This is a genomic window from Priestia sp. TRN 1309 (assembly GCF_050846875.1).
In the GTDB taxonomy this organism is placed as follows: domain Bacteria; phylum Bacillota; class Bacilli; order Bacillales; family Bacillaceae_H; genus Priestia; species Priestia zanthoxyli.
On the sequence record NZ_JBOZGM010000003.1, the window covers coordinates 1 to 57,671 of the forward strand.

At 38.6% G+C, this 57,671-nt stretch carries 64 protein-coding genes (1 of these 64 running past the window's edge); 17 read left to right on the forward strand and 47 right to left on the reverse strand.

Translation table 11 applies throughout. The annotated features are described in order from the left end of the window. The first annotated feature begins 245 nt into the window (after positions 1-245). Positions 246-392, forward strand: coding sequence for a hypothetical protein (locus ACRPLQ_RS12285; protein ID WP_165635688.1), 147 nt, complete (start codon positions 246-248; stop codon positions 390-392). Between the two features lie 31 nt (positions 393-423). On the opposite strand, the gene ACRPLQ_RS12290 is transcribed toward ACRPLQ_RS12285, so the two are convergent. Then, positions 424-837: a YppG family protein gene (locus tag ACRPLQ_RS12290; RefSeq protein ID WP_028414073.1), complete on the reverse strand. Its 414-nt coding sequence runs from the start codon at positions 835-837 to the stop codon at positions 424-426. A gap of 230 nt (positions 838-1,067) precedes the next feature. On the opposite strand from ACRPLQ_RS12290, the gene ACRPLQ_RS12295 reads away from it, so the two are divergent. Beyond that, on the forward strand, positions 1,068-1,262 hold the full coding sequence (locus tag ACRPLQ_RS12295; protein WP_013056115.1) for a YppF family protein: 195 nt from the start codon (positions 1,068-1,070) through the stop codon (positions 1,260-1,262). Positions 1,263-1,387: 125 nt separating this feature from the next. Continuing rightward, positions 1,388-1,558, forward strand: coding sequence for a hypothetical protein (locus ACRPLQ_RS12300; RefSeq protein WP_165573332.1), 171 nt, complete (start codon positions 1,388-1,390; stop codon positions 1,556-1,558). A gap of 93 nt (positions 1,559-1,651) precedes the next feature. Here the strand turns inward: ACRPLQ_RS12300 and ACRPLQ_RS12305 are convergent, their stop codons facing one another. Next, entirely contained in the window at positions 1,652-2,002 is a 351-nt protein-coding gene (locus ACRPLQ_RS12305; protein WP_013056113.1) for a YppE family protein, read from the reverse strand. Between the two features lie 45 nt (positions 2,003-2,047). Further along, positions 2,048-2,302, reverse strand: coding sequence for a hypothetical protein (locus ACRPLQ_RS12310; RefSeq protein WP_034266868.1), 255 nt, complete (start codon positions 2,300-2,302; stop codon positions 2,048-2,050). Positions 2,303-2,529: 227 nt separating this feature from the next. Between ACRPLQ_RS12310 and ACRPLQ_RS12315 the strand changes: the two genes are divergently transcribed. Continuing rightward, on the forward strand, positions 2,530-2,631 hold the full coding sequence (locus ACRPLQ_RS12315) for a hypothetical protein (RefSeq protein WP_016763465.1): 102 nt from the start codon (positions 2,530-2,532) through the stop codon (positions 2,629-2,631). Positions 2,632-2,642: 11 nt separating this feature from the next. On the opposite strand, the gene ACRPLQ_RS12320 is transcribed toward ACRPLQ_RS12315, so the two are convergent. Further along, a complete protein-coding gene (locus tag ACRPLQ_RS12320; protein WP_034266862.1) occupies positions 2,643-3,638 on the reverse strand; it encodes a DUF2515 family protein in 996 nt (331 codons plus the stop codon). A 73-nt stretch (positions 3,639-3,711) separates the two neighbouring features. On the opposite strand from ACRPLQ_RS12320, the gene recU reads away from it, so the two are divergent. After that, entirely contained in the window at positions 3,712-4,311 is a 600-nt protein-coding gene (recU, locus tag ACRPLQ_RS12325; RefSeq protein WP_034266860.1) for a Holliday junction resolvase RecU, read from the forward strand. A 63-nt stretch (positions 4,312-4,374) separates the two neighbouring features. After that, positions 4,375-7,200: a PBP1A family penicillin-binding protein gene (locus ACRPLQ_RS12330; protein ID WP_367032780.1), complete on the forward strand. Its 2,826-nt coding sequence runs from the start codon at positions 4,375-4,377 to the stop codon at positions 7,198-7,200. Positions 7,201-7,235: 35 nt separating this feature from the next. Here the strand turns inward: ACRPLQ_RS12330 and ACRPLQ_RS12335 are convergent, their stop codons facing one another. From ACRPLQ_RS12335 to ACRPLQ_RS12425, 19 genes are all read right to left on the reverse strand, one after another. Beyond that, the gene (locus tag ACRPLQ_RS12335; RefSeq protein ID WP_033578425.1) at positions 7,236-7,736 is read right to left on the reverse strand and encodes a YpoC family protein; all 501 of its coding nucleotides are present in this window, start codon (positions 7,734-7,736) and stop codon (positions 7,236-7,238) included. Further along, on the reverse strand, positions 7,723-8,394 hold the full coding sequence (nth, locus tag ACRPLQ_RS12340; RefSeq protein WP_028414079.1) for an endonuclease III: 672 nt from the start codon (positions 8,392-8,394) through the stop codon (positions 7,723-7,725). The genes ACRPLQ_RS12335 and nth overlap by 14 nt, the downstream gene beginning before the upstream one ends. A 140-nt stretch (positions 8,395-8,534) precedes the next feature. Further along, positions 8,535-9,242, reverse strand: coding sequence for a DnaD domain-containing protein (locus ACRPLQ_RS12345; RefSeq protein ID WP_016763459.1), 708 nt, complete (start codon positions 9,240-9,242; stop codon positions 8,535-8,537). A 336-nt stretch (positions 9,243-9,578) separates the two neighbouring features. Next, on the reverse strand, positions 9,579-10,871 hold the full coding sequence (gene asnS, locus ACRPLQ_RS12350; protein ID WP_033578423.1) for an asparagine--tRNA ligase: 1,293 nt from the start codon (positions 10,869-10,871) through the stop codon (positions 9,579-9,581). Between the two features lie 155 nt (positions 10,872-11,026). After that, positions 11,027-12,211, reverse strand: a complete 1,185-nt coding sequence (locus ACRPLQ_RS12355) for a pyridoxal phosphate-dependent aminotransferase (protein WP_013082327.1) — start codon at positions 12,209-12,211, stop codon at positions 11,027-11,029. A 133-nt stretch (positions 12,212-12,344) separates the two neighbouring features. Continuing rightward, complete coding sequence (locus tag ACRPLQ_RS12360) at positions 12,345-12,833, reverse strand: DUF5590 domain-containing protein (protein ID WP_013056103.1); 489 nt, start codon at positions 12,831-12,833, stop codon at positions 12,345-12,347. Between the two features lie 11 nt (positions 12,834-12,844). Next, on the reverse strand, positions 12,845-13,015 hold the full coding sequence (locus ACRPLQ_RS12365; RefSeq protein ID WP_013056102.1) for a YpmA family protein: 171 nt from the start codon (positions 13,013-13,015) through the stop codon (positions 12,845-12,847). A gap of 188 nt (positions 13,016-13,203) precedes the next feature. Then, positions 13,204-14,001: a hydrolase gene (locus ACRPLQ_RS12370; RefSeq protein ID WP_432236032.1), complete on the reverse strand. Its 798-nt coding sequence runs from the start codon at positions 13,999-14,001 to the stop codon at positions 13,204-13,206. Between the two features lie 87 nt (positions 14,002-14,088). Then, positions 14,089-16,890, reverse strand: coding sequence for an ATP-dependent DNA helicase DinG (gene dinG, locus ACRPLQ_RS12375; RefSeq protein WP_432236033.1), 2,802 nt, complete (start codon positions 16,888-16,890; stop codon positions 14,089-14,091). A 202-nt stretch (positions 16,891-17,092) separates the two neighbouring features. Then, a complete protein-coding gene (gene panD, locus ACRPLQ_RS12380; protein WP_028407965.1) occupies positions 17,093-17,476 on the reverse strand; it encodes an aspartate 1-decarboxylase in 384 nt (127 codons plus the stop codon). After that, positions 17,477-18,334: a pantoate--beta-alanine ligase gene (gene panC / locus ACRPLQ_RS12385; RefSeq protein WP_165635684.1), complete on the reverse strand. Its 858-nt coding sequence runs from the start codon at positions 18,332-18,334 to the stop codon at positions 17,477-17,479. 1 nt (position 18,335) lies between these two features. Then, on the reverse strand, positions 18,336-19,169 hold the full coding sequence (gene panB, locus ACRPLQ_RS12390) for a 3-methyl-2-oxobutanoate hydroxymethyltransferase (RefSeq protein ID WP_154973266.1): 834 nt from the start codon (positions 19,167-19,169) through the stop codon (positions 18,336-18,338). A 273-nt stretch (positions 19,170-19,442) separates the two neighbouring features. Further along, positions 19,443-20,432, reverse strand: a complete 990-nt coding sequence (locus tag ACRPLQ_RS12395) for a biotin--[acetyl-CoA-carboxylase] ligase (protein ID WP_243494355.1) — start codon at positions 20,430-20,432, stop codon at positions 19,443-19,445. Next, positions 20,417-21,610, reverse strand: a complete 1,194-nt coding sequence (locus ACRPLQ_RS12400; RefSeq protein ID WP_033578418.1) for a CCA tRNA nucleotidyltransferase — start codon at positions 21,608-21,610, stop codon at positions 20,417-20,419. The genes ACRPLQ_RS12395 and ACRPLQ_RS12400 overlap by 16 nt, the downstream gene beginning before the upstream one ends. 15 nt (positions 21,611-21,625) lie before the next feature. Beyond that, a complete protein-coding gene (bshA, locus tag ACRPLQ_RS12405; protein ID WP_028414087.1) occupies positions 21,626-22,753 on the reverse strand; it encodes an N-acetyl-alpha-D-glucosaminyl L-malate synthase BshA in 1,128 nt (375 codons plus the stop codon). After that, entirely contained in the window at positions 22,754-23,464 is a 711-nt protein-coding gene (gene bshB1 / locus ACRPLQ_RS12410) for a bacillithiol biosynthesis deacetylase BshB1 (protein WP_028414088.1), read from the reverse strand. Positions 23,465-23,474: 10 nt separating this feature from the next. Further along, positions 23,475-23,873, reverse strand: a complete 399-nt coding sequence (mgsA, locus tag ACRPLQ_RS12415) for a methylglyoxal synthase (protein ID WP_033578417.1) — start codon at positions 23,871-23,873, stop codon at positions 23,475-23,477. A gap of 12 nt (positions 23,874-23,885) precedes the next feature. After that, a complete protein-coding gene (gene dapB, locus ACRPLQ_RS12420; protein WP_013056091.1) occupies positions 23,886-24,686 on the reverse strand; it encodes a 4-hydroxy-tetrahydrodipicolinate reductase in 801 nt (266 codons plus the stop codon). A 13-nt stretch (positions 24,687-24,699) separates the two neighbouring features. Beyond that, positions 24,700-25,029, reverse strand: coding sequence for a nucleotide pyrophosphohydrolase (locus tag ACRPLQ_RS12425; RefSeq protein ID WP_013056090.1), 330 nt, complete (start codon positions 25,027-25,029; stop codon positions 24,700-24,702). 312 nt (positions 25,030-25,341) lie between these two features. Between ACRPLQ_RS12425 and ACRPLQ_RS12430 the strand changes: the two genes are divergently transcribed. Then, the gene (locus ACRPLQ_RS12430; RefSeq protein ID WP_028414090.1) at positions 25,342-26,208 is read left to right on the forward strand and encodes a YitT family protein; all 867 of its coding nucleotides are present in this window, start codon (positions 25,342-25,344) and stop codon (positions 26,206-26,208) included. 29 nt (positions 26,209-26,237) lie between these two features. Here ACRPLQ_RS12430 and ACRPLQ_RS12435 read toward each other — a convergent pair whose 3' ends face one another. From ACRPLQ_RS12435 to ACRPLQ_RS12450, 4 genes are all read right to left on the reverse strand, one after another. Next, positions 26,238-26,915 (reverse strand): zinc metallopeptidase, encoded by a 678-nt coding sequence (locus ACRPLQ_RS12435; RefSeq protein ID WP_013056088.1) that lies wholly within the window; start codon positions 26,913-26,915, stop codon positions 26,238-26,240. Positions 26,916-26,979: 64 nt separating this feature from the next. After that, entirely contained in the window at positions 26,980-27,756 is a 777-nt protein-coding gene (locus ACRPLQ_RS12440; RefSeq protein WP_034266841.1) for a sporulation protein YpjB, read from the reverse strand. An 84-nt stretch (positions 27,757-27,840) separates the two neighbouring features. Beyond that, positions 27,841-28,857 (reverse strand): CAP domain-containing protein, encoded by a 1,017-nt coding sequence (locus ACRPLQ_RS12445; protein ID WP_028414092.1) that lies wholly within the window; start codon positions 28,855-28,857, stop codon positions 27,841-27,843. A gap of 190 nt (positions 28,858-29,047) precedes the next feature. Continuing rightward, a complete protein-coding gene (locus ACRPLQ_RS12450; protein WP_028414093.1) occupies positions 29,048-29,467 on the reverse strand; it encodes a CBS domain-containing protein in 420 nt (139 codons plus the stop codon). A gap of 185 nt (positions 29,468-29,652) precedes the next feature. Between ACRPLQ_RS12450 and ACRPLQ_RS12455 the strand changes: the two genes are divergently transcribed. After that, entirely contained in the window at positions 29,653-30,012 is a 360-nt protein-coding gene (locus ACRPLQ_RS12455) for a YugN family protein (protein ID WP_013056084.1), read from the forward strand. A 36-nt stretch (positions 30,013-30,048) separates the two neighbouring features. Here ACRPLQ_RS12455 and ctaG read toward each other — a convergent pair whose 3' ends face one another. From ctaG to cyoE, 6 genes are all read right to left on the reverse strand, one after another. Continuing rightward, positions 30,049-30,987, reverse strand: a complete 939-nt coding sequence (ctaG, locus tag ACRPLQ_RS12460) for a cytochrome c oxidase assembly factor CtaG (RefSeq protein WP_047751379.1) — start codon at positions 30,985-30,987, stop codon at positions 30,049-30,051. Between the two features lie 57 nt (positions 30,988-31,044). After that, the gene (ctaF, locus tag ACRPLQ_RS12465) at positions 31,045-31,377 is read right to left on the reverse strand and encodes a cytochrome c oxidase subunit IVB (protein ID WP_014460982.1); all 333 of its coding nucleotides are present in this window, start codon (positions 31,375-31,377) and stop codon (positions 31,045-31,047) included. A gap of 4 nt (positions 31,378-31,381) precedes the next feature. Further along, positions 31,382-32,002, reverse strand: a complete 621-nt coding sequence (gene ctaE / locus ACRPLQ_RS12470) for a cytochrome c oxidase subunit III (RefSeq protein WP_013056081.1) — start codon at positions 32,000-32,002, stop codon at positions 31,382-31,384. Next, on the reverse strand, positions 32,002-33,867 hold the full coding sequence (ctaD, locus tag ACRPLQ_RS12475; RefSeq protein ID WP_432236034.1) for a cytochrome c oxidase subunit I: 1,866 nt from the start codon (positions 33,865-33,867) through the stop codon (positions 32,002-32,004). Before ctaD ends, ctaE begins: the two co-directional genes overlap by 1 nt. A 34-nt stretch (positions 33,868-33,901) precedes the next feature. Further along, a complete protein-coding gene (gene coxB / locus ACRPLQ_RS12480) occupies positions 33,902-34,957 on the reverse strand; it encodes a cytochrome c oxidase subunit II (protein ID WP_028414096.1) in 1,056 nt (351 codons plus the stop codon). 137 nt (positions 34,958-35,094) lie between these two features. Further along, complete coding sequence (gene cyoE / locus ACRPLQ_RS12485; RefSeq protein ID WP_432236035.1) at positions 35,095-36,033, reverse strand: heme o synthase; 939 nt, start codon at positions 36,031-36,033, stop codon at positions 35,095-35,097. A gap of 504 nt (positions 36,034-36,537) precedes the next feature. Here cyoE and ACRPLQ_RS12490 point away from each other — a divergent pair. Continuing rightward, a complete protein-coding gene (locus tag ACRPLQ_RS12490; protein WP_028414098.1) occupies positions 36,538-37,440 on the forward strand; it encodes a COX15/CtaA family protein in 903 nt (300 codons plus the stop codon). Between the two features lie 39 nt (positions 37,441-37,479). Here the strand turns inward: ACRPLQ_RS12490 and pyc are convergent, their stop codons facing one another. From pyc to ACRPLQ_RS12505, 3 genes are all read right to left on the reverse strand, one after another. Then, the gene (gene pyc / locus ACRPLQ_RS12495; RefSeq protein WP_033578413.1) at positions 37,480-40,929 is read right to left on the reverse strand and encodes a pyruvate carboxylase; all 3,450 of its coding nucleotides are present in this window, start codon (positions 40,927-40,929) and stop codon (positions 37,480-37,482) included. 133 nt (positions 40,930-41,062) lie between these two features. Further along, positions 41,063-42,253, reverse strand: a complete 1,191-nt coding sequence (locus ACRPLQ_RS12500; protein ID WP_014460986.1) for an FtsW/RodA/SpoVE family cell cycle protein — start codon at positions 42,251-42,253, stop codon at positions 41,063-41,065. 143 nt (positions 42,254-42,396) lie between these two features. Then, entirely contained in the window at positions 42,397-42,663 is a 267-nt protein-coding gene (locus tag ACRPLQ_RS12505) for a YlaN family protein (protein WP_370506486.1), read from the reverse strand. 281 nt (positions 42,664-42,944) lie between these two features. On the opposite strand from ACRPLQ_RS12505, the gene ACRPLQ_RS12510 reads away from it, so the two are divergent. Continuing rightward, positions 42,945-43,445 (forward strand): hypothetical protein, encoded by a 501-nt coding sequence (locus ACRPLQ_RS12510; protein WP_014460988.1) that lies wholly within the window; start codon positions 42,945-42,947, stop codon positions 43,443-43,445. 39 nt (positions 43,446-43,484) lie between these two features. Here the strand turns inward: ACRPLQ_RS12510 and ACRPLQ_RS12515 are convergent, their stop codons facing one another. Continuing rightward, a complete protein-coding gene (locus ACRPLQ_RS12515; protein WP_013056072.1) occupies positions 43,485-44,813 on the reverse strand; it encodes a PhoH family protein in 1,329 nt (442 codons plus the stop codon). 216 nt (positions 44,814-45,029) lie between these two features. Between ACRPLQ_RS12515 and ACRPLQ_RS12520 the strand changes: the two genes are divergently transcribed. Continuing rightward, positions 45,030-45,629, forward strand: a complete 600-nt coding sequence (locus ACRPLQ_RS12520; RefSeq protein ID WP_013056071.1) for a YhcN/YlaJ family sporulation lipoprotein — start codon at positions 45,030-45,032, stop codon at positions 45,627-45,629. A gap of 26 nt (positions 45,630-45,655) precedes the next feature. Here the strand turns inward: ACRPLQ_RS12520 and ACRPLQ_RS12525 are convergent, their stop codons facing one another. Then, the gene (locus ACRPLQ_RS12525) at positions 45,656-46,111 is read right to left on the reverse strand and encodes a pyridoxamine 5'-phosphate oxidase family protein (RefSeq protein WP_028414102.1); all 456 of its coding nucleotides are present in this window, start codon (positions 46,109-46,111) and stop codon (positions 45,656-45,658) included. Positions 46,112-46,296: 185 nt separating this feature from the next. On the opposite strand from ACRPLQ_RS12525, the gene ACRPLQ_RS12530 reads away from it, so the two are divergent. Then, the gene (locus ACRPLQ_RS12530; protein ID WP_013056069.1) at positions 46,297-46,497 is read left to right on the forward strand and encodes a YlaI family protein; all 201 of its coding nucleotides are present in this window, start codon (positions 46,297-46,299) and stop codon (positions 46,495-46,497) included. Position 46,498: 1 nt separating this feature from the next. Beyond that, positions 46,499-46,933: a hypothetical protein gene (locus ACRPLQ_RS12535; RefSeq protein WP_033578411.1), complete on the forward strand. Its 435-nt coding sequence runs from the start codon at positions 46,499-46,501 to the stop codon at positions 46,931-46,933. 26 nt (positions 46,934-46,959) lie between these two features. Here the strand turns inward: ACRPLQ_RS12535 and ACRPLQ_RS12540 are convergent, their stop codons facing one another. Next, complete coding sequence (locus ACRPLQ_RS12540) at positions 46,960-47,277, reverse strand: YlaH-like family protein (RefSeq protein ID WP_013056067.1); 318 nt, start codon at positions 47,275-47,277, stop codon at positions 46,960-46,962. A 160-nt stretch (positions 47,278-47,437) separates the two neighbouring features. Next, a complete protein-coding gene (gene typA, locus ACRPLQ_RS12545) occupies positions 47,438-49,276 on the reverse strand; it encodes a translational GTPase TypA (protein ID WP_013056066.1) in 1,839 nt (612 codons plus the stop codon). A 113-nt stretch (positions 49,277-49,389) separates the two neighbouring features. Between typA and ACRPLQ_RS12550 the strand changes: the two genes are divergently transcribed. Then, a complete protein-coding gene (locus ACRPLQ_RS12550) occupies positions 49,390-49,575 on the forward strand; it encodes a YlaF family protein (RefSeq protein ID WP_028414104.1) in 186 nt (61 codons plus the stop codon). Between the two features lie 108 nt (positions 49,576-49,683). Here ACRPLQ_RS12550 and ACRPLQ_RS12555 read toward each other — a convergent pair whose 3' ends face one another. Together ACRPLQ_RS12555 and ACRPLQ_RS12560 are read right to left on the reverse strand one after the other, a co-directional pair. Continuing rightward, positions 49,684-50,490 carry an inositol monophosphatase family protein gene (locus ACRPLQ_RS12555; RefSeq protein ID WP_014460992.1) on the reverse strand — a complete coding sequence of 269 codons (807 nt, stop codon included), beginning with the start codon at positions 50,488-50,490 and terminating at the stop codon, positions 49,684-49,686. A 195-nt stretch (positions 50,491-50,685) separates the two neighbouring features. After that, positions 50,686-50,871, reverse strand: coding sequence for a hypothetical protein (locus ACRPLQ_RS12560; RefSeq protein ID WP_013056063.1), 186 nt, complete (start codon positions 50,869-50,871; stop codon positions 50,686-50,688). Between the two features lie 268 nt (positions 50,872-51,139). Here ACRPLQ_RS12560 and ACRPLQ_RS12565 point away from each other — a divergent pair, with 268 nt between their 5' ends. Next, positions 51,140-51,775 (forward strand): YktB family protein, encoded by a 636-nt coding sequence (locus ACRPLQ_RS12565; RefSeq protein WP_034266818.1) that lies wholly within the window; start codon positions 51,140-51,142, stop codon positions 51,773-51,775. Between the two features lie 2 nt (positions 51,776-51,777). Here the strand turns inward: ACRPLQ_RS12565 and ACRPLQ_RS12570 are convergent, their stop codons facing one another. Both ACRPLQ_RS12570 and ACRPLQ_RS12575 read right to left on the reverse strand, forming a co-directional pair. Continuing rightward, positions 51,778-52,005, reverse strand: a complete 228-nt coding sequence (locus ACRPLQ_RS12570; RefSeq protein ID WP_165635682.1) for a hypothetical protein — start codon at positions 52,003-52,005, stop codon at positions 51,778-51,780. Between the two features lie 128 nt (positions 52,006-52,133). Continuing rightward, entirely contained in the window at positions 52,134-52,403 is a 270-nt protein-coding gene (locus ACRPLQ_RS12575) for a UPF0223 family protein (RefSeq protein ID WP_165635681.1), read from the reverse strand. 531 nt (positions 52,404-52,934) lie between these two features. Between ACRPLQ_RS12575 and ACRPLQ_RS12580 the strand changes: the two genes are divergently transcribed. Continuing rightward, complete coding sequence (locus ACRPLQ_RS12580; protein WP_028414107.1) at positions 52,935-54,410, forward strand: aminotransferase class I/II-fold pyridoxal phosphate-dependent enzyme; 1,476 nt, start codon at positions 52,935-52,937, stop codon at positions 54,408-54,410. Positions 54,411-54,447: 37 nt separating this feature from the next. Here the strand turns inward: ACRPLQ_RS12580 and ACRPLQ_RS12585 are convergent, their stop codons facing one another. Further along, complete coding sequence (locus ACRPLQ_RS12585) at positions 54,448-54,573, reverse strand: GapA-binding peptide SR1P (protein WP_013056059.1); 126 nt, start codon at positions 54,571-54,573, stop codon at positions 54,448-54,450. Between the two features lie 393 nt (positions 54,574-54,966). Between ACRPLQ_RS12585 and ACRPLQ_RS12590 the strand changes: the two genes are divergently transcribed. Next, positions 54,967-56,487 carry a glycine betaine uptake BCCT transporter gene (locus ACRPLQ_RS12590; RefSeq protein WP_033578409.1) on the forward strand — a complete coding sequence of 507 codons (1,521 nt, stop codon included), beginning with the start codon at positions 54,967-54,969 and terminating at the stop codon, positions 56,485-56,487. 49 nt (positions 56,488-56,536) lie between these two features. On the opposite strand, the gene ACRPLQ_RS12595 is transcribed toward ACRPLQ_RS12590, so the two are convergent. Together ACRPLQ_RS12595 and lpdA are read right to left on the reverse strand one after the other, a co-directional pair. Then, a complete protein-coding gene (locus ACRPLQ_RS12595; RefSeq protein ID WP_033578408.1) occupies positions 56,537-56,779 on the reverse strand; it encodes a hypothetical protein in 243 nt (80 codons plus the stop codon). A gap of 248 nt (positions 56,780-57,027) precedes the next feature. Further along, positions 57,028-57,671: the 3' end of a dihydrolipoyl dehydrogenase gene (lpdA, locus tag ACRPLQ_RS12600; RefSeq protein WP_013082295.1), read on the reverse strand. It continues 769 nt past the right edge of the window; 644 of the gene's 1,413 nt are visible here — the last part of the coding sequence; its start codon lies off the right edge, out of view; it ends in the stop codon at positions 57,028-57,030.

Here is a 57,671-nt window from a genome sequence, read left to right on the forward strand (position 1 = left end):
TACTCGCCGCTCTCGTCGTTCTACTCGCCGCTCTCGCCGTTCTACTCGCCGCTCTCGTCGTTCTACTCGCCGCTCTCACCGTTCTACTCGCCGCTCTTAATTTCTCTAAACACTCATCTTTATTGCAAAAAAACGCCGAAGAACTACGAATGTCTTCGGCGTTTTTTTCCACTTATAGAAGGTGCACATTTGGAAATATACTAAGATGGAGCGTTATTCATTTTACATAGAAAAGGAGAGCTTTTATGAAAAAAAACAAGCATCGAATTTTAACTTCATCAACTACAGATGTCGAAGAAATCAAACGTTTAAATGCGCAGTCTGGACTAACTTACAATGAAGTATTTGCACTTCTTGGAGAAAACTATTTGAAAAATCAACAGAAAAAATAATAAGCTGGGACTAGAAAACAACTTCTAGTCCTTATACTTTGAAAATCCCGGAAAACCCTTTTACTAAGGATGTTAATTGGTTCATGGCTCCCATCATCTGTCCCGCAGTATTCATCATTTTGTTCATATCGTAATTGCCATCACTCGATTTAAACTGAGACATTAATGACTGAAATTGAGATGGCTGAGGCTTTTGCTGCTGACCTTTAGGATATGGATTAAAAGGCGCACCTGCATTGTTGTACATGGGCTGCTGGTACATTCCGTTCATATAGGGAATTTGCTGAGGGCCAAAAGGCATTTGTTGCTGAGCGTACGGATGTTGCGGCATATAAGCTTCCGTCCATGGCTGCTGGTGATACTGTGGAAATGGATGTACCTGACTTAAATCAAAACGTTCTGGTTGATGTTGCTCATAATACGGATAGTGCTTACTTGTATACATGCAAAATCAATACCTCCTTTTTAATATTACATAATATATAGTATGTATGCAGAAATAAGAGGTGACGTTCGTCTACTTGTACTTTTGGAGAACGCATTCAAAAATATGTAGGTTTCTGTCGAAAGTTTAAATTTTTCAAAAAAACGAGATTATTTAAATATATGGTACGATAAGAACAAGTGATACTACCTATACGTAGTGGCACAAATGGGGATTAGGAGGGAATTTACATGTATGTGAACGAACTTCAAGAAGCTTTTATTGCGGTGAAACAATATGAGCCGCAGTCAAGTAATGAATTACTCGATTTTGCTCAGCAGCAGTATTTAAAAGGTTTTTTAACTCCTATGAATTACAAAGCCGCTGTACGTGAACTCGAACAAATTGGAGCTACTAAGCCTGATTTTAGTGCACAAGATGATTAATTTTTTTACTACCACTGAGAAATCGGTGGTTTCTTTGTTTCCTATAAAGTGGACACATACTTCTTTTTTGACTTGTTTATACTATAAAGGCTTTAACGTAGTATTCAATAAAGGAGGTTTATTTCATGAGTCGTGGAAAACATTTTGATCATAAAAAACAAGGACAAAGTGCAGTAAATAAAACAAATAACGCCGTTGCTTCTAAACATACCGAAAAAGTTGATTATCATATCGATACAGTTGCTTCACAAGATCACCCAGCTGTTTCTATCCAATCACAAAAAGATTTTGATTAACTTTTTATTGATCATGATAAAATGCCTAAAGAGTTTTCTCTTTAGGCATACATAGAAAATCCCCACCTTATAAGTCTCAACGGAAGGCCGGGATTAATTATTCAATATCGACTCGAGCACATACTTATTTGAGTGATACATCTTTTTAAATCGCTTTTCTCGCGTCTCGGGATAAAATGACTGTAGTACAACGTTTTGTAAATTTTCTTTTAACGTCTCTACTTGATTAACATGAATATATTTTGGTCGCTCTTTCTTCAGCCATTCCGTTACGAGACTAGCCCATTCATCAAGTTCTTTGAAGAAAATGTCTCCATAAGGCTTTACTTCTTCAAAAAATTTCACTTCATAATTTTCTTCCTGTTGAATAGACGCTAATCGTTCTACAGCTACTTCATTATATTGAAACATGATCTCCGTACTTTTTTTCACATCTTCATTCATCGTTATTCGTCACCTCTACGATGACTATTGTAACATAAACAATCTTTATACTGTATGAAGAACCATTTCTCTTCGTCTTCTACTCCATTCTGTTTCGGAAGGCATGCTTTCATACACAGTTACTTCAATTTCTTGCAGCGATTGGTCAATGCGATGAACTTGTTCCATATATGTTTCTTCACAATGTGTAAATGCTTCATTTATAGATGTAGACATCGTTTTATCCACTAGATCTACTTGCTCTAGTAAGCTATCTAATAAAGTCATCATTTCGCTTGTTTTAACCATACTTTGTTTCATCGCCATCCCTCCAAATTTTCCTTTGCATAACGTATTCTCTTTTTTATTCATTGTCCCTTCACACATGACAAAACTAGTTTCTATTCGTCAAAGAAAGATGTTTTCGACATTTTCATTTATGGTGAATCGAAAGAGAACATATTGAAAACACTAGTATAGACATTTCAGCTAAGTGGATACATTCTGCTGCTGAACGTTCATTACAACATGATAGGAGGTGCCTAGATATGGCCAACAAACAGCAAAAATCACAGCCTAAAAATAAGCCTGAAACAAAAACCTACGGTGATCCTAAAAAGTTAAACGGTCCTAACCAGCCTTCTACTTAAGAACAAAACGGTCACTTGTGACCGTTTTTATTTACATTAACTACTTGCGCTACTTTCATTAATATATGCAGCTGCTTTTGCTTTTGAAGATACCACTTTGTAAAATGAACTTTCTTTGGAAAAGGCGGCTTTTTCATGAGCTTTTGTTCCTGTTTTTTTGTTAAAAACCACTCTTCTCTCTTTTTTTCATGATGTCTAATAGCCGGATACACCTTTCGAAGTGCAGGTGTACAGCAACTGGTTTCATCCACAAAATACTGCTCATAATCGTATCTCGAACCCGTATGCTTTGTTTTCAAAGAAAATTCATAAAACAAGGGATAATACTTTTCATGAAATAATAAAGCCGCTAATTTCTTCCCCAAATCAATCCGATTATTTACTTTTGTAAAATCATGAACAGAACAACCGTATAGCTCCCCTTTTGTAGTAGGAAAAAGGACGGAACTAAAGTGGAATATATCTTGAAAAAAAAACAGCATACTTTTAAATACTCTATCTTGATAAAAAGGCTGTTCAATAACGGGCTTTTGAATAACGTGCTGCTCATTTACAATTAACGCATGAATAAGCTGCAGTTCAGAAGGTTTCTGCATAAATTGCCTCCACTTTTCTTCGATAAAAGATGAAACATTTAAATAGGGAAGTAAATGAACGTAAGAGACATGTTTTTTACGCGAAACAGCATACAATAGTAATTGCGGGAAGGCATCTTTAAAAATAAGCCAATTTGCTCTTTCATACGTCAAAAATAATAAATCGCGCGTTTGCTTTGATAACGCTTTTTTCATTGGTTCTCCTTGCAAATCACACATATTCCACCCTGCGTTGCGCGATACCATACTTGCGAGAAATGCCCACTTTACTTCAGGATATCTATGATAAAAAGTTGCATAAGCTTGGGTTCTTGATATATTATCAATATTCAGCTTGTCTGTTGTTTTATTAATCGCCGTCAACAGCGCTTGTTCCGAACTATTGAGTGACATCTCTTCATCTTCTTTCATCTATTTTTATTTGTAGGATTTGGTATAATAGAATTTGTTTGTTTAATAGATTTACACTAAAGGAGTGATGGTTATGATTCGCTATCCTAACGGAAAGGCCTATAAGCCATTGAATACCAGCAGTCCTTCCCCTAAAAAGCTAGAAGCTAGCTATAGCAATCGTGGTATGACGCTGGAGGACGATTTAAACGAAACAAACGAATACTATGTTTCAAAAGGAATAGCCATTGTTCACAAAAAACCAACCCCTGTTCAAATTGTAAAAGTAGACTATCCGAAGAGAAGTGCCGCTGTTATCAAAGAAGCTTATTTTAAGCAGGCTTCTACTACAGACTATAATGGAATCTATAAAGGAAAACACCTTGACTTTGAAGCAAAAGAAACGAGAAATAAAACCTCATTTCCTCTGCGTAATTTTCATGAACATCAAATTGAACATATGAAGCAAATTGTGAAACAAAACGGGGTTTGTTTCGTTATATTAATGTTCTCTACTTTACAAGAAATATACTTGTTCGAAGCACAGTTCCTTTTTCCTTATTGGGATGCCATGAAAAAAGATGGACGAAAATCAATCCCTAAGGCAGATATTGAAAAAAAAGGACATTTCATCGAACTTGGTTACCATCCGAGAATCGATTACATAAAAACTATAGATAAATTATACTTTTAAGAGTATGATATATATGTTTACGGAAATCATTCTCTTACAATGCGTTGAAAGGTAGGAGTTTTTATGTCAGATAATTATCGCTCTCGTGAAGAACGACGAAGAGCTATGAATGACAACAAACCAGAAGGTAAATCTCAAGGAAAACCGAAAAAGAAGAAAAAAGGAGGCCTATTTCGTAAAATTGTTGCCGCAGTTTTACTGATAGGAATCATCGGGCTCATTGCCGGAGTGGGAACTTTTTTTGCTATGATAAGCGATGCTCCAAAAGTTGATGACTCGGTATTAAAAAACTCTTTTTCATCTAAAGTATATGCAAACGATGGAAAAACAGTTGTAAAAGAAATTGGAGCTCAAAAACGTACATATGTGCAATACGATGAAATCCCTCAAGTCGTCAAAAATGCATTTATCGCTACGGAAGACGTTCGTTTTTATAAACATCACGGCGTCGACTTTTACCGTATTGGTGGAGCATTAATGGCGAACTTTAAAGACGGCTTCGGTGCTGAGGGCGGTAGTACGATTACTCAGCAAGTGGTTAAGAATTCGTTCTTATCACCAAAGAAGACGGTTAAACGTAAAGTACAAGAAATGTGGTTAGCTTACCAGCTTGAGCGCAAATATTCGAAGCAACAAATTCTTGAAATGTATTTAAACAAAATATATTTCGCATCAGGTGAAGTATACGGTATTGAACGAGCAGCTGAGAAATTTTACGGAGTTAAAAGCGTAAAAGATTTAACTCTTGATGAAGCTGCTATGTTGGCAGGCTTACCAAAAGCGCCAACTACTTATAACCCAGTTACAAACCCAGAGAATGCTACTAAACGCCGTAACACAGTATTAAACTTAATGGCTAAAAACGGCTTCATTACACAAGCCGAGGCCGACAAAGCAAAACAAGTAGATGTACAGGCTCACTTAGCTAAACAAACTGAATCAACATCTAAGTACGATGTATTTATTGATCAAGTAATCGAGGAAGTAAAAAAGAAAACAGACGCGGATCCATTTTCTGCGGGCTTAGAAATTTATACAACGCTTGACACGAATGCTCAGGACTATGTGGATGATGTGATGAATAACAAAGTAGTCAACTTCCCGAACGATAAATTCCAAGCAGGTCTTGTCGTTGTAGATAATGAAACAGGCGGTATTCAAGCAATTGGAGGCGGACGTAACCGTGTGTCAGGCGGCTTGAACTTTGCAACAAATATGAGACGCCAGCCCGGCTCAACAATTAAGCCGATCTTAGATTACGGTCCAGCGATTGAGAACTTAAAGTGGTCTACTGGACAACCGATAAAAGATGAAGAATATCATTATTCAAACGGCACGCCAATCCGAAATTTTGGACGCAACTATAAAGGGTGGGTTTCAGCGCGTGAAGCTTTAGGACGCTCACTGAACATCCCTGCTTTAAAAGCGTTTCAAGCAACCGGTGCGGACAAAGCAAAAGAGTTCGCTACGGGCCTTGGGCTAAAATTAGATGAAGAAGACGGCGAAGCTTATTCTGAATCTTATTCTATCGGAGGCTTCCGTACAGGTGTTACACCTCTGCAAATGGCTGGAGCCTATAGTGCTTTTGCAAATGAAGGTATGTACAATGCACCGCATACAGTGACAAAGGTAAAATTCCCTGATGGAACAGAAATTGATTTAACGCCAAAACCAAAACGCGCAATGCAAGATTACACGGCGTTTATGATGACGGACATGATGAAATCTGTTGTAAACGAATCCTATGGTACAGCTCGTGCTGTTCGTACACCAGGATTAGAAATTGCGGGTAAAACAGGAACTTCGAACTTTAGTGCTGACGAGAAAAAACGATACAACATTCCAGACGCTGGTGAAAAAGACGTGTGGTTTAATGGATTTACGCCAAACTATACGATTTCCGTATGGACAGGCTATGAAACTGCTAAAGACGGCTATATTTTAAGTCCTAATGAAACAGGCATGGCAAAAAATATCTTTAAGCATGTTATTACTCATATTTCTGAAGGCAAACCTAAAGGAAGTTTCAAGCAGCCGGACAGCGTAGTTGAACGTTCCGTGGAAAAACCAACGGGCAAAGACTTAAAACGCCCAAGCGGCTCTACTCCTTCTAGCTTAATTACAAAAGAATACTTTGTGCGCGGTACTGCACCGACAAAAGTATCTCAAACGTTTGTGAAGAAAGAAAAAGAAGAAAAGAAAGAAGATAAAAAAGAGGACAAAAAAGAGAAAAAAGACAATAAAGATGTGAAGCCAAAAATTACTGCTTCGTATAGCGGAGGAGCAATTTCAGTTAACTGGTCAGCGTCAAACGCAGCCAGTGATACGACCTTTACAGTCACAATGTCTTCTCCTAACGGTTCTGAACAACTCGCATCTGGCGCAGGAGCCGGTGGAAAAACAATTTCCAATCCAGCACCAGGCGCAACGTATAGTTTCACCGTAACAACAAATACGGGCCAAAGCGCTAGTTCTTCTGTAAAAGTTCCTGATTCATCAGATCAAGCTACCGAAGATAATTCTACTAAGCCTGAAGATGACGGAACAACGGACGATAATCAAAATGAAGACAATAGCAACACTGATCAAAACAACGGCTCTGATCAAGGTGACGATTCATCTACTCAGCCGGATGATAACCAAAACAGCAATAATGGCAGCAATAGCGGCGGTAACAATAGCGGAAATACCGATAATAACAATAACGATAGCGGCAATGCTAACGATGGTAATAGCGGCAACAACAACAATAATAACGGAGGCACAACTCCTCCTCCAGCAGACAACGGTGGAAGTGACTCAGGAAGTCAAACACCACAAACTCCTGCTACACCATCGACGCCGTCAACACCTGCTACACCGCAGCAAGAGCCAACAACTGAAAATTAACGCAGCAGTAAAAAGCCCCTACACGTGTAGGGGCTTTATTTCTTGTGAAGAATAAGCATTTTTGCATACTGCTTACGCAGCTCATTAAATAATTCTGTCAGCTGAATATACGCTTGATAAGAAGAAACTCGCTGCAGCAAAAATAGAAGTCTCTCAGCACAGTTAATAGGCTTATAGGTTAGGTCCGCTATGTCTTCTTGCAGCCGATTTAAACGCCGAACGGGCTGTCCATTAATCCAAAACAGTAAACTAATATACATAGCAGCAGCTTGTTTCATACAAGGCGCTGCTTCTTTTGCTTTTCGCTGAGAAAAAAGCGTATGCAGTTCTTCCCTTTGAGTTTCCCACTTTTCAAAAAATGGCCGTATGTTCTTTTGAACATCCCTCCAAGGTGTTTTCGTTTCTTTATGTACATCGTATAAAATATCATAAGCAAAATAATTTCTTCCATTTTTTTTATCTGTTTCAAGAACCCGATCTTCTTTTGAATAAAATGGTTCGCATATGAAATGTGACGGCACTTCAATCGGTAACATCTGTCTTCTTCTCTTTTCCTTTCATTCGTTTCTTTCCTTCTCGGCAAAGATCAAGAAGCGGGCAGACATGACATTGAGGAGACTGTGCTTTACAGTGATAGCGTCCAAAAAAGATAAGTCGATGATGCGTAACGGACCATTCATCTTTCGGAATTTTTCTCATCAGCGTTTTTTCTACTTCTAAAACTGAATCTTTCCACCTGCAAATCCCAAGGCGTTTACTTACACGTTCTACATGCGTGTCTACGGCTATTGACGGTACTCCAAAAGCTACGGATACAACAACATTAGCCGTCTTACGCCCTACTCCCGGAAGATTGGTCAGCTCATCACGATCTTTCGGAACTTCTCCTCCGTATTCATCAATGAGCATACGGCAGAGCTTTTGAATGTTTTTAGCTTTATTTCTATATAAGCCGATTGATCTAATATCTTGCTGCAGCTCTTCTAACGAAACGGCTAAATAGTCTTCAGGCGTTTGATATTTCTTGAATAAATCCGCTGTTACGCGGTTGACTAAAGCATCTGTGCACTGAGCAGATAGCGCCACGGCAATGACTAAATCAAAGGGATTCCGATGATTCAACTCACAGTGGGCGTCAGGAAACATTTCTGCCATAGCATCTAGGCACTGTCTGATTTGTTTTAACGTTAACATACTAGTTCTCCTTCTTCTTACAGGTAGTTCCCTCCTATTTTACAATAGGATTCCTGTCAAATGCTACTTTTGTCCATACTCTTTTAAAAAAGCTGCTTCAAGATTCAATTACTTGGATCTTGAAGCAGCTTTTTATCCTGTCATTGCTCTAGCCAGTTAAAAAAAGGAATGGCTGATGTAGACTGAGAAGGGTTAACAGAAGATAGTTTTTTGGGCTGTTGATTTTGACGAAATTTTTGGCTATGCTTGCGGGCTTGATCAATGGTCTGAATGCCATTTTTCTTCCATTCGAATAAAATACGATCAATATACCGGAAGTTTAATTTTCCAGACATCACCGACTCTCTTAGTGCCGCTTTAATAATAATGGGGTCATGATGATCTTGATCAATCCACATCGCTAGCGTTTCGCATTCAAACGGAGACAATGCTCTGCCAAACTCTTTTTCAAACATTGTATATAAATTAAGCTCTTCTTGTTCTTCTTCGCTTTTTTCTACTTCTCTTGTTTCTTGCATCATATGATGAATAAGCTTTTCCCAAAGCGGTTTTAATGAATAACGTTCACAAATAAGGGCGTTTTGCTGTTGATCTTGCTCAATAGATAAAAAGCCGCGCTGAATTAATGCTCGCAGCGTATCCATACACACAGCACTTGAAATACTCATTTTTGCCGCCAATTCGTTAGGTGTCGGGAAACCTTCACCGCCTTCAATGGAAACATAAATATGCATTAACGTCATGAATTCCGTTTCGTTCATTCCCAAATCGCTATAGTGATTAAACAGCAGCTTCGGAATTGAAACTGTGCCTTGTTCAAACCATTCAATTAACGTTTCTTTTTTCATATCCGAACACCTCAGTAGTTAGTATATCATGAAGTTTATAGTCAAAGTAACAATTATTCGAAGCTAAAAAAGCTTCTATGTAAAACTTTCCGCTGAAACCGTACCATTGCTCTGCACATATAAAATATATACGAACGATGACTTCCTTCCAAGAATATTACACTAACTTATTTTTTCGAGAATTGCAACTCCCTTTTAAGTTAGACTCTCTTCTATGTTTGCCGTTGTTTCCTTGTGATATAAGTAAAAACCTCGTTTTTCTTTTCTTTTTATGATTCATAAAAAAAAGCTAAAAAAGTATCCTGACTACAGGAGTCAGAATACTTTTTCACTTCCTTACGGGTATAAACGGTTTAATAAGCGTGGGAATGGAATCGTTTCACGAACGTGTTCTACGCCGCTAATCCATGCTACTGTACGCTCAAGGCCTAAACCAAATCCTGAATGTGGAACTGAGCCATACTTACGAAGCTCTAAATACCACTTGTATGTTTCTGTATCTAATTTGTGCTCTTCTACACGCTGAGCTAAAAGCTCTTGATCATGAATACGTTCAGAGCCTCCAATGATTTCTCCGTAGCCTTCTGGTGCGATTAAGTCTGCACATAATACTACGTCTTCATTTGTTGGATCTGGCTGCATATAAAATGGTTTTAATGACGTTGGATAGTGTGTAATGAATACCGGCTTGTCATAGCTTTCTGCGATAGCCGTTTCATGCGGTGCTCCAAAGTCATCTCCCCACTGAATGTCTGTAAATCCTTTTTCATGTAAGAATTTAAGAGCCTCATCGTACGAAATACGAGGGAATGGCGCTTTAATTTGTTCTAACTTAGATGTATCACGGCCTAGTACATTTAACTCTAACTTACAGTTTGTTAAAACAGACTGTACGACATGAGACACATACTCTTCCTGTACTTTCAAGTTATCTTCGAATTGGTAGAAAGCCATCTCTGGTTCAATCATCCAAAACTCAATTAAATGACGGCGTGTTTTAGATTTTTCAGCGCGGAACGTTGGACCGAATGAAAATACTTTTCCAAGCGCCATTGCCGCTGCTTCCATATAAAGCTGTCCACTTTGAGAAAGATATGCATCTTCGTCAAAATATTTCGTGTGGAATAATTCTGTTGTTCCTTCAGGAGCACTTCCTGTTAGGATTGGAGGATCTACTTTTGTAAACCCGTTTTCGTTAAAGAATTCATACGTTGCACGAATGATTTCGTTACGAACCTTCATAACAGCATGTTGACGTTTAGAACGCAGCCATAAATGACGGTTATCCATTAAGAACTCTGTTCCATGTTCTTTTGGCGTAATTGGGTAATCAACAGCTTCATGAATAACTTCAAGGCTTGTAACTGTTAACTCATAGCCAAACGGTGAGCGCTCATCTTCGCGTACCACACCTGTTACATATAGTGATGATTCTTGCGTCATAGATTTAGCTAATTTAAAAGTTTCTTCTTCTACTTCAGCTTTTACAACTACCCCTTGCATGAATCCTGATCCATCGCGCAGCTGTAAAAAGGCAATTTTACCACTTGAACGTTTATTCGCTAACCAAGCACCAATTGTTACTTCTTTTCCTACATGCTTGTTTGCTTCTGAAATCGTAATTTTCACGATTAATATCCCTCCAAAAAACTTACATTTCGTAATTATGTATGCCATCCTATTATACATTTCGACAAACATAATAACAAGTAACAAACAAAAAGAGCCTTCTAACACGTGTGATTTGTGCTAAAAGGCTCTTTTGTTTTTAAATATAATCTTTTTTATTTCATATGACGAGTCATGAATGATTGAATTCGTTCCAATGCCTTTTCTAGCAGATCTAGTGATGTAGCATAAGAAAGACGTACGTTTTCAGGTGAACCGAATCCTGATCCAGGCACTAGCGCTACCTTCTCTTCTTCTAAAATAGCTTCTACCCATGCATCAACTGTATCAAAGCCAGTTAACTTTGCAGCTTCAATTGCATTAGGGAATAAGTAGAAAGCACCCTGTGGTTTTAAGCATGAGAACCCTGGAATGTTAATCAGCTTTTCATGAATTACGTTTAGACGCTCTTCAAAAGCTTGTCGCATCATTTCCACCGGCTCCTGAGTGCCGTTATAAGCAGCGATTGTTGCATATTGAGCAATAGATGTTGGATTTGACGTGCTGTGACTCGCTAGGTTTGTCATCGCTTTAATAACTGTAGCATCACCAGCTGCATATCCAATGCGCCAGCCCGTCATGGAATGTGACTTAGAAACACCGTTAATGATAATTGTTTTTTCTTTTAACGCTGGTGAAAGCTGTGCAATCGATACATGTTCATTTTGACCATACACAAGCTTTTCATAAATTTCATCTGATACGATAAAAATATCGTGCTTCAAGCAAACTTCTCCTAAAGCTTGAAGCTCTTCTCTTGTGTAAATCATACCCGTTGGGTTGCTTGGTGAATTGATAATAACAGCTTTAGTTTTAGCAGTAATAGCCGCTTCTAATTGTTCAGGTGTGATTTTAAATTCGTTATTTTCAGAACCTTCAACGAATACTGGTGTACCTTCTGCTAACTTTACTTGCTCAGGATAACTTACCCAGTAAGGAGTTGGGATAATTACTTCGTCACCTTCGTCTAACAGAACTTGAAATAACGTATACAGTGCGTGCTTAGCACCTGTACAAACAATAATTTCAGAAGGTGAATACGTCAGGCCTTGATCGCGTTTGAATTTTTCAATTACCGCTTCTTTTAATGGTGCAAGACCGCCTGCTGGCGTATATTTTGTCTGACCATCATTCATTGCTGTAACAGCCGCTTCTAAAATGTGCTGCGGCGTATTAAAATCAGGTTCCCCTGCTCCAAGTCCAATCACATCATGACCAGCCGCTTTCAATTCTTTCGCTTTTGCTGTAATCGCTAATGTTGATGATGGCGTTAATGCTGATACACGTTTTGCTAACTTCACTAAAATCTCCCCCTATGAACTAAAGCTATAATCAGCCCGCAGGCTGATTATAGATAAAAAATTGGCTTCATTTTCATAAAGCGCTGAAATCTTATATTATGACACATATGACATTTCATATGGTATAAACGATTTATGATTGAGATAAGCTGTATCGTTTTATAAATTCACCGCTAGAGAAATCAAGATAATAGTATGTTAAATGTTTCTTATCTTTATCCACATATGTTACTTCCCACAGCGGCTTTTTATTTTCAATGCCTAGGCGCACCGACTTAATTTCCTGCGGATTTTTATCATTTTTCACAATGGAAATGGCTTTCTCTTTTGTGATCCCGCTGCTTGCTTTCTTTAAAACAGCTGTTTGTTTTTTGCTTTTAGGCATCCAAGCAATTACCTTTTGATTGCTTCGGTTTGTACCTTCTACTACATAAAATGCATGATTGCCGAAATATGGCTGGGTGCTTGTGACAGATTTCAAATTAAATTCTTTTTTTGCTTGAGATGCTGCTTTTTCCTCAGCAGACTGAACATCCTTCACAGACGAGTGATAAATGCTAAAAGAAATGCCTCCGATAATTAAAAGCACAGCAGCTACCGCTACAATAATTAACTTTTTCATAAAATCCCTACTTATGTACGATAAATTGTAAATACAGCTTTGCTTTGATCTTCTTCATCTAACGCTAATCCGAACATCAAATCTTGCTTTTTCAACGTGCGATTCAAACTATCAACAATTTTATATAAATCCGAGGAATTTTCCACGCGGACAGTTGATAATACTTCAATCCTGCTTTCCATTGTAAACCTCCTAGCTCGTCTATCACGACGCAAAAATGACGATATCCGTATTATAACAGGTATCAAAAACCATCGTCATCTTTTTCACTCATCAATCCAGCCCGTACGTTTTGCGTAAAAACCGAATAAATAAGTAAACATATATAATATTATAAGGAATTTACCTCTTTTTGCAAAAGGAAATTTGTTTATTTTGCAGAAAATTTCATCACATCATAGGATTTTAGCGACATTTTAATAGAGTAAGCGCTCCCCTCTCTTACGTCATATAATTCAATCCATTCAGCTGTTAAATTTGAAAGCAGTCGAGGGGAATAGGAACGCCCTGGTTTCGTAAACGCAACGGCAAGCTGTATATCTAATTGCTTCAAAAATGTATTCGAAAAAAACGTTCCCTCTCCAAAATTAGGAATTTTCAATATATCTACATGAGTAAGGGGAATGCGTAAAAACTTTTCCTCTACTTCATCTGAGCCGCTCATGGCATATAGAACTCGGTGCTCTCCAATCGTGAATAATAGATCCATAGCCGCTGTTTTTTGCTTCGATGCATGCAAGACATCAACGTGTATATTATCCGTTAACTGAAATAAATCATTTTCTTTCCACTTCTCTGTTTGAAATTCCGCCTGGTACTGAGCCGGCACAATAATACGCTTTATATGATAATCCTTCACAGCTCGCTGAACATTTGAATCATAGTACTTTTGCTGTTTCGTAATTATTAATTGGTTGATTTTTTTTACTTTATATCGCTGCAGCCACTTGTTTAGCTCCGGATAGGAAGATGCACTCCCGGTATTTACTAAAATCGCCTCACCGCTTCCATCTTGAATCAGACTTGCTTCTCCATCTGAAAGAGGCAGAAAGGTGATCACTACTTCATCAGCTTGCAAACCAAAATCTACGTTTTTAATGACGGCTGCTGAAACCGAACAGGTCATAAAACTAAAAAACAGTACAGCACTTAGCAATATTTTAATCATACACTGTCCTCATTTGCTTATCATAGTATATTACTATCGTCTCTCAAGTGAAGAAACAGTATGCATAAAAAAAGACTTAAGCTATGCTCAAGTCTTTTCATTCCACCATTCTTTGTAGTCCAGTAAGATATTTGAAAACGTTTTTTGAACAACCTGGACTTTTGGAAGCGAGTGAAGGAAATGGTATCCATATGCTGTTCGCGTAATACGATTATCAAAAATAAATATAGCTCCCCGGTCACTTTTTGAACGAATCAACCGTCCAAATCCTTGTTTAAAACGGATAACGGCTTGAGGAAGTGAATAATTCATAAAGGGACTTTTCCCTTCTTTTTTCATCTGCTCAAATTTAGCTGTCAACAGAGGTTGATTTGGAGATGAAAAAGGAAGTCTGACTATTACGAGACATGATAATAAATCTCCTGGCAAATCAATTCCTTCCCACAGACTGTTTGTACCCAAAAGAATGGAATGCTCAAATTGACTGAAGTCTTTTAACAGTCTATTGCGATTTCTAGTTGTGACTCCTTGACCAAGCAGGACAAACTCTTCAAGATCGTTTAACTCTTTCAAATAACCATATGTAGCTTTCAACATGTCATATGAAGTAAAAAGCACCAGCATACGGCCATTTGTTACTTTGGCTACGTCAAGAATACTTTCTGCCATCATAGCGCTATACTCATATAATGATACTTCGTTAACAGCAGGCATATCCTGAGGAATATAGACTCTAGCTTGCTTCTCGTAATCAAACTCGGAAGGAAGAATGAGTTGAGCAGGCTGAAAGTCATATAACCCTAGCTCTTGAATTAAATAATCAAATGTTCCATTCACCGTCAATGTAGCCGATGTTAAAATAACGCTTTGTTTCTTAGCGAAAAATTCATCAGCCAGCGTATCGGCAATGGAAGTAGGCTGACTATAGATATACGTAGCATTTGCTGCTCCTTTTGGCTCAATTTCAAACCACGTTACGTAATTGCTCTGCTGTTTGAACAAAAGCTTTTCTATTTGCTGAGATATATGCTCAAATCCTTTAACAGCCGTTTGAAATTCATGAAGAGACGACTGTTCATTTTTTGTGACTTTGTCATATAGATCGTCAAAGGAATGTCTTGCCCCATCATTCCATGTAAAAAGATCGTGAATTAAAAAACGAATGCGCGACGCTGCTTCTTGAATAGCCGTCCAGTAATGCCCATGCTCTTTTTCCACTTTGTACCGATAGCTGCTTCTTCCAATCTCGCCCTGCTGATTGCCGATTCTTTTTTGAACAAAAGAATGAATTAAACGAAATAAGTCATCACACTCAGAATGAAGCTGCACAAACAGATTTTGAAGAAATTCAGTGTTAAGATCGATGCTATATTTTACAAGCGTATGATGAACTTTTTTTAACAGCCCTTTGTCTTGAATGGTTCCGATTCGGTTTAATAGCGCATGAACCGCAAAATAATCTAAGCGCTCTCCCAGTTCTTCTCCGGCAATGTCTTCTAAGTGATGAGCCTCGTCAATAATAATTTGTTCATAATCAGGTAGCAGCTCATGATTACTCATCACATCCATCAACAGTAAGCGATGATTTGTCACTACTATATGGGCATTTTGCGCTCTGTTCTGCGCTCGTTCATAAAAAGAATAAAGCTTCCAAGGATGCTTAAAGTCACTTGGAGACGGATTGCTTTCATTTAGCTGTTCCCAAAAAAGTTTACCCCCAGAAGGCAGGTTTATTTCATCGCTGTCGCCCGTTTCCGTTTCGGTCAGCCAAATAAGCAGCTTCGCTTTTGTGAGGATCGCATCGTAATTATTATTTCGTTCTTTTAAGAGCTGAATGAATTTTCTTATACTAATGTAATGTTCTCTTCCTTTTAAAACAGCTGCTGTGACAGGAAACGGAACAATCTTTTCTAAAATGGGCACATCTTTTTCGACGATTTGCTGCTGAAGCGTTACCGTGTTAGTTGAGATAATGACTGGGTGGTGATGAACAGAAGCATAAAACACGGCAGGAACTAAATAAGCGTAGGTTTTACCAATACCGGTCCCCGCTTCAATTAAAGCATGCTCGTTGCCTGCAAAGCACTCTTGTACAAAGTTCATCATCTCCCACTGCCCTTTTCGTTCTTCAAACAATGGCAGAGCCTGATGGAACAGCTTTTGCTTTTCAGTTTCAAATATTTCGTAAGTATGAGAGTGCTGCTTTTCATTAGCTGAATGCGGCTGATATTTGTTTAGCGCAATGCCGTGTATAAATTCATAAGAATCATCCTCGGCATAACTTTTATCATCTATAACTTGTTGAATCAGTTCTCCAATTTCACTTTTAAAGTGTAAGCTTAGCGCGTATAGCTGCTTCAAGGTTGTTAAAGAGAGCTTCTTTAATTTTTCAATTAGTAAAAGTAAAATACGTGCCGTTACTTCTGCATCACTATCTGCTTGATGAGGGTTTTCATGTTCAATATGTAAATACTCAGCTAATTGACTAAGTTTGTACCCATCAACTGTAGGCAGCAGAATCCGGGCCAGTTCGACGGTATCCACGGTTGAATTATAAAGCGTCTCCATCCCGCACTGATAGAGTTCTTCTTGTAAAAAAGTTAAATCAAATGCCACATTATGTGCAACAAAATAAGCATCATCTAGCAATTCTATAATTTTAGGTGAAATTTCTTCAAATAAAGGCGCATCTTTCACCATATCATTTTGAATGTTAGTTAGTTGTGTAATAAAAGGCGGAATATCCATACCAGGATTTAAAAAACTAGAAAAACGTTCAACAATTTTGCCGTCTTCTACTATGACAGCAGCAAATTGAATCATTTTATCTCCTTGTTTTGGAGAATGTCCCGTCGTTTCAAGATCTACCACAACAAAGCGTTTATTCACGGTCAACACCTCGCAAGTCTGTCTTTTTATAGTATAAAGTGAAAGCCTGCTCTATATGCTTTAAAAGCGCAACTCCTTCTCGTGAAAAACAGAGAGGCTTTCATACATAGAAGTTTTACTTTAGTGTGTATAGAGGTTTATACCGTTCACTTACTAGCGTATGTATTCAAATAAAAATCCCCCTCATAAAGGGGGACTGTTCTTATAGAATTGTACCAGCTGGTTCTTGTTTAAGCAATTGTTGGATTTTATTCTGCTCATTCATAATCGCTACGGTTGGATGATGGTGAGCTACTTCTTCATTTGCTACGAGCGCATAAGAGATAATGATGACGATATCTCCAGGCTGCACGAGTCTTGCAGCAGCTCCATTTAAACAAACTACGCCGCTCCCTCGTTCGCCGGGAATCACGTACGTTTCCAAGCGAGCTCCGTTATTATTGTTTACAATTTGGACTTTTTCGTTTGCTGCAATTCCTACTGCGTCGATAATATCTTCATCAATGGTGATGCTGCCAACATAATTTAAGTTGGCTTCAGTTACATGAGCTCTGTGTATTTTAGCGTTCATCATCGTGCGAAACATTTAGTTATCCCCCTGTACGTCTACAATTACATTATCAATTAAACGAGCTTTAGAGAATTGAACAGCTAAAGCGATAATGATTTTTCCAGCGGCTTTCTTAATTGGTTTTAGCTCTGGATACGTATAAACCTCGATATAATCCACTTTACCGCTCGTATGTTGCTCAATTTCTTTTCGAATGGTCCCTTTAATCATTTCTACTTGCTTCTCTCCGCCTTCAAGAAGCTGCAGAGCGCTTTGTAAACTCTTAAATAAAACAGGTGCCTCTTCTCTTTCTTTATCTGTTAAATATACGTTACGAGAACTTTTAGCTAATCCATCTGCTTCTCTCACCGTATCTACTGCTCTAAGCTCCACCGGGAAATTAAAATCTTCAATTAAACCATCTACTACAGCAACTTGCTGCGCATCTTTTTTACCAAAGTATGCACGATCTGGGGTTACAATGTGAAAAAGCTTTGTTAGTACCGTGGCTACTCCGTCAAAATGACCAGGGCGCTTCTGTCCACACAATACGTCTACACGATCTCTCACGGTTATAGCAACTGAACGGCTTGACTTATACATTTCCTCTACTGAAGGATAAAATAAATAGTCGACGTTAGCTTCTTTTGCCACGCGCTCATCGCGCTCAAAATCTCTTGGATACGTATCAAAATCTTCATTTGGTCCAAATTGAGTCGGGTTCACAAAAATACTTAGCGCCACTACTTCATTTTCTGTGCGAGCTGCTCCAAGCAGAGTAGCATGGCCTTCATGCAAATAGCCCATCGTCGGGACAAATCCAATTGAACGTCCAAGCTGCTTTTCTTTTTTCATCTCCTGCTGCATGTCTTTAATTGTTGTAATGACTTTCATCTTATTTCCCTCCGTACAGTGCCGTTAACTGCTCTTCTTTCATTGAAAAAGTATGTGCTTCTTTCGGAAACTCTCTTTTTTTCACTTCACTTACATACTGAGAAAGCCCTTGTAAAATAGGCTCATTTATTTTCGCAAATGACTGAACAAATTTGGGCACACGCTCTACGCCGTACGTTAATACATCGTGGTATACAAGTACTTGACCATCCGTCTCAGCTCCTGCTCCGATTCCGATTGTTGGAATGCTTAAGCGTTCAGCTACTTGTTTTGCTACTTGTTTAGGAACACACTCTAATACAACAGCAATAGCTCCCGCCTGCTCACACTTGATTGCGTCTTGGATTAGCTGTTTGGCTTCTTTCGCTTCTTTCCCTTGCACTTTATAACCGCCCAGAACACCGACAGACTGAGGTGTTAACCCGAGATGTGCAACAGCCGGAATACCAGCTTGCGTCAATTCTGAAATTGTATAGAGAACATCGTTTGCACCTTCTACTTTTAAAGCATGAGCTCCGCTTTCCTGCATAATGCGAGCAGCATTTTTCATCGTGTCTTCTTTCGACACGTGATAGGACATAAACGGCATGTCGGTGACGATAAATGTATCACTAGCCCCTCTTTTAACCGCTTTTGTATGATGAATCATATCATCTACCGTTACAGGAATCGTAGAGTCATATCCTAAAACGACCATTCCTAGAGAGTCGCCTACTAAAATCATGTCTACGCCTGCTTCTTCAGCGTACTTAGCTGACGGATAATCGTACGCAGTCAGCATCACAATTGGTTCATTGTTTTGTTTCATACGTAAAAAATCTAATTTTGTTTTCACTAACTTTCTCCTCCTTCTCAGAGGAGATGAGCGCACGTCTGCACACAAAAAAGCCCTTCTACCTATAAAAGGAAGAAGGACTTTGACAGACTTCATCTATAAAAAGCACACTTTACCTAATGTGCTTACCTACGCGTCATCCCTCTGTCCTAGTCCTTAATGGATCAAGGCAGATTTATTGTCGTATTAAAAATAAACAAACGAGTATCAAGTGAAGTTCTTTCGATACTACCTTGATACTCGTATTATAATAAAAATTTCTTTATTTTTCTACTATTTTTTAGCAGAGAGCTCAATATCTGCAGAATGAATTCGGTGTATAACACCTTCATCGTCTTCAATCAATAAAACGCCTTCATCTGTTATACCTTTTGCAAAGCCTTCAATGTTGGCTGTCATCGTCCGTGCTATAATTCGCTTTCCAATGCTGATTGCATACGTTTCCCAAAGAACTTTAATTAAACCAAAGCCATTTTTTAAGTATTCTTCATAAAGGGTTTCTAACTTTAAGAAAAACGCTTGCATCAAAGCGGCACGATTAATTTCTTCACCTTTTTCAATACGTAAAGATGTGGCAATGTGTTTGATTTGTTCATTAAAATCCGTTTCCTGCTGATTCACATTAATGCCGATTCCAATGATGACCGAATGAATCCGGTCAAAATCAGCCTGCATTTCCGTTAAAATCCCAACTAGCTTCTTCCCATTTAATAAAACATCATTCGGCCATTTAATGTCTGGAGAAAGGTTCGTCACTTCTTGAATGGCCTGTACAACAGCCACTGCTGATAGTAAAGTCAGCTGAGGAGCCTGCTGCGGAGGGATAGAAGGACGCAGTATAATACTCATCCAGGCACCAGTATATTTTGGGGAGTACCACGCTCTATCAAGTCTTCCTCTTCCTGCCGTTTGCTCTTCAGCAACTACGACCGTTCCTTCTTTTGCTCCTTCTTGAGCAATTCGATGAGCAATTTTTTGAGTAGAATGCACGCTTTCCTCATAGTGAATATACTGGCCGATTTTTGTTGTTTGAAGCCCTAATAAAAGCTCGTTGCTGCTTACTTTGTTCGGCTTCCCAACAATGCGATAGCCTTTTTTACGAACAGCTTCAAGATCATAGCCGTCTTTTCGCAGCTCTTCGATATGCTTCCATACAGCTGTTCTTGAACAGCCTAATAAATCGCTGATCTTTTGGCCGGACACATAGTCCCCATCTGCGTTCGTAAACATTTCAAGCAGCGTTCTTCTTATATCTGACTGCAAGACTGCACCCACTTTCTTATTGAAGATTTCGTGTTCATTAACTCATTGTATAGAACTTTCTCCTCAATTTCTTTTAATAGTTGAGACACCCATGGACCACCCTTTTTACCTGTCCATACTAAAAGATCTTGACCATTTATATCTAAATCTTTTAAAGAATGAATAGGCAGCTCGCTATAGATGTAAAGAAGCTCATGTTCATTCATATACTCATTGCTTCGAAGAAGTTGTAAAATACGATTCACGCTCACGCTGGCCTGCTCTCCAATTGTATACATGATGCGTTTTGACCATCCATTTTCCAAAACGTCCCGAAGACCAATAGACTGAAGCTGAATATCTTTAATTTGCTTATTAGATAATTTCCAGCTTTTAAAAAATGCCTGCTTGTCTTGAATGTCGAGCAGATGTACAAGAAGTGTCCACGACTCCGATACTCGCTGAAGCATCATCCAATCGTGTGCACAAACAGATCGGAATTTTTGCGGATCTACATTCAATTCGGGCAAGTAGCGATACAGCTCCGTATCTGCTACAAGTGCTAATGCTAAAGACGGCCGCTTTCCGCTCAGCATTTTTTCGAATTCAACTGTAATGCGTTCAATAGAAACATGCCTCAGTAGTTCACCGTATTGCTGAATGGCTCTTTTAGTTTGATCAGACAGCGAAAACGCCAGCTGACTGACAAAGCGAACGGCTCTCATCATACGAAGAGCATCTTCATGAAAGCGTTCTTTAGCATTTCCGACAGTACGAATTAACTGGTTTCGTAAATCTTCCCTTCCATTAAATGGATCAATAATTTCTCCTTTTGCATTCATAGCCATTGCATTAATTGTAAAATCGCGACGCTGCAAATCTTCTATCAGAGACGAAATAAACGTAACGGACGAGGGACGACGAAAATCATCATATTCTCCCTCAGAGCGAAAAGTGGTCACCTCATAGGTCTCGTTCTCATGAACAACGACAACCGTACCATGCTCGATTCCTACATGAATCGTCTTAGGAAAGAGTTCCATCACTTGTTCCGGCCTAGCTGACGTAGCGATATCAATATCTCCAATCGTCCGATTTAAAATGAGATCCCGGACCGCTCCTCCAACAAAATACGCTTCGTAACCGGCTGTCTCCAGTTTTTCAATAATATAAAGCGGATGAATGAACGGTTCTTTCATAACGTCCTCCATTCTTCAACCCTGTACCAATTTATAATAAAGTTTTTCATATTGACTCACAATCTCTGTTGAATGAAATTTATGATTAACTGCGCTTAGAGACGCTTCCCTCATTTGGTGATGCAGCTGTTCATTTTCAAGTAGCTGAATTGCTTTGCTCGCTGCCTCTTCGACGTCTCCAACTTCGCAAATATATCCTGTTTTTTCGTGTTCAATTACTTCGGGAATTCCGCCTATATTTGTTCCGATGCATGGAACACCACAAGCCATAGCTTCTAAAAGTACAAGCCCAAAGCTTTCTTTTTCAGATAATAACAGTTTTAAATCGCTAATCGAATATAATTCTGCTACATTTTCTTGTTTCCCAAGAAATAACACAGAATCTTGAAGATTTAGCTCTTTTACCAATTGAGACACAACCGTCATTTCAGGGCCGTCTCCTACAAGCAGCAGCTTAGACTGAAGCTTTTCATTAATAATAGCAAATGTTTTGACTATATCTGTAACTCGTTTGACTTGACGAAAGTTTGAAATATGAATAACGACTTTTTCATTTTCTAATATGCCATACTCCGCTTTTAAATACTGAACTTCTTTTTTATGATAAACTCGTTCATCAATAAAATTATACATCGTTTCAATTTCTTTATCTGGACTAATTAAATGGTGAGTTTGATCAACAAGTGACTGAGATACAGCCGTCACTGCATCTGATTTCTCAATTCCAAATTTAATTAAGTCTTTTAACGATGGATCCTCTCCTAGAACCGTAATATCTGTTCCATGAAGAGTCGTCACAATTTTCACTTCGTGCTCTACCATTTGTTTAGCTAAAATCCCGCAAACGGCATGGGGGATTGCATAGTGCGTATGAATAATATCAAGCTTTTCTCTTTTAGCCACTTCAGCCATTTTACTGGATAAAGCGAGATCATACGGAGGGTATTTAAAGACGGAGTATTGATTTACATCTACTTCGTGAAAATAAATATTTGGATATACTTTCGTCAATCTAAAAGGCATGCTAGAGGAAATAAAATGAATTTCGTGCCCCTTTTCAGCCAGCAGCTTCCCTAGCTCCGTTGCTACCACTCCTGAACCTCCAACGGAAGCATAACATGTAATACCAATTTTTAACTTCATTTATTTTCCACCTACTAAATCGTCGTACATCAAAATCGGTTTTTTAGATAAAAAACCTTCACCGTAAGCTATCCCGACTTCTTTGCCAAATAACCGCTCTCTGCTCTCTACCGTTTCAATATATCCGTTTACGAGCGGCGTATCAAACGTATCTGCTGTTTTTATAAATTGACTTTCATAAGCCTCTAGACTAGCTACTTTCTTTTGAAACGTGCTTGATACATCTACGATAAAATCTGGCTTATGAAATCCATTTATCATATAGAAATATAGAGACTCCGCACGATGAGCTTTTTGCTTCTTATCATCTATATAATTTTTAACGCCAGCGGAAAACATGGCCTCTTCTACAAGCTTTGCACAATTTCCATGATCAGGATGACGATCTTCAAAATAAGGAGCAAATATAATCCTTGGTTGATACGTGCGAATGACTGATGCAATTTCAGCTATATATTCTGGCTTTAAAAACAAACCTCTGTCTGGCAAATGCAGATGAATTCGCTCATGAACACCTAAGACTTCAGCTGCTTTAGACGCTTCTTGTTTTCGAATTTCAACCGTTCCGTTTGAAGAAAGTTCAGCTTGCGTCAAATCGCAAATAACTACCTTCAAACCTTGTTCACTCATTCTTGCAATGGTTCCACCCATGCCGATTTCTACATCATCGGCATGAGCACCAAAGGCAAGGATATCTATTGTTTCTTTCATTATCTTCACCCTATTTTTTTATAATTGAACGCCAATGCAAATCGCCTCGTTCAAGTCCATGAATTAAAATCTCTGCTGTTCCCATATTCGTTGCAAGAGGAACCGCATAGACGTCACATAGACGCATCAGAGCTGAAATATCAGGTTCATGAGGCTGAGCTGTTAACGGATCGCGGAAAAAAATAACCATATCCATTTCATTTTGAGCAATTAAAGCTCCTATCTCCTGATCTCCTCCAAGCGGTCCTGATTGAAAGCGGTGAACCTGCAAACCTGTTGCTTCTGAAATACGCGTTCCTGTTGTTCCTGTTGCGAACAGCGAATGTTCCTGTAAAATCGCTTGATAGGCTGTTGTGAATTGTACCATATCATTTTTCTTTTTATCATGTGCAATTAAGGCGATTTTCATTTTTCTCGCTCCTTAGTCAATAATATTTTCTAACCCATATACAAGTGTGTCTACGTTCATAACTGTGTCAACAGCTAGCTTCACACCTGACATAAAAGAAGCGCGGTTGTATGAATCATGACGAATTTTTAACGTTTGTCCAAATCCTCCGAACATCACTTCTTGGTGAGCAATCAGTCCTGGCAAACGTACGCTATGTAGGCGGATTCCTTCATAATCTGCACCGCGTGCGCCCTCTAGTAATTCTTTTTCCTCAGGGTGGCCCTGTTTTTTTGCTTCACGAACTTCACTGATCAGCTCCGCTGTTTTTAAGCCTGTTCCTGATGGTGCATCTAACTTTTGATCATGATGCATTTCAATGATTTCTACATCATCAAAGTATTTAGCTGCCATTTGTGAAAACTTCATCATTAAAATAGCGCCAATCGCAAAATTAGGTGCAATAATACAGCCAAGTTCCTTCTCTTCAGCAAGCTGCTTTAATTCTTTTAAATCTTCTTCTGAAAAGCCAGTTGTTCCTACAACAGGTCGTACTCCATATGTTAAAGCTGTTTTAGTATGAACGCGTCCAATTTCAGGTGTTGTCAAATCAACTAAAACATCTGCCTTAACGTCTTGAAAACATTTTTCAATATCCGTGTAGATCGGCGCTTGTACATTTGGCATTCCTTCAATATCACTTATGTATTTTCCTTCATTGATACGATCCACCGCTGCTACTAATTCAAAATGCTCTGTTTCTTCTATTAATAATACAGCTTCTTTTCCCATACGACCTCTTGGTCCTGCAAGTACAATTCGAATTTTGTCCATTCTTTTTCTCTCCTTAGTCTTCTTTTTTCGTCCAGCGATCTTTGTCACGCGTATTAAATTTATTCATAACGCGATCATGCGCTTCTTGTAAATCAATATTTAATGAATTTGCAAAGCAAATTAATACAAATAAAATGTCGCCCATTTCTTCTTCGACCGTACGTTCTGCTTCAGTCGTTTTCTTAGGCTTTTCACCATAATAGTGGTTAATTTCGCGCGATAATTCGCCCACTTCTTCCGACATTCTCGCAAGCATAGCAAGAGGACTAAAATATCCTTCTTTAAATTGGCTAATATATGCATCAACTTCTTGCTGCATTTGCTCCATCGTTTTTTTTGACATCTTTTTATTTCACCTCTTTTAGAAGTACACTCAGCTTACTATTATAACATCTTTACTTCAAATTATTTAGTGTAATTACTTCTTCTTACCACGCCTTTGTCAGATGCTCTTTCACAATAATCCTCACGTTTCCCTTAATTCTCAAAAATCTGTCTATATTTTACGAATTGAGGATACTACTAATACATAGCACTAGAAGAAACATCATCACTTTTTACTATTTTCAAAAATCTTTTCGATAGTTATTTACGAAATGAAATATATTCCTTTATGATAAGGTAGTGCAAAAACGGTCATAGGAGGTTTGTAAGTATGAAAGGTCTCAGATTAAAAAATATTATTTTTATACTGCTTGGTTCTGCTATATTTGCGTTTGGACTTGTTAATTTTAACATGCAAAACAATTTAGCTGAAGGTGGATTCACAGGCATTACCCTGCTTTTATTTTTCTTATTTAACATTGATCCCTCTTATTCTAACTTAGTGTTAAATATTCCTTTGTTTTTTGTAGGGTGGAAACTATTAGGGAGAACAGCATTTATTTATACCATGCTCGGAGTTGTTAGCTTATCGCTATTTTTATGGATATTCCAGCGCTTTCCGGTGAATATGCCCCTGCGCCATGATATGACTCTAGCAGCTCTTTTTGCCGGTGTTTTTATTGGAGTGGGTCTTGGCATTATTTTCAGGTTTGGAGGAACAACAGGAGGAGTCGATATCATTGCCCGTGTTGTTCAAAAATATATCGGGTGGAATATGGGGAAAACGATGTTTCTTTTTGACTTTATTGTAATTAGTGCGTCTCTCATTTATTTATCCTACCGAGAAGCTATGTACACACTTGTTGCAGTCTTTGTCGCTGCACGGGTTATTGACTTTATGCAAGACGGTGCGTATGCGGCCAAAGGCGCAACCATCATTTCGAATCATAACGAAGCCATATCGGATAAAATTATGAAAGAAATGGATCGAGGCGTGACGATTTTAAAAGGACAGGGTTCTTTTTCTAAGCAAGATACCAACGTGCTATACTGCGTTGTTAGTAAAAATGAAATTTTCCGTTTAAAGCAAGTTATTACTTCTGTAGATCCACACGCCTTCGTTGCAGTTACGGATGTTCATGATGTCTTAGGTGAAGGATTTACCCTTGATGAAAATAAAAAACCGCTTGAAAGATAAAAAAATACCGCTAATGCGGTATTTTTTTATTAGTCGTCGTTATTCATTCCTGTATAAATCATGATTAAACGAACCAACTCAAGAACTGCTACTGCTGCGGCTGCTACGTATGTTAAAGCCGCTGCGTTAAGCACTTTGCGCGTCTCGCGCTCTTCATCATTTCGAATCGCTCCGACTGAGACGATTTGCGTCATCGCTCGGCTTGAAGCGTTAAATTCAACAGGCAGTGTTACAACTTGGAATACGACCGCTGCTGCCATGAAGATAATACCTAACAATAGCAACGGCTTAATCGACGCGATAATTCCAATCATAATTAAAATCCAAGAAGCGTTTGATCCAAGGCTTGCCACCGGCACAAGCGAGTGGCGAAGGCGTAAAAACGAATAGTTTTCTTTGTCTTGAATCGCGTGTCCCACTTCGTGAGCCGCAACGGCAGCGCCTGCGACAGACGTTCCGTAATAGTTGTCTTCTGACAAACGAATGACTTTTGAGCGAGGATCGTAGTGATCGGATAAAAATCCGCCTACAGGCTCTACGTGAACGTTGTACAATCCGTTTTCATCCAAAATTTTTCTTGCTACTTCTGCGCCTGTCATTCCTGATGAGTTGCTTACTTGTGAATATTTTTTGTAAGCACTTCTCACCTTAAACTGTGCCCAAATTGGCACAAGGATAATAATGAGAAAATAAATCAAAAAGCTCATTTACCCACACCTTTCATTATGTGTTTGACTACTCTTTTATTTTAGACAATTCTGCGCTTTTACGTCAATCATTACGCCCTCTGGCTGACTTTCTTTTCTGGTCAGCGAAATACTTTCGCGCTCCTACATAAAAAAGTGTAGCAATAATAATACTTCCGGTGGTGATTGTAACCCAAATAAAAGACGGGTCCGTACGATTTTCTTTTACTTGTTCAAAAAAATCTTTTAAATTTTGTTCCATTTGGTTGAACTGGTCATCGTTAATCTCACTTAGCGTTCCTTCACTTTGTAAAAAGTGAACGTCTGCGCTCACACGCTGTACGTAGGGAGACGACACGTCTACCTGCGCGCTCGGTAAGATCATATCATATTCCTTTAAAAATTGCTTAAGCTGCGCTTCATAAGCCGCCTGTTCTCCTTTTACTGCTTCATTTCGCATCTCTTTAAATGTTGCTAGCATACTGCCTTCGAGTTCAGTCCACATAGGCTGATGCTTGCTGTGCAGCGCATCGACTAATAATCGAAATTGAGTAGCTTTTTGAAGACGTTCTTCATCACTGGAATCAGAAGATAAAAGAGACCTTTCTACCTGTTCATAACAAAGAGTTAAAATACGTATATCTTCGGCCGATACGCCCAAAGAAGCTGTATTGAGACTGGTAAATTCATTCGAAAAATTTCTGAACAAATGTTGGGCTGCTTTATACTCCTTTTGCTCTACAAGCGATAGCGTTTGATCAGATAAGTTATCAAGCTTTTCCCACTGCCCTTCAGCTGCATGTACAGTAGTCGTATATGCAAAGAAAAGTACGAGCAATATTCCTACTATTCTTCCTTTCATTCTCGTCCCTCCTCTAACCTCTACTAAAACTTATGAGAAAGAGGACAAGAGTAGACCTATTTTCAAAAGGAAGTTTTAATCTTACTATTCATTCATCGGAGTGATAAAGTTTTGCGTATAATACTTCTCATATACACCTACACCAAGACGCGTAAACTCTTTATTGAGTAAAGCCTTACGATGTCCCTCACTATTAAGCCACCCTTCAACCGCAGCGATTCCATCCTGATAATTCGAGGCAATATTTTCGCCCGCGATACGGTATACTACATCACCTTTTTGCAGACGGTTGCCTAAATCACCTTGTGCTGGTGAAACGTGAGAGAAATAGTTTAAGTCACTCATTTCTTTGCTGTGTAAATAAGCTACTCCCGCAGTGGCTTCGTCCCAAGCTAAAGGTGACAGCTGAAAACGGTCTCGAATTACATTTGTAATATCGATAATTTGCTGCTCTTCTCCTTCTTGGACACTTTTCCACTCCTCTGCTGTCAATGACGGAGCTGTTGGAAGCTCGCCGCGATAAACAATTTCGTACGGACGCTGTTTTAATAGCGTGTCCATATCCATAATTCGAATACTTGAGATTGTATTAAGGAACTGATCAAAATATAGTTGGACGTATACATCTCCATATTTAATAATTGGACGCATTTTCATATCCTCTTCACTCAGACGAAATCGGTATTCATTTCCGTCTTTTTGAAGCGTGAGTTCGGATGAAAGTGAAACTCTTTTTTCCACTTCTTCTCGCTTCTCACCAATCTCAAAAGGATCTGTATTTGTTTTTGAACCAATGACGTATACGGATACGACTTGATTATTTTCTACTCCTACCTGCGCATACGTTTGACGATTCTTTTTGTAAATCCACCAGTCATAGCCATATGCAGAAGAATCAATACGATCCGGCTCTCCAAGCATTCCAATTAACTGTTCTGAATGATCTCCAATGAGCCTCATCATATTTTCACTTTGTTTTTCATAAGAAGCCACTTCTTGGGTGGGCTGACTTTTGGAATCCGTTTGGTTTTGCTCAATATTTTGACCCGTTAGATATTTTTCTAGCTGAGGTAAATAATCCTCCGCGTATACAAATGCCACTATTAATACGAGAATAAAAATAACTTTTTTCAGCTTTTCTTCCTCTCCTTACACCTGTTTTCTTTACCTGTTTAACTTATTTTTATCTCTATTATACATGCATTCAAAAAAAAATAGCTATCGGTATGAAGGAAACAAAAGAAAAAGCCAACTATTTACGAATATCCTGCAAACAGTTGGCTTTCGCTTTTTAATGCGTATGTTCTGAAATGTCTGAGAGCGCTTCTCCTGCACGTTCATTTGCATAGCGAAACGTTGATAAATCACCTAGCGAAACAATCCCGACTAGCTTTTGATTTTCCACAACAGGAAGACGACGGATTTGATGTTGAGCCATAAGCTTAGAAGCTTCTTCTACAGAGGCTTCCGCTGTAATAGTTATAAGCTCTTCACTCATAACATCCGTTACTTTACTTGAATTTGGCTTCTTTTCTGCAATGCCTTTTATAACTAAGTCTCGATCTGTAATCATTCCTACTAACTGATCTCTATCGACAATTGGAATTGCGCCTACATTCCATTCCTTCATTTTCACTGCCACTTCATATACGTTATCGAGCGTGGTGCATGTTTCCGTATCAGCTGTCATTACCTCTTGTACAGTTTTCATTGTTTTATCCTCCTTTACATAGTGTGTTCGCTTTATAGTGTGACCAACTTTTTAGTAAACTTTCGCATTTAAAACGTTTAAATAAAAATAGATAACGTTTACATTTTTCCTTATTAGATATTGCAAGTTTTATCCATTCGGCTTATGATTTAGTTGGGGTATATCTGTTTTGGGAGGGAGTTCATATGAAATTTGAATATGCAAAGTTTGATTCATTAAAGGTAGATTTAGATTTATTAGATGAGATTATGCATCAATTTGGCCTGGTCCGCGCCGGACAATGGGATTATGAACGCGTCACGTACGATCGAAAATTCGAGTTTCAGCGAGATACCTTCTATTTGCGAGTCCAAGGACATGCTATTTCAGGCGATGTAGGGGGCAGGCATGCTGTTATTCACCTTATGACACCTCTATTAGGCAAACATTATTATCCTCACGGTGTAGAATATGGAGACGGAGAATATTTCCCGCCATCCCTTGTAGAACAGTGTGAAAAGATATTAACACAAATCAAATCACAGCTTGAAACCGTTCAGCTATAGAATTAGAAAAAGCGCAGTAATCAGACTGCGCTTTTTTTAATTCAAAGGAGGAGTAGACGGAAATTCCTTTGGTTTTATATCTTGAGATTCAGTAAAATCAGGCATGTACGTATCTTTCTCTCGTTCTTTTCGAGCCCACTGAAAAAAAATAAAGCCTAAAACCGTTCCATACACGATTTCTTGAATGATCTTCATAATAACGCCGCCTAGCTGCTGGTCTTCCACGGGTGGCAGCGTATTAAACATCTCAGGAGCAAGCTGCCCTAAACTTGCAATCATAGAAGGCGGTACACAAAGGGAAAGAGCTTGTACCCAAGCGCTTGAGTCTGTATACGTCGCATACAAAGAATGGTTTGCAAAAATAATCAGCGCGCACGCTGGAGTAAGAAGTACGCCATCTGCAAAAATGTATCCAAGCTTTTTTAAAGAACTTAGCGTTTGTTCTTCTTCTAGCTGATTAATGAGTGGCCACCACATACAAAATGCAGCGATAAATAATACAACACTCACGATTCCGTGAAGCGTCATATCCGTTTTAATAACATCAAAAAGCAGCGGAATATGATACAAAGAAAATAACCCATTGAATAATAGTAAAGCAATTAAGGGCTTTGTAAAAAATTTAAAAACAGGTTTAACCCCTCTTACATAAATAACAGAACGAGCTAACCACGGTGGAATTCCTAAAATAAAAAGCGGGGGAATCACCAAGTAAACAATTGCCATTTGCGTCATATGAGCACTAAACATAAAGTGCCCTAGTAAATCTACAGGTCCTCCTTTACATATATACAAAAGAACCATGCTGATAACAAAATACGCTTTTGTTTTTCTGTCTACGGCCGCCGCTCCTATAAAATTCCCTCTCCATCTACCAACGATGAAAAAATATAAGACGGTCACCAGACAAATGGTTAAAAAATAGTAAGGGCTCCAAAGTGCTTCAAAACCAAACATCTGCAAATTGTTAATCAACGTCTATTCCTCCTTCTACAGATGATGAAAAGGACTGGCGCATGCCAGCCCTTTTCTTTACCACCAAATAATGGTTACAAAAGCTAAAATGGTTAAAAGAGCTACCAATACGCCTGAATACAAGAAAAATGCTGGTATGGTATGTCCTTTGTGGTTCATATGCATGAAATAATAAAGTTGAAAGATGACTTGAACAACCGCCAAGAGCACAATCACCGGCATAATGTACCATCCGCTAAACTCTTGATAAACCGCAAAAAAAGCAATTAGTGTTAAAAACAACATCATTGCAAAAGAGATAACTTGCATCTTCATATCTTCTGCGTTTCTTTTTTTACGATATTCTAAATTGAGCCTTGGGTTATCTGAGTTTGATTGATTTGTCGTCATCAGCTTATCCCACCATTCCCATTAAATATACAACCGTGAAAATAAAGACCCACACAACATCGATAAAGTGCCAGTATAAACTTGCGACATAATATTTAGGAGCGTTATATAAGTTTAGCCCCCGCTTCGCATTTCGAATCATCAAAGAACCAATCCAAAGCAGTCCGAACGTTACGTGAGCTCCGTGTGTCCCAACCAGCGCGTAGAAAGAAGAACCAAATGCGCTGCTTGTAAACGTATGCCCTTCATGAACATAATGCCTGAACTCATAGATTTCTAGCCCTAAAAACGCTAAACCTAAAAGCCACGTAACGCCTAACCATAGCTGCATCTTTTTAAACTCAAAATTTTTCATATGATACATAGCATATACGCTTGTTAGTGAACTTGTTAATAAAATCATGGTTGCTGCAAAAACAAGCTTAATATCAAACAATTCTTCCGGCTTAGGTCCTGACATCGTTGAATTGCGCAAAGCTAAATAAGTAGCAAAAAGTGAAGCAAACAAAACCGTCTCCCCGCCTAAAAAGAGCCAAAAGCCGGTGAATTTATTTTTCCCTTCAAGCGTTGCTTTTTCAGGCGAAGCAGGGAAAGTTTCAGCGGTTAGCTTTTGTTCAGTCTCCATTACATCTTCGCCTCCTTGTCATCATCAACTAAGTCTTCTTTATGAATATGAAAGCCGTGATCATCAATCCATGAACGGAAGAACATCGATAAAAACATGACGATCATTCCGATAATCCCTACAACATCTCCCCACGCATGATCATTTCGATACAAAAAGCCAATCCCTGCAATAAACATCCCAAGCGATATCATAAATGGAATAAACGATGAGTTTGGCATATGAATATCACCAAGAGGTTCGGCTGGCGTCATTTCTTTATTTCCTGCCATTTTTTCAATCCAATATGCATCTAACCCGCGTACAAGCGGCGTTTGTTTAAAGTTATACTCTGGTGGCGGAGATGAAATAGCCCATTCTAATGTACGTCCGTCTCCCCAAGGATCTCCTCCTACCTTTTGTCCTTTGGCAGTGGTTTTTATAATGTTAACAAGTAAAATGAGCGTAGCAACCGCCATGAAAGCAGCTCCTGATGAACTGATTGCATTCCCAAGGTCGAGACCTTGATTAGGCAAGAACGTCCATACGCGGCGAGGCATCCCCATTAGACCTAAGAAATGCTGAATAAAGAACGTTAAGTGGAAACCAATCAAAAAGAGCCAGAACGTTGCTTTGCTTAACTTTTCATCTAACATCTTGCCAAACATTTTTGGCCACCAGTATGTGACACCTGCTAATATAGCGTATACGACACCGCCTACGATAACGTAATGGAAGTGAGCAACGATAAAATAAGAATCTTGAAATTGATAATCTGCAGGTGCTACAGCTGCCATAACTCCTGTTACTCCCCCGATAACAAATGACGGAATAAAGGCGACAGCGTAAAGCATTGGAGACGTAAACTCAATACTTCCTCCCCAAAGCGTAAACAGCCAATTGAAAATTTTAATTCCAGTTGGAACGGCGATGGCCATCGTAGCGACAGCAAAAATGGCATTTGCAATCGGACCAAGTCCGGTTGTAAACATGTGGTGAGCCCACACCATGAACCCTAAAAATCCGATTAATACGGTAGCAAAAACCATCGACGAGTATCCGAATAATCTCTTTCTTGAAAAAGTAGGTAAAATTTCCGAGAAAACACCAAACGCTGGAAGAATTAAAATATATACTTCCGGATGACCGAATATCCAGAAAAGATGTTCCCAGATAATCGTATTTCCACCCATTGTGGCGTCAAAAAAGTTTCCACCGAACAAGCGGTCAAAAATCATTAAAAACAATCCAACCGTCAGTGCTGGAAACGCAAACAAAATAAGAGCTGATGCAACAAACGTCGTCCACGTAAACAGCGGCATACGCATATAAGTCATACCTGGCGCCCTCATGTTAATGATTGTTACGAGAAAGTTGATACCTGAAATCAATGTCCCGGCTCCGGAAATCTGCAAACCTATCGCATAAAAATCAATTCCGTGACCAGGCGATGCAATAGACAGCGAAGCATATGATGTCCAACCTGCATCAGGTGCTCCTCCTAAAAACCAGCTTAGATTTAAAAAGAGTCCCCCAAAGGCAAACAACCAAAAACCTAACAAATTTAAAAATGGAAATGCTACATCTCGAGCTCCGATTTGCAGCGGAACAACTGCATTCATCATAGCAAAAAGAAGCGGCATGGCAGCTAAGAAAATCATCGTTGTTCCATGCATTGTTAAAATTTCATTATACGTTCCTGCACTAACAAAGTCATTGCTTGGTATAGCCAGCTGAATACGTATAAATAGCGCTTCCACTCCTCCGACTAGAAAAAAGATACCGCCGGCAATTAAATAAAGAATGGCGATTTTTTTATGATCAACGGTTGTCATAAAGTCCCAAATTATTCCACCTACACCCTTCTTTTGACTGAGTGTACTCATCGCTAAACCTCCCCTTTTAAAAACGACTGGACGTTTATTTTTCTTTTAAACTCATTAAATAGTCTGCTAGCTCATTTACTTGTTCATCAGTTAAGTCAGGATATGTACCACTCATCTTATTACCCGGCTTAACTTTCTCAGGGTTTTTTAACCATTTTTTGATATTTTCCTTGTTGTGAGGAAGCACTCCAGCTACACGCTCACGTTCAGAAAAACCGGCTAAGTTTGGTGCTTGACGAGCTTGCTCCGGACGATTGTCTTTGACATCAACAGCATGGCATCCGATACAGCTTTCATTAAAGACCTCTTGACCCGCTTTTGCGGATGCTGTTTCTACATCAGGCTTTGCCTTTTTCAAATCTTTTGCCCACGTATCAAATTCATTGCTTGATACAGCCCGTACTTTAAAGTCCATAAGAGAATGAGATGGACCGCAAAGCTCAGCACATTTTCCGTAGAAAACCCCGTTAGCTTCCTTCGATTTTTTAGAATCAAACACTAGCCAGAATTTATTATCATTTTCTGTGTTAGCATCGAGCTTTCCTCCAACTGAAGGAATCCAGAATGAGTGCTTGACGTCAGAAGCTTTAATATTAAAGTAGACTTTTTTATCCGTTGGAACAACTAGATCTTGGGATGTAATAATTTTTTGATTAGGATACTCAAATTCCCACCAGTACAAGTTAGCACGCACATTTACTACGACAGCATCTTTGTCCTTCATTCCTTTTACGTCCGCTAGCTTAAATGTTGAGATGACCGTTGGAACAGTCAAAATAATGAGCAGCAAGATAGGAATCACTGTCCATATAATTTCTAACTTTCTGCTTCCTTCCACTTGCTTTGGAATCACGTTTTCTTCGCCTTTACGACGGCGAAAGCGCAGAATAACAAATATAAAGATAATGGTGACCACAATAATAACTAAAACCATGATGGCTGTACTAAGAAGCATAAGCGAATATTGTTCTTCAGCTACCTCACCTGCAGGCTTAAGTGTTGACAAAAACGGTTTTCCACAGGCCGATAACACGAATGCAAGCAGCGTAAATAACGACAAAACACGAAAGTTCAATCGCCATTTTTTCATACCATTCCCCAACCTCTCTTTCATTGACGTGATTTCATCTATGCCCTCTTGAGCATAAAACTTATTCCTTCTATAATGAATTCTACATGTAGAAGAAATCCCCCTTGTGCAGCGTCGCATTCAGTGAAAGATTTTATCTAGGCAAAAAGCGTTGCGACAATCATTGAGACAAATAAAATAGTTAAATAGTTTAGTGAGTAGACAAACATCATGCTAGCCCACTTTGTGTCTTCTTGTTTATTGTATTGAGCAAATCCTAAAAATAGCCATCCTATGTTTAAAACAGTGGCCAAAATTAGAAATGGAATGCCTAATTCGTATAAATAAAGAGGTAATGGCAACAAACAAGCAATCCAAATGAGAATCTGTCGTTTTGTAAGCTCAAAACCATGTACAACAGGCAACATAGGGATTCCCGCTGCTCGATATTCTTCACATCTTCGCATAGCAAGAGCTAGAAAATGAGGCGGCTGCCAAATAAACATGATTAAAAATAATACCCAAGCCACTACGTGTAAATTGGGATCGATAGCGGCCCATCCAATTAATGGCGGGACAGCGCCTGATATACTTCCGATTACTGTATTAATTGTGTATAGTCTTTTGGACCACATGGTGTAAAGAACTACATATGTAAGTATTCCTGCTAATCCGATGAGAGCGGCTATGGAAGAAACAACTAGTAGCATAAGCAAGCCGGTTAACGTCAAACCGATTCCAATCCCAAGGACCGTCAAAGGTGTAAAACTTCCTGTCACTGTAGGTCGTCCCTTTGTTCGTTCCATTAGAGGGTCAATGTCACGATCTATGTAATTGTTCAAACTGCATGAACCGGCGATGATAAGTGAAGAACCTATTAAAGTAAAAAATGCTTTATCCAGGTTTTCTAAGAAGTGTTGTTCGTTGAAGAAAAGAGCTAGCCAAAAACCAGTAAAGGTGGTGATGAAATTTGAGTTGACTATTCCGATTTTAATCGCAGCTAAAAAATCTGACCAAATGGAACTATTTTCGCTTACATGAGCTGTGTTAGGCGATGCAGAAAGCGTTGAATCTTCCACCATTTTTGAATCTTCCATGGCGCTTCCTCCTTTACTCATCCACAGACTTTTATCTAGTAAATAAAGAGTCTATAAATGAAGGCGTTTTCAACATATTTTTACAAAAATCTCCTCTTTGTTCACAAAGAAGTCATATTCCTCTCACCGAAACTACTTAAAAGCTTCACATGTAAACGATAAAATAGTAGAGAATTATCTATTTCTCATGTTTATTAAACCATATTTTGCCGTTACTTTGTGAAGAATTCATGAAAAAAATATGGATTTTTTTTGTCATGAGCTAAATGCATGTCCCTGTCACTTGTTAAAAGATATTTCTGCAAGTAAAATAGTTTTCTGTACGGTACCTTTTACATATCTGCAGAGTCAAACTCATGAACAAACCTTACACTTTCTACCATTATAACAAATTCAATCAAGTTTATGGAGAATAAATGAAATTTATGTTTAATATACAAAAAGATTAGAATAAAATGTTTAGCTCGTTATATTACTTACTTTGCTTTTAGGATGGTGATTATTGTGCGACTTGGATTAAAGTTTTTATCCGTTGTGACGAGCATAGCCATGTTACTTATTCTACTTGGCGGTGCTCTTGTTACGAAAACTGGTTCAGCAGACGGGTGCGGAGATTCTTGGCCTCTGTGTAACGGACAGCTCATTCCCGACCCTTTAACATTTGAAACCGTTGTTGAATTAAGCCACCGCTTAGTTTCTGGCGTGTCGGGCTTTCTTGTACTCGCTTTATGCGTATGGGCGTGGATTTCACTAGGACATATAAAAGAAGTTAGACCTTTAGCGTTTATCTCTTTTTTCTTCCTAGTACTGCAAGCATTAATTGGGGCCGCTGCCGTTATGTGGGGGCAATCAGATGCGGTGCTTGCTCTTCATTTTGGTATTTCCCTTATTTCGTTTGCTTCTGTGCTGCTGTTAACACTTATCATCTTTGAAGTGGATCAAAAGCTCGACACAGCTAACATGCAGCTAGGCTCTAAAATGAAAAAACATATTTACGGGGTTATCTTATACACATATGCCGTTGTGTACACGGGCGCGCTTGTTCGCCATAAAGAAGCTAGCTTAGCCTGTCCAGACGTTCCATTTTGTTCAAACGGAAACGGTTGGCTACCCGTTGATTTGAATCAGTGGATTCAAATGGGACATCGATCCGCTGCTGTTTTAACGTTTGTATGGATTTTAGCTGCCTTTATCCATGCAGTTAAATATTATCGTCATCAAAAAAATATTTTTTACGGATGGTTAGCTGCTCTCATTCTAGTTATTTTTCAGGCGGTTTCCGGTATGCTTGTTGTTGTCACACGTCTGCAGCTAGAGCTCGCGCTTGCTCATTCTTTAATTATCTCTTTCCTATTCGGTGTATTAAGCTACTTGACCTTACTTGCAACGCGTCATACACATAATTAATTAAAAAAGGTACGAGCTCTGAGCTCGTACCTTTTTTGATTAGCTTTCTAATTCAATTAATAAATCTCCCGGCTGGATGCCATCTCCATTCGATACGTGTACTTGTTTAATCACGCCGTCAAATGGTGCTTGCACGGTTGTTTCCATTTTCATTGCTTCTGTGATCATTAAGTGATCACCTTTTGAGACTTTATCGCCTTTTTCTACTACTACTCGAATAACGGTTCCAGGCATTGAAGCGCCAATGTGGGCCGGATTTCCTTGGTCGGCTTTTTGTTTTGCCGTAACGGTTGTTTTGACACTTTCGTCTTTAATCACGACTTCACGAGGCTGACCGTTTAATTCAAAGTATACTGTTCGCGTACCGTCTGCCTGCGGTTCTCCAATGGATACAAGGCGAACGATTAAGGTTTTTCCTTTTTCAATCTCAATTTCAGCCTCTTCTCCTAAACGCATGCCGTATAGGAAAGTCGGTGTATCAAGAACAGAGATGTCTCCGTATTGTTCGACTGCTTTGTGATAATCCATAAATACTTTTGGATACAGTGCATAAGCAATGGCGTCAAAACTCGTCACTTGACGATTTAAGTCTTTAAATAGCTTTTCTTTCACTGCATCGAAGTCCACATCTTCTAACAGTTCTCCAGGACGAACTGTAATAGGTTTTCTGCCTTTTAGAATGATGCGCTGAAGCTCTTTAGGGAATCCCCCGTGAGGCTGTCCTAAATACCCTTCAAACAATTCAATAACGGAATCCGGGAAGTCAAGCGTTTCACCGCGCTCAAACAGCGTTTCTTCTGTCAAATTGTTTTGAACCATAAACAATGCCATGTCTCCAACTACTTTTGATGATGGCGTAACTTTTACAATATCACCAAATAACAAATTCACGCGTGAATACATATCTTTTACTTCATCCCAGCGGTTTCCTAAACCAACTGCTTTTGCTTGTTGCTGTAAGTTGCTATATTGACCGCCTGGCATTTCATGCTCGTACACTTCCGTATGAGGAGCATTCATCCCGCTTTCGAAGTCTTGGTAATATTTTCGCACGTCTTCCCAATAGTAAGAAAGCTCTTCTAGATTTTTAATATCCAGATTTGGTCTGCGGTCCGCACCTTCTAATGCGTAATAAAGAGAGTTAGCGCTCGGCTGAGACGTTAAGCCTGCCATTGAGCTTACGGCTACGTCTACAATGTCTACACCTGCTTCAATTGCTTTTGCGTACGTGTATACACCGTTTCCGCTTGTATCATGCGTATGAAGGTGAATTGGAATATCAACCGTTTCTTTTAGAGCCGATACTAAATCATAAGCTGCCTGTGGTTTTAAAAGACCCGCCATATCTTTAATGCCCAGGATATGTGCTCCAGACTGCTCAAGCTCTTTTGCTAAGTTCTTGTAGTAATCCAAATCATACTTACGGCGCGTCGGATCTAAAATATCACCTGTATAACACATCGCTGCTTCTGCAATCTTCCCTGTTTGACGAACGGAGTCAATTGCAAGAGTCATTCCTTGCACCCAGTTTAAGCTGTCAAAGATACGGAAAACATCAATACCTGCATAAGCTGATTTTTCAACAAATTCCTTGATTACATTATCAGGGTAGTTTTTATATCCAACCGCATTTGACGCGCGAAGAAGCATTTGGAAAAGAACGTTTGGCGCTTGTTGACGTAAAGTAAGCAAGCGATCCCACGGATCTTCTTTTAAGAATCGATAAGCGACATCAAACGTTGCTCCTCCCCACATTTCCATAGAAAATAAATCCGGAAGCAAGCGTGCAGTTGGGTTAGCTACTTGTTTTAAGTCGTTTGTACGAATACGCGTTGCTAAAAGAGACTGATGGCCATCACGGAAAGTTGTATCCGTTAATAGCACTTCCTTGCGTTCTTTCACCCAATTTACTAGCCCTTCAGCGCCTTTTTCATCTAAAATCTGCTTTGTTCCGTTTGGAATTGGTTGTTTTATATCGACATTAGGAACACGCGGTTTCGTAAAGATTGGCTTTTTCTTTTCCGATACACCCGGGAATCCGTTTACCGTAACATTCCCAATGTATGTAAGCATTTTAGTTCCGCGGTCTTTTCGCTTAGGGAAGACGAAAAGTTCAGGCGTTGTATCAATAAAGGATGTATCATAAGCGCCTGTTAAGAACTTATCATGCTTTACTACATTTTCAAGAAATGGAATATTGGTTTTAATTCCACGAATACGAAACTCTTTTAAGTTCCGTACCATTTTTGATGCGGCTTGATCGAATGTTAAGGCCCATGTTGTTACTTTTACTAACAGTGAATCATAATACGGCGTAATGACAGCACCTTGGAAGCTGTTTCCCGTATCTAAACGTACGCCAAAACCGCCGCCAGAACGATAAGCCATAATCTTACCCGTATCCGGCATAAAGTTATTTAACGGGTCTTCTGTCGTTACACGAGATTGAATTGCATATCCATGTACGTGAATTTGGTCTTGTGCAGGAATAGACACTTCCTTGCTGTGAAGTGCGTAGCCGTCCGCAATTAAAATTTGCGATTGAACGATATCAATACCTGTAATCATTTCAGTAATTGTGTGCTCTACTTGAACACGTGGATTTACTTCAATAAAATAAAAATCGTTTCCTGATACTAAAAATTCTACTGTACCAGCATTTATGTACTGCACTTTTTCCATCAGCTGCACAGCTGCTTCACAAATGCGGAGACGTAAGTCTTCATCTATAGAAACACTTGGTGCTACTTCTACTACTTTTTGGTGACGACGCTGCACTGAACAGTCGCGTTCGTAAAGGTGCACAACATTTCCTTGTTCATCACCTAAAATTTGCACTTCAATATGTTTTGGATTTTCAACTAGTTTCTCGACGTATACTTCATCATTACCAAAAGCCGCTTTTGCTTCTGATTTGGCACGATCATAAGATTCATTCAGGCTGTCTGCATCGCGAACGATACGCATGCCTCGACCGCCTCCGCCCAAAGCTGCTTTGATCATTAGAGGATATCCATGCTGATTAGCAAATTCTTTTGCTTCGTCAATTGAATCAATAGGACCATCTGTACCAGGAATAACGGGAATATCTGCTTGAATAGCCTGATGACGTGCTTTTACTTTATCGCCAAACATATCAAGATGCTTGGATTTTGGGCCAATGAAAATAATGCCTTCTTCTTCGCAACGTTTTGCAAATTGGATATTTTCTGACAAAAAACCATAGCCAGGGTGAATAGCATCTACATCATGAGACTTAGCAATGTCGATGATGCCTTCTATATCTAAATAAGCATCAATCGGCTTTTTCTCCGCTCCTACTAAATAGGCTTCATCCGCTTTGTAACGGTGATAAGAACCTGCGTCTTCCTTCGAATAAATTGCAACAGTCCGAATATTCAGTTCAGTACATGCTCGAAATACACGAATCGCAATTTCTCCTCGGTTTGCTACTAATACTTTTTTGATTTTTTTAGTTACAAAACTCATGTTGCTAATCTCCTCTCAATTTCGTATAAACTTCAATATATAGCAAAATTGGATAAAAGAAAAGCAAAAATCAATGGAAAATAATAAAATTCCAATAAATTTTTGCTTTTTTTACACAATTTTTTTACGAAAATCAATCACTTGTTGTTGATGTATTGTTCGGATGTAGCACAATATTTTCCGTATTTTTCTGTTTTTTATTTTGATAATTTACGAAAAACGAAATATTTACAATAATTCCCATAGATACCATCAGCGTTAGTAGCGAAGACCCTCCGTAACTGATAAACGGAAGCGTGACGCCGGTAATCGGAATGAGTCCCGTAAGCCCTCCAAGGTTAATGCCTGTTTGAATACCTATCATACTGGCTACTCCAATACAAATCATGCTAGCAAACGGATCCTGAGATTTTTTAGCCAGCATTAAAATCCTGAAAATTAAGAAGCCTAAAAGGCCCAGCACGAGCATAACTCCAAAGAATCCTAATTCTTCTGCAATAATGGCCATAATGAAATCGGTATGGGGCTCAGGAAGATAACCATACTTTTGTACACTTTCTCCTAAACCAAGGCCTTTTAAGCCTCCTGTACCTATTGCTAAATATGAATTAACCAGCTGATAACCGGTTCCTTGAGCATTAGCAAACGGATCTGACGCACCGGTAAAACGGCCGATTCGATTGGCAGTAAACTGACCTGTAAAAAAACCAATCGTAATAATGACCGTAAGCAAAATAATACCTAGTGCTAGCATGCGGAAAAAGGTTTTTTTAGAGATTCCCGAACATAGCATAATGGTAACGGCAATCGCAAAAATAATTGATCCCGTTCCAAGGTCAGGCTGAATCGCTACAAAACCTAATATTAGAAATACAAGACCCATAGGTCCAAAAAAAGCTTTTTTGATGTTGTCAATATACTCTTGCCTTTTAGACAAAACATACGATAAGTATAAAATGACAACAAGCTTGGCATACTCAGCCGGCTGCATGTTTGCTCCGCCAAGCTGCAGCCAACTTTGCGCATTGTTACTCGTATGCCCCATTACAAACACAAGCAAAAGCAGTACAAAAATGCCCAGAATCGCATAAGGCAGTATTTTAGGATACAGCTTGTAAGGTGTTAGCATTGTTAAAATGAACAATACAAGCGTAAAAGCAAGCCACATTTTTTGTCTGTTGTAAAAGAAATCACTTGACGTATGATATCTTGTAATACTTACAATCATACTTGAACTGTAAACCATAACTAGTCCAACCGCACAAAGAAGCAGCACTGGAATTACAATTGAATAGTCAAAATGCCTAAATATTTTTTTTACCATAACCCTCTTCCTTTAAAAATGACGTGTTTCTGTTTCGTTTCATTTTTTATGTACAAATTTGAGTAAATTAGGAAATTTCAACCACCTGTAATAAAAAACTCAAACTACGTTTGTATATAGTTTGAGTTTCGATCGCGTGATTTTTATTTTTTTGTAAACGCTTCATGCAGTGCAGAAAGTTCACGCTCGAGGCGGTCTAGCAATGTTTTTCCAACACGTTCATCAATTAAACCAAGACGAACTGCAAAATCAATTTCTCTTGATAAACCAAACATTTGTGTATCTAAAACCTCTTCATAAAGAGGACATTGTGGCATTGTTAAGTTATCCATTTGAACTTGAATTAATTGCAAAATCTTATCTGCATCAGCTTTTAACAACGCATACGCTTTTTCACGATGATCTATCATTGTCTCAGGCGTCAAACTCAATCCCTCCGTTCGCGAGCGATTACCTAATCTATCTCTCAATTTTAAAGGCTATGCTCCAAAAAAGCAAGGATAAACATGTCCGTGAGGCTGGCCGTCTTTTTTATACTGTTACTTTCTCAAAACCATTACCATAGATGTAGGAAATTTCGCACTTTCGTTGACTCTTACATTATATCATACGAGAATCACTCTCAACTAAATTTTTTCATCAAAGTGACAAATAAGGAGAAAGCGCTTATACTTTTAGCAAGGGGGCATTTATGATGAATTCAATTATTATGTTAAAAGGAAAAGTAAAATATACGCTGACACTCGACCCAAGCGTGTGGATTTTCGATGACCGCAAGCTCGATATGGACGTTTTCTTTGAACATCCACCGGAGCAAAAAGACGAGACAGAAGCGTACACAAAGGCTGTTTCTAAGCATTGGGACCGTGAAATTCAAGAAGGAGCCGTCTTTCCTCCTACGTTAAAAACCGAAAAGAAATTCAAAAAACAGGAGCTAGTAAATGGAACATTTGGGATTTTATTTGCACCTTTTCTAGCAAACGCTTCACCTACTGAAGACGCTACCAACGTTTCATTTAAAACAAAAGACGCGCTGATTTCTTTTTCATTAGAAGAAGCGCAAAAACTAATCTTTGGTTTCAGCCAAGACGGAAAGCCTCTTAGAGAAGACGGGCCTATCTATGTCTATTTACCGGATGGATCTAACCGAAATAACCCTATTAAATATGTGGAAGAAATCATCGTTACATAATAAAAAAAGGTGGGGTTCCAAAAGGAACCCCACTTTTTTTTAAAGAATATCAGCTGCTAATTGTGCTAGCCCGGAGCGCTCTCCTTTGATTAACCGAACGTGGCCCGATACTTTTTGCTCTTTAAACTTTTCAACTACGTACGTTAATCCGTTGTTATACTCATCTAAATAAGGATGATCAATTTGAGCCGGATCTCCCATAAGCACAATTTTACTCTTTTCCCCTACCCTTGTTAAAATTGTTTTAATTTCATGCTTCGTTAAATTTTGTGCTTCATCAATAATAATAAACTGTTCCGGAATGCTTCGGCCTCTTATATACGTCAAGGCTTCCACTTCTATTGAACTCAGACCCGCTAGAATCGCATCCAGTTCTCCAGGTTTTTTAGTGTTGAATAAGTACTCTAGGTTATCATAAATTGGTTGCATCCATGGACGAAGCTTCTCCTGCTTTTCTCCTGGCAAGAATCCAATATCTTTCCCTAAAGGAACAATTGGACGAGCTACAAGCAGCTTTTTAAAACACCCTAGATCTTCCGTCTGCATAAGTCCTGAAGCTAAAGCAAGCAGCGTTTTCCCCGTACCTGCCTTTCCAATTAACGTGACCAGTTGAACGTCGTCTCTAAGAAGAAGTTCTAACGCCATAATTTGCTGAACATTTCGAGGTTTAATTCCCCATATATGATCATATTCAAATAAAAGTTTTTTTACTTTCGTTGTTGTTTGATCGACAATGCCGATGGCTGATCCGGATCCTCCAAATGCATCTTTCATCACTAAGAATTGATTTGCAAAAAAGGAGTGGTTTGCAATTTGAGACGTTAGCAGCTCTCCTTTTTCGTAAAATTGACTCAGCAGTTCTTTTGCAATATAGACTTCTGAAAAGCCTGTATAAATACTATTGAATTCCACTACTCGATCACTTAAAAAATCTTCTGCTCTTAAACCGATTGCGTCAGCCTTCACACGTACCAACACATCTTTACTCACTAGTATCACTTCACGTCCATCTTCTTTTGTTTCCTCTTCAAGGGATAAATTTTTAGCAACAGCTAAAATTCGATTATCATTTGTTTTTTCTACAAAGATTTCTTGAAGCTGTTGAAAAGAGCGATGATTGAGTTCAATTCGCAAATGGCCCCCATTTTCTAACGGGATTTTCTCATATAACTTTCCATGTTGTCTCAAGTTATCAATGAGTTTGGATACCTGCCTTGCATTTCGTCCGACTTCATCCATATTTCTTTTTTTCGAATCAACTTCTTCTAGTACAACGGCTGGAATCACTACTTCGTTATCATCAAATGAAAAAATTGAATGCGGATCTTGTAATAAAACATTCGTATCTAATACATAAATTTTTCCCAATAATTCAGCCTCCTACTCCGATTGTTTTTCCTGTAAGGAGTGAAACAAGGCACCCATCCATTTATATACTATGTAACGCACATGTGTGAAGTGACCTTAAATGGACGGACCATTTTCTTTAAATATATGAACACGTGTATAAAGATAGAAGAACTATTAGAAACTAAATACAAATTACTACAAAAAATGAGTCATTCATAAGGAGGAGTCTCCCACATGAACAAATTTTTTCTATCCATTAGCTTATGTTTTATTACACTAACCGGCTGCAACAATAATCAAGCAGACGTTGAAGAAGGGCAAAAGACAGATCGAATTGTACAGGTCAAAAATTCATCTCCTGAACGCTCTCACAAGCGTACTGCTAATGAAATATCAGCGCATTTAGTTGAACTGGCTTCAAGCGTTCCGAATGTAAATGATGCTACTGCCATTGTGCTCGGCAAGTATGCAATCGTAGGCATTGACGTCGGCAAAGATATTGATCGTTCAGAAGTAAGTTCAATCAAATATACAGTTGCCGAAGGTCTGAAAGCTGATCCGTACGGCGCTAACTCTGTTGTTATTGCAGATCCTGATACGGTCGCTCGGCTAAAACAAATTGGAAATGAAATTCGCAAAGGTCGGCCGGTTACAGGATTTTTAGATGAATTAGCAGCCATTGTAAACCGAGTGATGCCTGAATTTGCAGAAGAAATCCGCCGAAATCCTAGTTCAACAGATACAAACAATCAAAAATTAAATAATAAACAAGAGCAAAATTTAAAGAATGAGCAGGAAAAACAATCTAATAATCATCTTCAAAAAAATGAATAAGAAAGTCGCTTAGCGGCAGGCTGCTGCTAAGCTTTTTTTATCGCTTCAATTACTTGCTTATCGAGTTTAGCGGCTGCTACTGGATCATAGGTCTTTTCATATGAAGGGTTTACTGAAATCTTAGAGCCATAGAACATGACATCTCTTACTTCATTAATATCTAGTTCAATTAGTGTCAGCTTTAAAGCTACTCCTTCTAACTTTTCCTGCACTACCTCAGCTATTCCGCTGATTGAGTAGCATGATTCATTAGCAAGAATATTTACCACTGCTTTATTCGTATGTTTAATGTTTTCTACAATCCTCGATTTGACATCTACGGCAAATCGAATTTTTTGTTTAGTCGGAGCTACTAACCACGAAATGGCACTAACATTTGGAGCGTTTGTTTCAAAATCAATAGTTGAAATGGTTGCAAATCTCTCTGTCTGTAGCTCATCGTATAATGCATCTACTAATTGAGTCTCGACTTCGTTGGCCATTTTCATCCCTCCTACTGTTTATGTACTTACTAGTTACTATCTTCGAGCTAACAAGCAAAATTACCTGCTTCTTTAGGAATGTTTTCCTATCGTTCCTTTTCTCCTGAGAGATAGCACCGCAAAAAAACTTTATAAAACAAGAATTTTCGGCTAGAATGATGTATAGAGAAGTTGAGGTGATAGAAATGAGAGTACAATGTGTCATGTGCGATAAAATTGAAACAATTGAGGATGAAACGCTCGTGGCAAAACGACTGCGCAACCGTCCTATCCATACATATATGTGCAATGAATGTTCTGAACGGATTGAAAAACGAACAAAAGAACGCATAGCTACTGGTAACTTTAAACTATATGAGTCGAAAAAGACAGAGGAGGATTGGTAAGGTGCTCCGTTTAGGAATAAGTATCGGCATGTTCAGCGGGATTATCCTTGGGTTATGTTTGAAATGGATAGAATGGCTAACCGGCAAACAAGTTTATACCCTTTTATTAAATGTTGATTTTATTCCTATCATTGGCCCTATTCAATGGCCTGAATGGGTGGAGTTTGTTTTTCATTTATTCATTGCCGTTGCAATTGGGATCGTTTTTGTTTACATAGTAGGTAAATTAAACAATATGTCTATTCGAAAAATCGTATTGTGTTCTTTTTTATTAACACTTCCAACCATTCCTTTGTATTTTCCGTTGACGCTCCTTGCGCTTAAGCCTACGCCTGCAGTGGATGATGCAGTAGCAATTTTTTATTGGACAGCTGGCCATTTAATTTTCGCAGCCGCTCTTGTCTTCGGCTATATCATACTAAAAAGACGCTTGTAGCTACAAGCGTCTTTTTATGTAGTCTTTTATGAACCCAACGTGGAGTTTTGCTTTTTAGCCTGATACAGCCGTATTTTATAAATAATTAATACAAGCGCTGCAACCACTAGCCCTTCAGCTACAGGTAAAAAAATGCCTAAAAACGTTAAAATCGTACATCCAAAAGCTAAAAATAGATAAATAACCACAGATTTTAAAAGCGGCAGCTTCTTTGCAAACCCGAGTTTGTACACGAGAACAGATAGCCCTAAAATAGTAAAGTATAACAGCCACATTCCTATTTTTGCATGTTCATCTACTTGATACAAAGCAGCAAAAAATGAAAGGTGTTCTTTTACATCCATCTTCCTTCCCCCTATTCCTTACTTTACATTATTCGATATAAGCCACCTTTTTCCTTTCCAAATTCTCTCTTTATAAAACGCTTTCAAAAAATAGAAAATTCTGATATAATTGATAAAAAACAAGCCGCTAGCAAATAAAGCTAACGACTTCCTTTTTTTATTATTTCGTGTCAGCGTATTTTTTCTTTTTCGCTGCTTTTTCACGTTCATTTTTATCAAGAATTTTTTTACGTAGACGAATAGATTCTGGTGTGATTTCACAATATTCATCTTCGTTTAAATATTCAAGTGATTGCTCTAAAGACATAATACGAGGTTTTTTCATACCTGTTGTTTGATCTTTGTTAGCAGAACGCATATTCGTCATTTGCTTCATTTTACAGATGTTAACAACGATATCATTTTCACGAGTGTGTTCTCCTACGATCATACCTTCGTATACTTCTGTACCTGGCTCCACGAAAATTGTACCGCGGTCTTCTACTCCTTGGATTCCATAAGTAGATGATTTACCGCTTTCCATAGAAACAAGCACACCTTGACGGCGACCTCCAACTTGACCTTGCTGCATTGGTTGGTAGCTATCAAATGAATGGTTAATGATACCGAATCCACGAGTTAACGATAAGAACTCAGTTGTATAACCGATTAAACCACGTGCAGGAACCATAAAGATCAGACGAACTTGACCGCTGCCGTTGTTAATCATATCAACCATTTCACCTTTACGAGCACCCATTGATTCCATAATAGAACCCGTATGTTCTTCAGGCACGTCGATTTGCACACGTTCAACTGGCTCACAGCGAACGCCATCAATTTCACGAACGATTACTTCAGGTTTTGATACTTGAATCTCATATCCTTCACGACGCATATTTTCAATTAAAATAGATAAATGAAGTTCTCCACGTCCTGAAACGACCCATACATCCGGTGAATCAGTATTTTCCACGCGTAAACTTACATCTGTCTCAAGTTCAGACATTAAGCGCTCTTCAATTTTACGAGATGTAACAAATTTACCTTCACGACCAGCAAACGGTGAATTGTTTACTAAGAACGTCATTTGTAAAGTAGGTTCATCAATACGTAAAATTGGCAGTGCATCTTGGTGGTCAAACGGACATACTGTTTCACCTACGTTGATGTCTTCCATTCCTGATACAGCGATCAGGTCTCCTGCTTTTGCTTCTTCGATTTCAACACGCTTTAAGCCTAGGAAACCGAATAATTTTGTTACGCGGAATTGTTTTACCGTACCGTCAAGCTTCATTAATGCAACTTGCTGGCCTACTTTCATTGTTCCGCGGAATACGCGCCCTACACCGATACGACCAAGATAGTCATTGTAGTCAAGCATTGCCACTTGGAATTGAAGTGGTTCGTCGCTGTTGTCTACTGGTGCTGGAATGTGCTCGATGATTGAGTCAAATAGAGATGACATGTTCTCATCTTGCTTTTCTGGGTTCGTGCTAGCCGTTCCGTTGATTGCTGAAGCATAAACAACAGGGAACTCAATTTGTTCCTCACTTGCACCTAGTTCAATAAATAAGTCAATTACTTCATCAACTACTTCAGTTGGACGAGCAAAGTCACGGTCAATTTTGTTAACAACAACAATCGGCGTTAAGTTTTGCTCTAATGCTTTTTTCAATACAAAGCGCGTTTGAGGCATACATCCTTCGTATGCGTCTACTACAAGTAGAACACCGTCTACCATTTTCATAATACGCTCAACTTCTCCACCGAAGTCAGCATGTCCTGGCGTATCCATAATGTTGATACGCGTATCTTTATAATTAATAGCTGTGTTTTTCGCTAAAATTGTAATTCCACGCTCACGCTCAAGGTCATTTGAATCCATCGCACGTTCTTCAACATGCTCATTAGTACGGAATGTTCCGGACTGATGTAATAATTTATCTACTAACGTTGTTTTCCCATGGTCTACATGGGCAATAATGGCAATATTACGTAAATCTTTACGAATGTTCACGCATTTCACTCCTATGCTTGTAATAACTAAGCTATTATATCACACTAACTCTAGAATTGCAGAATGATTTTGTTGTACACTATAAATATCCGTTACAAATGGGAGGAATCAACATGAGAAACATTAAGTGGGTATTCGTTTTATATGCATTCATCGCAACTGCAGCTATTATGTCAATTGGCATATTTATCGGAGAAGGAAGCGCTCTCGGGGTCATTTTAGCTATCGTAGCTTTAATTGTTGTAATGGGTCTTGGCTTTACGACTAAGAAAAAAATGCGAGAAAAAGGGCAGCTGTAATTTTTTTGCGATGATTGAAAGCGTCATGGCCATTTGCAACATCAAAATGGTTCATGACGTTTTTTCATCACAAAATTCTTTGACTACACGTAAGTCTTCACTTCTATTTTATTTATTCCACTTTCCTTCAAGGTACGTACGAAAGATTTCGTCATGTAATGTTGGTTTGCTTACAAATACACTGCTTTTTTCAAGAATCTCTAACGGCTTCCCTTCTAAATCCGTCATGACTCCTCCAACTTCTTCAATCAACACTTTACCGGCAGCAAAGTCCCATGGAGCCAAACGTAAAGTAATGTATCCATCCAAGCGTCCAGCCGCTACGTAAGCAAGCTCAATAGCTGCGGATCCATATGAACGGGTCCCTCTTACTTTACGCACAAGCGGACTTAATACGGAAGGATCAATACGGCGGTTCTCCGTCACCCACGTTGCATTTAAGCTAATAATAGCTTCTTCAACTGGTACAGGTTCAAGTTTCGGCAATTGGATGTCATTCATAAACGCGCCCTGTCCTTTTAAAGCATGATACAGCTCATTATGAATAACATCATAAATATAACCTGCTTGTCCTACACCATTTTCGAATATACCGATGGAAATAGCAAAATTTCGCTGCTGATGAACAAAGTTCATCGTACCGTCGATCGGATCGATAATCCAAATCGTTCCTTCTTCTGATTCAAGCTCTTCCCCATATCCTTCTTCTCCGAGAATATGATGTTCCGGAAAGGTTTCATTGATTTTTGAGATAAAAAACTGTTCAATTTCTTTATCCATATTTGTTACTAAATCATTTGGATTCGATTTCGTTTGAATGAGAAGTTCTTTACTAAACGACTGTTGAATTTTTTGTCCAGCTTCTTTTAGCCACTCTTTAACGTATGTATCAATTTCTTTCCAGCGTTGTGTCATCTCAATTCCCCCTCAAAAATACGTCTCTTATTTAAGCTTAAAAAAACCTCTGCAAGATGTCAATTAACAGAGCACGTGGGAGAAGAACTGCCGCTTCTTCTCCCACGTGCTCTGTTACCACTTATGAATCTGCTCATTCAGTTTAATCCTTTTTTACAGTTTACCCATATTTGTTCTATTTTATTCCCGTGTCTGCTACTGAAGAGATATCATTTCTTCACGAAGTTTCTCGAGCTTTCGCTTACATTTTTGTTTTTGTTCCTCATTATTCTCCATCATGGCTTCATATAACGTCGCTAACTCGTAATCTAACTCCAACCGAATTACACCTAATCTTTTTTGTCCATCATTCTTCTTATACATATTCACCACTTGTTTCATGTTTCAAACACCCCTCTCAAATTATTGAACCCACTTATAGAAAACTAAATTTTCAGATATTTTGATTGATATAGTCTATGTCGAAACCTAATCTCATGCAACTAAATTGTGTGATTACCTATAAAAAAATGATAGACACGTTTTGACAAGCATATGCGAATTAATTGGTGTTTATGCTTTTCATGTGGTAGAATCTTCGCGTAAATCATACTTACTTGCATAGATGCACAGCAGCTATACATATTCACTAAAAAAACGGAGGTTTCACATGGCATTCTCAGGATTTTCACAAGATGACTTTAACGTATTCCGTATCGAGGGGCTTGATGCACGTATGGAAGCCATCAAGACAACGATACGCCCAAAATTCGAACAATTGAGCAATCATTTTGCTCCTACTCTTTCTTCACTTTGTGGAGATGAAATGTTCGTACACATTGCCAAACATGCACGAAGAACAGTTAACCCGCCAGCAGATACGTGGGTAGCCTTTGCTAACAGTAAACGCGGGTATAAAAAGCTCCCTCATTTTCAAATTGGCCTTTGGGAAACACACGTCTTTGTGTGGTTTGCCGTCATTTACGAATCACCTATTAAAGAACAATTTGGAAAGCTGCTAAAACAAAACATGGAGGAGATTCGTCAAAATATCCCAGACTCGTTTGTTTGGTCGAAAGATCATACAAAACCTGATAGTAAAAAAATGGGCGACTTATCTTCTGAAGACTTAGAGAGTTTGTTTGAACGTCTAGAGACGGTTAAAAAAGCTGAGATCCTATGCGGCATTACAATTCCAAAAGAAGAAGCGATTGCAATGAACGGCGAAGAATGGATGGCTCGTATTGAACAAACATTTCATACGGTAACTCCATTATATGAACTAACTAAAAAAGCATATGCATAATTTTAACGAATTGATATAAAAAAATGAGGGTGAGACATAACGAAAGGAAGCTCATCGAAAGACCAATAAATGGGATACATAAGCTGAAACGCTTGTGACACCGCAGTTGATTTCCCTGCAAGGCTTCGCTTTCCGCGGGCGGCCGGTGAGCCTCCTCGTCGCTTGCGCTCCTGCGGGGTCTCGCCTGTTCCGCTTTCCCCGCAGGAGTCTTCGCCTTGCCTTCCAATCAACTGCTAGAAGAAACGAAACAGATAAACTCTATGTTCACCGTAACAAAAAAAACGAATCATTAATCAAACAATTTGATTAATGATTCGTTTTTTACTTCGGCTAAACTACTTTTGTCCAGTCTCAGTTTTTACATTTTTATGAGATCTCCAGAAGAAGCAGCCTTTGCTTTTTGAATCGTTCGATAAGAAGAGTATTTGCTTTGGTCTTCAAAATCGTTACAGATTGTTTTTTCTTCTGCTTTACTTGGCACAATTTCTTTAAATCGGCGATAGACTGCCATTAGGTGATCACGCTCAATACCTTTTTCATAAGCTCGTTCAATGCTTTCAAAAAACTTCACTACATCAATAATTTCTTCTGTACTCCAATCAAGGGAGATAGGGTATTGATATTCCACTTCTCATCACTCCATTTATTTCTTCATTCTATGTATATCTATATTCTTAACTCTATCACAATCTATAATGTACACAAAATTTATTCTCTTTTCACCCAAAAGAATTTCTCCTTTTTTTTCTTTTTATTTTCTCTTTAAAATATCTTTGCAAATAGGTTAATAAGTGCTATAATTCTTTTGTTTTATGGGGATTTTCAAAACATAAAGAACTATAAAATAATAAGTAATAAGCAGTTTACAATTACTTGTATTTTTTTAACTAAAAATTGTATTTATATTATCAAACAGTAGTAAACATACGCGTTTCATTCATTTATATAATGGTTAAAATCAAGAAAACTGCGGAGTAGAATTTCTGTTGAATTTCTTTTGTAGAAAAAAGATCTGATATTTTAATATGTATAATTCAACAGCCATTAGTTTTTGGTATATAAAATTGAATGCTGTAATTTGATAAAAAAACAATCAAAGTCCCTCTAAGCTTTGCTTAGAGGGACTGACAATTTATGATAAAAGAGGTGTATAGCAAAGTTGTCTTCTCAATTTTCAACTCCATTATTTACTGGATTGGTTAATCACGCTAAGAAAAACCCAACACAATTCCATATCCCTGGACATAAAAAAGGAAATGGAATGGATCCTGAATTCCGCTCATTTATTGGCGATGATGCTTTATCCATTGATTTAATTAATATCGGTCCCCTTGATGATCTTCACCAGCCAAAAGGCATTATCAAACAAGCGCAGGATTTAGCTGCAGAAGCATTTGGTGCTGATCATACTTTTTTCTCTGTTCAAGGAACGAGCGGAGCAATTATGGCAATGGTTATGGCGACATGTGGACCTGGAGATAAAATTATCGTTCCTAGAAACGTGCATAAATCTGTTATGAGTGCGATTGTTTTTTCAGGAGCTACGCCTATTTTTATTCATCCTGAAATTGACGAAAATCTTGGCATTTCTCACGGTATTACATCGGACTCTGTAGAAAAAGCCTTAAAGCAGCACCCTGAAGCAAAAGCAGTGCTTGTTATCAATCCAACTTACTTTGGAATTTCCGGAGACCTTCGTAAAATCGTAGAAATTGCCCACTCGTATCAAGTGCCTGTACTTGTTGATGAAGCTCACGGCGTTCATATTCACTTCCATGATGATTTGCCTCTGTCTGCTATGCAGGCCGGTGCAGATATGGCAGCAACAAGCGTTCATAAATTAGGCGGTTCTATGACGCAAAGTTCCATTTTAAACATACGCGAAGGCTTAATTTCTCCAAAACGCGTACAGTCTATTTTAAGCATGCTGACAACAACATCAACCTCTTATCTGCTGCTGGCTTCTTTAGATGTTGCACGAAAACGTCTAGCTACAGAAGGAAAAGAGCTGGCTGAACGTGCAATTTCTCTTGCTGAAAAAGCACGAAAAGAAATTAATACAATTGAGCATATCCGATGTATAGGCAGAGAAATTTTAGGCACAAAAGCTACGTATGATTTAGACCCTACTAAATTAATTATTTCTGTTTCAGATTTAGGAATTACGGGCTATGACGTAGAAAAATGGATGCGTGAAGCTCATAATATCGAAGTGGAAATGTCTGACCTTTATAATATTCTATGTATTATCACGCCCGGAGATACAGAAGAAGATCTTTCACGTCTTGTCACAGCTCTGCGTGAGTTATCCGCAAAATTCCATAACCTTTCTGAGACAACGGCAAAACCTGCTATTTTATTACCTGATATTCCTGTATTGGCTTTAACACCTCGTGATGCTTTTTACGCTGAAACCGAAGTGGTACCTTTTCATGAGTCAGCAGGTCGTATTATTGCAGAATTTGTAATGGTCTATCCTCCTGGTATTCCTATTTTTATTCCTGGGGAAATCATCACTGAGGAAAATTTAACCTATATTGAAACAAACTTAGAGGCAGGTTTACCAGTGCAGGGTCCGGAAGATTTTGAATTAAAGACATTTCGTGTCATTAAAGAACATAAAGCAATTCAATAAAAAAAGGTGCGGAATTCCGCACCTTTTTTTTATTGAATTAATCTAAATCTTCATCTGCTTTTTGACATTCTCCGCTTTTACATGTTGAGTATAATCGCGTCACTTTCTCATCTTCGAAATGATCAATTGTGCAGTTACATGTTTGACATACGATTGTTCCCATTTTGTAAACTCCCCTTTAACCGTCTTTTTTTGTAAGCGTTTTACAACTCTTGATATTATATTATTATGTCACATTAAATATGTCAACAACTAATTAGTATGTCACATTAAAAATATTTTTCTCATAAATGTTATATTTGTTTTCAAAAAGCTGATCCCTTAGCATCATCTCTATTTATATGAAAAAACTATGTCTAATTTCATATCTATTTCGGCACTTTAAAATAATTACGAAAAATAAGAATTTGAGATCTTGCCTTTTTTTCTTACTAATAGGGTAGACATTTCATACAAACTTTACTAGAATGTATAACCATGTGGTTTCATGTATAGCTAAAAAGGTTATATGAGAAACTATGTTATGTAAAATAGAATAGGAAAGGAGTGATAATCGATGAAAAAACTGACTCCTGTTTTTATCATTTCGGTTATTATTGCTGCAGTATTTATCGTATGGGGTGTTATTCCGGAATCTGTGCTAGGAAGCGCAGCGCTTACACCTGTCACATCGGCAATACATAGTTTTATCATCGAGAAATTTGGCTGGTATTATTTATTAGCAGCTACATTATTCTTAGTTTTTACGCTGTACTTAATTTTTTCAAAGTACGGAAACATTAAACTAGGTAAACCTGACGAAAAGCCTCAGTATGGTTATGTCTCGTGGTTTGCTATGTTATTTAGTGCTGGTATGGGGATTGGACTTGTATTCTGGGGTGTTTCAGAACCAATCAATCATTTTCATACTCCACCTTCTGGTGAAGGCGGTACAGCAGAATCAGCTCGTGCAGCTCTACGTTATTCGTTTTTCCACTGGGGTTTACATCCTTGGGCTATTTATTCCGTTCTTGCACTGGCCCTTGCATATTTTCAATTTAGAAAAGGTTACCCGTTCATAATCAGTAATATTTTACGTCCACTATTAGGAAAACGTGTTGATGGACCTCTTGGAACGATCATAAACGTTATCGCCGTATTTGCAACTATTTTTGGGGTGGCAACATCTCTAGGACTGGGCGCTATTCAAATTACTGGTGGAGCCTCTTACTTGTCGCCAAGTATTGATAATAATTTCACGACTCAATTAATTGTTATTATTATCGTGACGTTCTTGTTCATGCTGTCAGCACAGACAGGTCTGAACAAGGGTATTAAGTATTTGAGTAACATTAATATTGTTTTAGCTATTCTGTTAATGCTATTCTTGTTATTTGCAGGTCCAACCAACTTTATTATGGACTTATTCGTTACAACAATTGGCAGCTACATTCAAAACTTGCCGTCGATGAGTTTTCGATTGAGCCCGTTTGATAACAGCACCTGGGTTCAAGATTGGACAATTTTCTACTGGGCATGGTGGATCGCCTGGGCACCGTTCGTTGGTACGTTTATTGCTCGTATTTCACGAGGTAGAACCATTCGAGAATTTTTAATTGGTGTACTAGCTGTTCCGACCGTATTTGGCGGATTATGGTTTGCTGTATTCGGAGGTTCTGGGGTTTATTTAGACTTTTTTAAGGATCTTCCTGTTATGGATGTTATCAATAATAAAGGAACAGAAGTTGCTTTATTCTACGTACTTGAACAGTTTCCATTTGGTACGTTCATGTCCATTGTTGCTATTTGCTTAATTGCTACATTCTTCATTACATCAGCTGACTCAGCTACATTTGTTTTAGGAATGCAGACAACAAACGGTGATCTAAATCCTTCAGGCTCTATTAAGCTTACGTGGGGCTTAATTCAATCGTTAACAGCAATCATTTTGCTTTGGACAGGTGGTTTGGATGCGCTCCAAACAGCTGCGATTATAGCAGCACTTCCATTCTCAATTGTGCTGGTGCTAACGGTCTTCTCATTAATGAAAGCATTTAAAGAAGAAGGCGCGTTAAAAAGAGAAAAGAAATCTGTGTAAGACAAAAAAAGCGTTAGCTTATATAAGCTAACGCTTTTTTTATGCACTCTTACGCCGTGCAAAATAAAATTAGTTGATAACATGTCAAGCAGATAGCTGACGTTGTGCCCGTCATCATAAGCGCCAGCCTTTTAGATTTGACGTTCATTTCTGCTATACCGTAAGCTAAATAAGCAAATACTAAAAATAAAATAATTTTAGATGTCAATTGATCACGTTTTGATAATAATTCAACCAGTGAATACCCCATCCAAATAACAATGTGCAAGCTCCAAACGAAATATGTCTTCATAGCTCCTTCGCCGCCTTTTCATTCGTTATCCAAAGAAGCAATTTTGTGTCCAACTATAAGCAAAGCACGTCCCACTTTATATGTATGCATCTAGAACTCATTTAAGACTGTCTCAGCGCTTTTTACATCTTTCTGCTAGAATTATACTCAACCAGTAAAAAAACTGTCTGACAAGCACCTTATACTTTATGAAAACCGTTTTCTTCAAAAAAAAAAGCTGATGCATACGCATCAGCTTTTTAAAAACATTATTTTACAATGTGAATTGGGCTTCCAATAGCTACTTCAGCAGCTTCCATTGTGATTTCACCTAATGTTGGGTGAGCGTGAATTGTTAATGCGATATCTTCAGCTGTTACGCCAGCTTCGATAGCAAGACCAAGTTCAGCGATCATGTCAGATGCGCTAGGTCCAGCGATTTGAGCACCAACAACTACTCCGTCTTCTTTACGAGTGATAAGCTTCAAGAAGCCTTCTGCAGCGTTAAGTGCAAGCGCACGTCCGTTAGCAGCGAATGGGAATTTAGAAGCTTTAACAGCTAATCCTTCTTCTTTTGCTTGTGCTTCAGTATAACCTACAGATGCAAGCTCAGGCTCAGAGAATACAACTGCTGGAATTCCTAAGTAGTCAATTTCAGCAGGTTCGCCAGCGATTACTTCAGCTGCGATTTTACCTTCGTAAGAAGCTTTGTGTGCAAGTGGTGGTCCAGTTACGATATCACCAATTGCAAAGATGTTGCTTACAGATGTACGAGTTTGGTTATCGATTTCGATAAGACCACGGTCAGTCATTTTAACGCCAACTTGCTCAAGACCAAGCTCATCAGTGTTAGGACGGCGACCTACAGTAACTAATACGTAGTCAGCATCGATTACTTTTGACTCTCCGCCTA

Bases quoted from the DNA above. Each gene is read 5' to 3' on its own strand.
- ACRPLQ_RS12285 (WP_165635688.1), top strand. From the start codon at position 246: ATGAAAAAAAACAAGCATCGAATTTTAACTTCATCAACTACAGATGTC.
- ACRPLQ_RS12290 (WP_028414073.1), bottom strand. From the start codon at position 837: ATGTATACAAGTAAGCACTATCCGTATTATGAGCAACATCAACCAGAA.
- ACRPLQ_RS12295 (WP_013056115.1), top strand. From the start codon at position 1,068: ATGTATGTGAACGAACTTCAAGAAGCTTTTATTGCGGTGAAACAATAT.
- ACRPLQ_RS12300 (WP_165573332.1), top strand. From the start codon at position 1,388: ATGAGTCGTGGAAAACATTTTGATCATAAAAAACAAGGACAAAGTGCA.
- ACRPLQ_RS12305 (WP_013056113.1), bottom strand. From the start codon at position 2,002: ATGAATGAAGATGTGAAAAAAAGTACGGAGATCATGTTTCAATATAAT.
- ACRPLQ_RS12310 (WP_034266868.1), bottom strand. From the start codon at position 2,302: ATGAAACAAAGTATGGTTAAAACAAGCGAAATGATGACTTTATTAGAT.
- ACRPLQ_RS12315 (WP_016763465.1), top strand. From the start codon at position 2,530: ATGGCCAACAAACAGCAAAAATCACAGCCTAAAAATAAGCCTGAAACA.
- ACRPLQ_RS12320 (WP_034266862.1), bottom strand. From the start codon at position 3,638: ATGAAAGAAGATGAAGAGATGTCACTCAATAGTTCGGAACAAGCGCTG.
- recU (WP_034266860.1), top strand. From the start codon at position 3,712: ATGATTCGCTATCCTAACGGAAAGGCCTATAAGCCATTGAATACCAGC.
- ACRPLQ_RS12330 (WP_367032780.1), top strand. From the start codon at position 4,375: ATGTCAGATAATTATCGCTCTCGTGAAGAACGACGAAGAGCTATGAAT.
- ACRPLQ_RS12335 (WP_033578425.1), bottom strand. From the start codon at position 7,736: ATGTTACCGATTGAAGTGCCGTCACATTTCATATGCGAACCATTTTAT.
- nth (WP_028414079.1), bottom strand. From the start codon at position 8,394: ATGTTAACGTTAAAACAAATCAGACAGTGCCTAGATGCTATGGCAGAA.
- ACRPLQ_RS12345 (WP_016763459.1), bottom strand. From the start codon at position 9,242: ATGAAAAAAGAAACGTTAATTGAATGGTTTGAACAAGGCACAGTTTCA.
- ACRPLQ_RS12360 (WP_013056103.1), bottom strand. From the start codon at position 12,833: ATGAAAAAGTTAATTATTGTAGCGGTAGCTGCTGTGCTTTTAATTATC.
- ACRPLQ_RS12365 (WP_013056102.1), bottom strand. From the start codon at position 13,015: ATGGAAAGCAGGATTGAAGTATTATCAACTGTCCGCGTGGAAAATTCC.
- ACRPLQ_RS12370 (WP_432236032.1), bottom strand. From the start codon at position 14,001: ATGATTAAAATATTGCTAAGTGCTGTACTGTTTTTTAGTTTTATGACC.
- panD (WP_028407965.1), bottom strand. From the start codon at position 17,476: ATGTTTCGCACGATGATGAACGCTAAAATACACAGAGCTCATGTAACT.
- panC (WP_165635684.1), bottom strand. From the start codon at position 18,334: ATGAAAGTCATTACAACAATTAAAGACATGCAGCAGGAGATGAAAAAA.
- ACRPLQ_RS12400 (WP_033578418.1), bottom strand. From the start codon at position 21,610: ATGAAAGAACCGTTCATTCATCCGCTTTATATTATTGAAAAACTGGAG.
- bshA (WP_028414087.1), bottom strand. From the start codon at position 22,753: ATGAAGTTAAAAATTGGTATTACATGTTATGCTTCCGTTGGAGGTTCA.
- bshB1 (WP_028414088.1), bottom strand. From the start codon at position 23,464: ATGAAAGAAACAATAGATATCCTTGCCTTTGGTGCTCATGCCGATGAT.
- mgsA (WP_033578417.1), bottom strand. From the start codon at position 23,873: ATGAAAATCGCCTTAATTGCACATGATAAAAAGAAAAATGATATGGTA.
- dapB (WP_013056091.1), bottom strand. From the start codon at position 24,686: ATGGACAAAATTCGAATTGTACTTGCAGGACCAAGAGGTCGTATGGGA.
- ACRPLQ_RS12425 (WP_013056090.1), bottom strand. From the start codon at position 25,029: ATGTCAAAAAAAACGATGGAGCAAATGCAGCAAGAAGTTGATGCATAT.
- ACRPLQ_RS12430 (WP_028414090.1), top strand. From the start codon at position 25,342: ATGAAAGGTCTCAGATTAAAAAATATTATTTTTATACTGCTTGGTTCT.
- ACRPLQ_RS12435 (WP_013056088.1), bottom strand. From the start codon at position 26,915: ATGAGCTTTTTGATTTATTTTCTCATTATTATCCTTGTGCCAATTTGG.
- ACRPLQ_RS12440 (WP_034266841.1), bottom strand. From the start codon at position 27,756: ATGAAAGGAAGAATAGTAGGAATATTGCTCGTACTTTTCTTTGCATAT.
- ACRPLQ_RS12450 (WP_028414093.1), bottom strand. From the start codon at position 29,467: ATGAAAACTGTACAAGAGGTAATGACAGCTGATACGGAAACATGCACC.
- ACRPLQ_RS12455 (WP_013056084.1), top strand. From the start codon at position 29,653: ATGAAATTTGAATATGCAAAGTTTGATTCATTAAAGGTAGATTTAGAT.
- ctaF (WP_014460982.1), bottom strand. From the start codon at position 31,377: ATGACGACAAATCAATCAAACTCAGATAACCCAAGGCTCAATTTAGAA.
- ctaE (WP_013056081.1), bottom strand. From the start codon at position 32,002: ATGGAGACTGAACAAAAGCTAACCGCTGAAACTTTCCCTGCTTCGCCT.
- ctaD (WP_432236034.1), bottom strand. From the start codon at position 33,867: ATGAGTACACTCAGTCAAAAGAAGGGTGTAGGTGGAATAATTTGGGAC.
- coxB (WP_028414096.1), bottom strand. From the start codon at position 34,957: ATGAAAAAATGGCGATTGAACTTTCGTGTTTTGTCGTTATTTACGCTG.
- cyoE (WP_432236035.1), bottom strand. From the start codon at position 36,033: ATGGAAGATTCAAAAATGGTGGAAGATTCAACGCTTTCTGCATCGCCT.
- pyc (WP_033578413.1), bottom strand. From the start codon at position 40,929: ATGAGTTTTGTAACTAAAAAAATCAAAAAAGTATTAGTAGCAAACCGA.
- ACRPLQ_RS12500 (WP_014460986.1), bottom strand. From the start codon at position 42,253: ATGGTAAAAAAAATATTTAGGCATTTTGACTATTCAATTGTAATTCCA.
- ACRPLQ_RS12505 (WP_370506486.1), bottom strand. From the start codon at position 42,663: ATGATAGATCATCGTGAAAAAGCGTATGCGTTGTTAAAAGCTGATGCA.
- ACRPLQ_RS12510 (WP_014460988.1), top strand. From the start codon at position 42,945: ATGATGAATTCAATTATTATGTTAAAAGGAAAAGTAAAATATACGCTG.
- ACRPLQ_RS12520 (WP_013056071.1), top strand. From the start codon at position 45,030: ATGAACAAATTTTTTCTATCCATTAGCTTATGTTTTATTACACTAACC.
- ACRPLQ_RS12525 (WP_028414102.1), bottom strand. From the start codon at position 46,111: ATGGCCAACGAAGTCGAGACTCAATTAGTAGATGCATTATACGATGAG.
- ACRPLQ_RS12530 (WP_013056069.1), top strand. From the start codon at position 46,297: ATGAGAGTACAATGTGTCATGTGCGATAAAATTGAAACAATTGAGGAT.
- ACRPLQ_RS12540 (WP_013056067.1), bottom strand. From the start codon at position 47,277: ATGGATGTAAAAGAACACCTTTCATTTTTTGCTGCTTTGTATCAAGTA.
- ACRPLQ_RS12550 (WP_028414104.1), top strand. From the start codon at position 49,390: ATGAGAAACATTAAGTGGGTATTCGTTTTATATGCATTCATCGCAACT.
- ACRPLQ_RS12555 (WP_014460992.1), bottom strand. From the start codon at position 50,490: ATGACACAACGCTGGAAAGAAATTGATACATACGTTAAAGAGTGGCTA.
- ACRPLQ_RS12560 (WP_013056063.1), bottom strand. From the start codon at position 50,871: ATGAAACAAGTGGTGAATATGTATAAGAAGAATGATGGACAAAAAAGA.
- ACRPLQ_RS12565 (WP_034266818.1), top strand. From the start codon at position 51,140: ATGGCATTCTCAGGATTTTCACAAGATGACTTTAACGTATTCCGTATC.
- ACRPLQ_RS12585 (WP_013056059.1), bottom strand. From the start codon at position 54,573: ATGGGAACAATCGTATGTCAAACATGTAACTGCACAATTGATCATTTC.
- ACRPLQ_RS12590 (WP_033578409.1), top strand. From the start codon at position 54,967: ATGAAAAAACTGACTCCTGTTTTTATCATTTCGGTTATTATTGCTGCA.
- ACRPLQ_RS12595 (WP_033578408.1), bottom strand. From the start codon at position 56,779: ATGAAGACATATTTCGTTTGGAGCTTGCACATTGTTATTTGGATGGGG.